This is a genomic window from Vicinamibacterales bacterium (genome assembly GCA_036012125.1).
GTDB lineage: Bacteria > Acidobacteriota > Vicinamibacteria > Vicinamibacterales > UBA823 > UBA11600.
Genome location: DASCOS010000034.1, coordinates 1 through 57,671, shown reverse-complemented (window position 1 = coordinate 57,671; position 57,671 = coordinate 1). Strand labels below are relative to the sequence as shown.

Below are 57,671 nucleotides of genomic sequence, written 5' to 3'. Positions count from 1 at the left end.
GAATATCACCCGGTTTTTCCGAGGTCTAGATGCTCAACTAACACGGGGTGGACCAGTAATGGGGGTGCCACTTGGGTGGAGTTACACTTGGGTGTTGCGGAACCGCGAAACCAGCCGGACACGGTGGGGAGGTTCCGCAAACTATCAGTCGAATGAATTAGGCGACGAAACGTGGCGAATCAATGGGGGTGTCTCCTTTCGGCCTTCACCATCGTTGCAGGTTGCGATCCGCAATGAGTTTCGTGATGAGAATGGCACCCGGGGAAGTTTTCAAGGACCAATCAATCGGCAGTACCTTACGACAGTCGACGGTGGCCGGTCAGAAACCTATGGGCAGCGCTATATCTTCGGTGTTCCAGATGGCGTGACGATTTCTAGTCAATTGCGGGTCAATTACACTTTCAAGCCGGACCTGACGCTCGATGTGTATGCAGAGCCCTTTGCCGCTAGCGGCCGTTACGTTCGGTTTGGCGAGTTGCTGGTACCGCGTGGGCCAGAGCTACGCTATTACGGAACAGACGGCACGACAATCGAACCGCTTGCCGATGGCAAACAGCTCGTTACTGATGGAAGTGCAACCTTCGAGCTAAGAAACTACGATTTTAATGTGCGATCGTTTCGGAGCAATGTGGTGTTGCGATGGGAGTGGCGTCCAGGCAGCAATCTCTTTGTGGTTTGGCAGCAGAACCGAGCGAGCCGGGTCGCCGAAGGCCAAAACGTTGGCCTCGGCGACCTTCTTGGCTCGTTGTCAGCTGCCGGTGACAACATCTTCGCGGTCAAAATGACGTTCTGGACGTCTCCGTAATCTCCTCTTCTAGCGCAAACTAGCTGATAGGTCCTGCAAGGTTTCTGCTAGGGAGTGCAGTCTAGACGCGTTATTTGGTAACAATCTCGCGTCACCCACCAACTCAGTCGCCAGAGCATCCAGCTCGTCCGGCAGCTCAGCGTTGGGCTGATCGAGTTGGTCCAGTAAACCATCGAGGGCGGTCACGTGCGCAGCCCGGATCCCATTACGACGAGTGAGCTGGTCTAGGTAAGCTCGCGCCACCGCTGGACTCGGAGTCCATTCAATGATTGTTTGATTCTGCGCGTTAAACACAGCGAGTTCAACGTCTGTTGCCGCATCGATCTCATTTTGTGACAGATGCACACTGGGTGTTAATTTGAGCACATCGACGCCGCGGGCGATTCCAGCTCCGTAAATGTAGCCGTTGTACCAGTAACTGGACCAAAAGCCTCCCATGGTCCCAAGTTCACCGGGGAGAGGACCGCGGTCGAAGTACGCAATTTCGACCGGATTGGCCGAGTCGGTGAAGTCGAAAACAGAGATACCTCCTTGATACCACGACTGAACCATGATGTCTCGCCCCGGGACCGGAATTAGCGAACCATTGTGCGCAACACAGTTTTCAAGCTCGGATTGTGGCGCTGGCAACTTGTAGTAGTTCTTGAACACCAACTTGCGATCAACGATGTCGAAGATTGCATTGGCTCCCCAACTCGGCAGGTCCGTGGCGAGACACCGCGGTCGGCCGCCACCGCCCCATTCGTCAGTGAAGACAACCTTTGTACCGTCGTTGTTGAAGGTCGCCGAGTGCCAGTAAGCGAAACTCTGGTCCACGACCTCATGAATTCGTTCGGGATTTACAGGATCGCTGATGTCCAGGAGAATGCCGTTTCCGGCGCACGCACCGGCTGCCAGGCCGTGCTCAGCGAACACGGTGATGTCATGACATTGTGTGGTCATCCGCGAGTTCTGCGTACCCTCACCATGGTCGCCACCTTGCCAGAGGCCAGCGATTGAACCTGTTTCAGGGTCGGCAAAAATGCGGGGTCGATTGACGATGCGAGCTGTATCAGGTGCCGCGATCGGTACCTGGATCACATCGATGCTAAAGAGCGCTGTGTCCGGTTCTTCGTCTGGGTCCTGAATGACCTCGCGTCCTTCCCGTTCTAGGTCAATACAGCCGTCGAGCTCCTCGTCATCCCTGACGGAGCCAGTGCCTTGTCCGTATATATACACATTATTCGGGTCGTTTGGGTCTGGCACTACAGTGTGGGTATGTGAACCACGGCAGGTCTGTATTGCGGCCACCTGCTGCGGACGTCTAATGTCGCTAATGTCAAAAATACGAACGCCACGAAATCGCTCGCCGCTGATCGGTTCTTCAACGCCTCCCACCCCGCAGTCGAGCCGACCTCTGGTCTGCTCAACGGACATAAACAGTAAGTTGCCGTAGACGGACACGTCGCCTTGACCACCAGGGCACACGAATGACGCGAGGCGTTCCACCTCTTGAGGGTCTTCCACGCTGTATGTGTTGAAACCGTGATAGTTGCCGACAAACATGTAATTGTCGATGAACGCGAGGTCCGAGTTTGTGTAGCTGAGGCCTTGCGGAGGACGCGTTGGAGGATTAGTTGGGGCCTCTTCACCCTCTTCCGGTTCCGGCGGCGGCGGCATTCTGGGTGCGCCCGCAGGTTGCTCGGGGTCGTAGAAACCCTCCGGCTTCGGTAGATTTCTTACTAACTCCATATTGTGTGCGGCTTGACCCGCATCAAGAAACCCTGCCGCAAGGCCGACGCGGGGATCTTCCTGTCGTTCCTGGGCGAGCCCTTGACTGGTAATGAGCAGGCCGGTAATGAGACCGATGGCCAAGGTGAGTCTTATCAGCCCATAGTGGTGTCGTCGCAAGGCAATCATGGTCGCTGTCATACGGGACCTCATCAGTGTCTGGGTTCCTGGAAAACGTTCTTGGTTATTCATCCTCGAGCATGCCACGCATACGGCGCATTCGCGTGATCTCCATGCTCTGGTCGGCAATGACGTCTGAAGCAAAGCTAAAAATCTGCGATTCCTGAGCCGCGCCGGGACTCGCAAACAACTCCTCGACCATGACCACCGCGCCCTGGTGGTGCATGATCATGTATTCAAGAAACAGTCGGTCGAAGTCTGACCCGGTCGCAGCTGCCAGCTCGGCCATCTGGTCTGGTGTCAGCATCCCAGGCATTAACATCGTGCCATCCGCGTGGTGTTCCGCGTTTCCGGGCACTCCCTCGTCACGGACCGCTAGCCAGGCCCGCATCATGCTGATTTCGTCGGCCTGCGAAACGTCAATTCGTTGGGCAAGCATGCGAATGTCCTGCCAGGTAGACCGCTCGTATAGCAGAGCAGTCATTTCCAAGGCTTGCGCGTGATGGCTAATCATGCCTTGCATAAACGCTACATCGGCTGTTGTGTGCTGGATTCCGGAGAGGTCCGTTGCTTCCTCGACCGTGATATTCCGGCTTGCCTCTCCTGGAGCCCCACCCTGCAAGAGGGGCGCAGGTGTTCCACCCGCGGACTGTCCAGTATTTACATCTGGCGTTAGTGGGTCGACACCGGTCGACCGGCAGGCCATGGTTAGGAAAACGAGGGCGAAGGTAGCCAGATATTGAAACGCCATCACCTAGGTGAGCATACCATCGTCGACCCCCTAGGCGAATGTTGATTGTGGTGGAGCGTTGGAAGCGTCTTTTTAATAGTTTCTAGGAATTCTTAAAAGTGCGATAGGACCAAGCGAAACCCAATAAATGGCCGGCGCGCACCGGGATCAGCGCCACCCCGAACGGCGGCACGGATATTCTGCTCTGAATCAATGAACGAGCCTCCTCGCATAACCCAGAGGGCGTCACTGTCAAGGTTTTCAAAGTTATCCGTACGAGTGTAGGGGTAGGGCTGATAGGGACTTCGTGTCCACTCCCAGACGTTCCCGCTCATGTCAGAGAGACCAAAAGTACAATCTGGGCAATCGAAACTTCCTACCGGGGTCGTGCCTTCCCCAGTGTAATTGGCTCGGTTCTGTCTCGGACGGTCCCCCCACGGGTAGATGCGGCCATCTGTTCCCCGTGCCGCCTTTTCCCATTCTGCCTCGCTTGGCAAACCAATCTTCCAGTGGTCATGGAGCAAGTCGCGTAATTGGGCTGGCGTTTCCGGAGACTCCTTGAGTGCAGTTTCGAGCCATCGACAATACGCAAGCGCATCCGGCCAGGAGACCGAGGTGACTGGATGATCGAGCTGGCTCTCTAGCATCTGTGGATCCACGCGAAAGTCAGTCGCAGCGACGAAGGCTCTGAACTGAGCAACGGTAACCTCATATTGACCGATATAAAACGTCGGGAGTTCGACCGTTTGCTGCGCGTGGTCACTAGACCATCGCTCATTGTCGAAGGCGAGGGTATCGACCGCCGCGTCGCTTCCCATCAGAAAGGGTCCAGCGGGAATTTCCACGAATCCCAGCATCGCAGTGTCCGGCAGGAACCATTGTTCCGTCAGGAATCCAGCCACAGCTGTCGAGTCAAGCGCAGGCTGTAATTGCTGAGTCGGTCCAGCCGATGGCGCTTGAAAGAACAACCAGACTGCCGCTATACCGACGAGGAGTGTCAGTAGTGCTAAGCCGGTAAGGGGCGTCGAACGCGTCGGCCTATCGTCGGGATCCATCAGTTCTCGGGCTCAAGGGGCTGACTTCATTCGTGCCGATACGGTCGCACGCGAAGACCCAGTTGTGCTCGCAGGCGCGCTCATGAAGTTCCTGTTCGGGCATCTCCATTAAGTTTTGTTTCCGCTCGCGTAACAAGAGTCTTAGGTCTAGGGTCTTCGGGTTGGCCCTACTGAAGCGTCCTGGTTCGAGGAGGTTGACGCAAGCGGCTTGGAATCTTAACTCGCACGCTCGCGAAAAATAGCTTGCCGCGAGTTCAGGATCTGGCGTTACGAGCGTTCCGACCGTGTAATGCCCGCCAAGCTCGTTGCAGGCCCACCCCGAGTTGTCGCCACAATAGACCGATTCGATCGAGAGTAAACGCTCGCACGCGTTGCGGCGGCCGTCTGCGCATGCCTGTTCCCAGAATGGGAGGCTGTCGCCCGTGTGTCTTCCATCGGTCTTTCCGATCGCCGTCATCGCACTGAACAACGCGATCCAGACGGCCATGTGAGCTAGGTTGGCGCGAGCCGAAGTCCAGTCCACACGCCAACGACTCGTCATGGGGTAATCTCGGACCGAACAAACGAACGCGTCGATCCGTCGAACGGCCAGGTTCATGAGCGGCAAGCACAGGAGCTTATCGTAGAAGGTCGGAGCGCCGACGGCTCCGAGCAGCGAGTAGAGCCCGAAGACCCCCAGCCCGTACAGCAGGCCGAAGACGATCTTGCCGAGCGGTGTTCTCGGCGAGGTGGACGGGTCGGTGACAAGCAGATGCAGTCCCAGAAACACCGCGGCCGGGATCTCGGAATCGACGAAATAGGGGACCCCCGTTACCGCGGCGTACAGGGCACTCGAACCGAACAGCACGGCCGCCGCGAATCCGGCGATGAGCGTGATCGAAAAGAAATACATGACCACCAGGCCGATTAGAAACAGGACCAGGTAAATGTTCGGCGCCCTGACCAGTGTTGTGGCGATCGCCTCACCCCAGGTGAGGTCGGTTGTATTTGTGGCGATGAGCACCAGCGAAAAGCACACCAGCGAGAAGGCTGACGGGTTGAAGATGTGCATACTCCGGCCTTCACGGTGCCACCGCACGAACGCCTTGCCCAGGAACCCGACCGCGATCATCAGGAACTGCAGGTAGAACCAGTCGTCTCTGAACCAGATGAACAGGTTGACGCTGAGGGTGATGGGCACCGGACCAAAGCCGAGAACATAACGGTCGCGAAGCGACCAGGCGAGCAGTATGTCGACGGCGTAGGCGAACGCCAGCTGCGCAGCTATGAGCCAGACCATGTCGTAGACCGGCCGCCAGTACCAGCCCCAGTAGGCGAACAAGATTACCTGCAGCGCAGCCTGTAGATAATGCTGCAGTCGGAGCTCGATGTGGAACGACCGACCGGCGGCCTGTCGCCGCATGTGCAGGAAGAGCGCGGCCTGCCAGACCAGGAGCACCGCGGCCGCCGCCCAGAACGACCATGTGAGAGTCGCGTTGGCCTGCACACGCGGCACGAGCGACATCAGGATGAGGCTGAGCGTCAGCGCCAAGGGCACCAAAAACTGGTGCAGCGGTCTGAGTGGCGCCCGTCCAGAAGTGCCGGCCATCGAGTGTTGTTCTTTCTGTTTTCGGTTGAATGCCATGGGTCCGTGTTTGGTGTTCTACTGCTTTTACCGCAGAGCCGCCGCCGGTGCAACCACTCAGAGTGGAATACTGTAGGTGGCACTCGAATTAGCAGAGCGTGTTTCTTCGGCGCGGGCCCACTGGACAGTAGAGGCGATTAAGGATCGAATCGCTAATCCGACCCCGCCAGCAAGCCGCTAATACTCCAGCGGAGGGAGGACCAGGCCAAAGATCAAGCGGACACACGCCCACTGTGCGCCCCCTGGGACGGGCGCACTCACACGCCAACAGGGCAGAAACAAGAAGGGGATGCGGGCACCGGCAGGCGGGGCGGGAAGGGATTTCCTGCGCCGACCCGGACCCGCATCTAATCCGCCCTACGGATGGTACCCGCCGGTCTGCTGGGCAGGCATGATCCTTTCGTACATCGCTAGCATAAAGACCGCTACGGCGATGCCCTGAATCCCAGTCTGCATGTTGTCAAGCACTGCATTTAGCCAAGGCCCGACAACCATAATGCTATCCAGGCTATTGGAAATGCCACCTAATGTCGCTGCGATTACGTAGATCAGTATTCGCTGCGTCATATCTGAATCATATCCACCCATAAAACCAGCAATTAATCCGAGAAGTACGAGGACAAGTCCCCACATCGCGAATGCGCTAGCTATTTGTGGAATGGCCGCCAGGACTGAAACGACGACTATCAAAACGAGAAGGATACGATCGGAGCTCATTAATTTCCCCCTAAGTGTTATCCCGAGAACCGGAAAACTAACTTGCCGACGCCGCCTACAACGAATCGGGGGGATGAAATCATAGAAGTGCAGGAATGTAAAGGAAAATGACTACAAGATATAGCGTAACTCTTCAGGCGAAACCCAAGATGTTGGAAAAATGGGCCCATTTTGGTGTACAGTGGATTCTGGTCAAGGATGCTGGTCAAATTACCTTTTCACTGTCGATGTTCTCAGTAAGTGGTGTGTAGAAGAAGACACGGCGGCGCCGGCCGTCGCTCGCCTTGGTTCCAGCTAGGTCTTTTCCTGATTGTCCTCTCGGTTTCAGCTGTTAGCCGCCCCATTCAAGCCCAGTCGGGTAGTGCGATGAGCGGCGAGGTAGCTAGTGTACCTGGAACACCTGCTGTGAAGACACAGGATGCCGATGGCCAGGTGACGGTTCGCGCGGTGCGCATCTCAAATCCCCTTGTGGTAGATGGTCGACTCGATGACCCGGTCTACCAAACTGTGCCAGCGATAGACGGCTTCATCCAGCAATTACCAGATGAAGGAGCCCCGCCCACTGAACCGACAGAAATTTGGATTCTGTTTGATGACGACAACATCTATCTGTCAGCGCGTTGCTGGGACAGTCAACCGGAACGAATGGTGGCTGATGAAATGACTCGAGACGCGCGGGCCATATGGCGCAACGAACTCTTGTCAGTCATCTTCGACACCTTCCACGATGGCCGAAATGGTATGAACTTTTCCACAAATCCACTTGGCGGATTGATGGACGCCCTTGTCACCGACGAAAGCGCCGTGAATCTTGACTGGAATACTGTTTGGGATGCCCAAACGAGCCTTTTTGAGCAGGGGTGGATGGTTGAGATGATGATTCCATTCAAGTCGCTGCGTTTCAAGGCTGGTGGCGGCGAGCAGACCTGGGGAATCAATGTCTCACGTCGGGTCCAGTGGAAGAACGAGTCTTCGTTCCTGAGTCCTGTGCCGGCGTCGCTCGGTCCCCGAGGAATGATGCAGGTGTCAGCAGCTGCCACGCTGGTGGGTATTGAACCTCCAACCACCATCAAAAACCTTGAGATAAAGCCGTCCGCGATCTCCGGAGCATTCACTAACAAGAAAGTGACGCCAGTCAGATCGAATGACCTTACAGGTGAAGTCGGTATTGATGTGAAGTATGGACTTACCCGGAGTCTCATCGCTGACTTTACCGTGAATACCGATTTTGCCCAGGTCGAAGCCGATGAGCAACAAGTGAATCTGACACGCTTCAGTCTTTTCTTCCCGGAAAAGCGCGAGTTCTTTCTCGAAGGTCAGGGAATATTTTCGTTTGGCGACACGGGCGCGGTCAATTGGGGAGGGCCTCCCAGTGATACGCCAGTGCTGTTTTTTAGTCGGCGTATTGGTCTTGAAGGTGGGAGCGAAGTCCCGATTCGCGCCGGTGGACGCGTGACTGGCCGAGCGGGTCCATATTCAATTGGGCTACTCAACATCCAGACCGGCGACTCCGCTTCGGCCGACGCGCTCTCAACGAATTTTTCCGTGGTTCGGGTGAAGCGGGACATGCTGCGGCGCAGTAATTTTGGCGTGATTTACACGCGCCGAAGCCGACTTGAAAATGGCCTGGGTGTCAATCAGGTCTACGGTGCTGACCTGAACCTCCGATTCTACGAAAATATCAACTTTACAAACTATTACGCTCAAACCGACACGCCAGGACTCGCCGAATCCAATTCGAGCTACCGGAGCAAGTTCGACTACACCGGTGACCTCTACGGCATTACTGCCGAGCATCTCACTGTGGGCAAGAATTTTAACCCGGAGATCGGATTTGTACGCCGTGATAACTTCCGGCGAAACTTTGCTCAGTTCCGGTTTAGTCCGCGACCCCGCTCAATTCCATGGCTGCGACGAATGATCTATCAAGGCAGCTTTGACTACATTACGGATATGACGGGGACTCTTGAAACCCGTGCAAGCAAACTACGATTAGAGATGGAGCTTGAGAACAGCGATAGGTGGAACCTGCAGTACACGGATTCATTCGAAGGGTTGCCGGAAGAGTTTAAGCTCACCTCTGACGTCATCCTGCCTGTCGGTGGTTACAGCTTTGGCCACCTCCGGACCGAATATGATTTTGGTACACAGCGACGCCTGTCAGGCAGGCTCTTTTTCAGTCGCGGTACTTTCTATAGCGGCACCCGCAGCGATGTTGGCTACCAAGGGCGTGCGGTCTTTACGCCGCGACTGGCTATTGAACCACGGCTTTCAGTGAGTGACGTTGATTTGCCCCAAGGCTCGTTTACGACAACCTTACTAGGCACGCGTGCGAGTTTTACGGTTTCCCCCAGGATGTTCTTAGCTGCGCTACTACAGTTCAACTCAAGCAGTAAGGCGGTCGATACGAATATTCGCTTTCGATGGGAATATGAACCTGGTAGCGACCTGTTTATTGTCTACAGCGATGGCCGGGATACCGGCCTCGAAGGTTTCCCGCGGCTTGAGAACCGCTCTTTCGTTGTGAAGTTCACGCGGTTGTTCAGGTTCTGATTTATTCGGCTAGTTCCAGATGCGGTGTGTCTACTAGGGAGTGGCCAGTGCTGTTACTGGACGGTAGTTGACTCCGAGTTTGTCGAGGAGTTGAAGTTGTTGGGGGAGCCGGCGGCTGAAGGATTCCCAGTTACGGGCGTTTTTCGGTGACCAGACTACTTCTGACAATGCAAGCATCCGCGGGAAGACCATATACTCAACGTAAAAGGCCTACGATATACCTGGCACGGCGATACGTGAGCATGGCACTTGCCGCATGGGCATTGACCCTAACCAGTCAGTTTTAGATGCCTACAGTCGGATGCACGACGTAGACAACGTATTTGTAGTGGACGGTTCGGTCTTTACCACTGCATCGGAAAAAAATCCGACGCTGAGCATCCTAGCACCGTCCTGGCGGGCGAGCGACTATCTAGCAGAGGAATTGAGGCGCGGAAACCTGTAAGCTAGCCGGCGCTTTGATTCGGTTCTTTCTGTCTAACGTTCTTGTTGTGTAACTGGGATCTTCGGGTTCACAATAGTGGAACACTGTTGGCAGGTTATTTGTTCAAAACGAGGTGTGATTATGTCGTATATAAGTCGAATTGGATTGGTGGCCGTGTGGGCCATGCTTGCGTGCGTTGGCATGGCGTCCGAGGCCGTTGCCCAGGCTCTCCCGAATCCGTATCGCGCTGTCGACGGCTGGGCGAAGTTGCCAGAAGGGCGGCAGATGGGAGCGGTCGGAGGGGTAACGATCCAGCCTGGCGGTGAGTATATCTGGGCGGTGGTAAGGTGCGACGCAACGGCTCCCAATCGTTTTGGGAATGAGTGTCTTGATTCGGATTTGGACCCGATACTCAAGTTCAATCTTGACGGTGAGGTGGTGCAGAGTTTCGGCGGTGGGATGTTCATCTGGCCGCACGGGATCGATGTGGACTCAGACGGTAACGTGTGGGTGACCGACGCTGTGGCTGCTGCACGAACACCAGAAGGGACACGAGGACACCAGGTCATCAAGTTTAGCCCGGAGGGAGAGGTGTTGATGACCCTTGGCACCCCGGGCGTGCCCGGAGACGACCTGGACCACTTTAATGGTCCGAGCGATGTGGTGGTGGCCGACAACGGTGACATTTTCGTGGGAGACGGCCATGGTGATGATACGAACAACCGCGTTATGAAGTTCGCAAGTGACGGGTCGTTCATTAAAACCTGGGGACAAACCGGCTATGCGCCTGGTGAGTTTCGAAACCTGCATGCCCTTGCTATCGATTCTCTGGGCCGGCTCTTTGTGGGTGACCGGTCGAACAATCGAGTGCAGATTTTCGATCAAGAGGGGAACGTCCTTGCCGTGTGGACACAATTCGGGCGGCCGAGCGGAGTGTTCTTTGATACCCACGGACGAATCTACGTTGCTGATTCGGAGTCTGATGACGTCCAAAATCCTGGATGGGAAATGGGAATCAGAATTGGCGATGCGCAGACGGGATGGATCGATGAGTTTATTCTTTATCCTTGGGGCGATCCGCGGGACACCGCAGGCAATGGGGCTGAGTTCGTGGCGGTAGATCGCCACGGCAACTTGTATGGTGGAGAACCCCGTCCTCGGAGGTTACAGAAATACGTGAGAGTGAGACCGTAAGACACCGTTTATTGGTCTGTCGATTAACGATCTCAACGGTCGGGTTGCTGATTACCGGGTTGTTGGGGTCTGAGAACGGGGAGTTCACCCGAGACGTCTGTAGGTCGCATGAGTCACGCGGACGATGTTGCCGTCTTCGTCCAGTCGAACGTACTCATTGTTGATGGTGTCCCCGTCTTCTAAGAGGGTGTTGATGATCACCTGGTAGCCCCGGCCGTTCCTTGCGTTGGAGATCCGGGTGGTGCTTTCGTTGATTATCTCGACAGCCGTTTCAGCAGAGTCCTGGCCTGCGACAGGACGGAAAGCCCCGTCGAACAACGTGACATAGCTCCACGTTGACTGCTGCCCCCTTGCATTGGTGGACTCGACTGTGATGCGCATGCCCCGATCCTCCGAGTGCTTGGCATGGTCAATTGATTACTTCGGGTAGGCCATTAAAAAGTAGCGATCGGATTCAGCGGCGAACCTGTTCCGCCGGGAACTGGAACCGGAGCAGCCGTCAGCAGAAACTCCCAACGCCCCCGCTCATCCGCCGCGCGGCTCAAGTTTTCGAGGTCAACGTTATCAAAAATTGGGGTGCCCATCGCCACGAGTAAAAGTATGTGGAGTGGGTGGCTTACGTCCATCCCGGACGGATGCACGTCAGCTCCGTGGTCTGTGCCAACTACGGCCACGTCGCGGTCCCGAAACCATTGGGCGGTTGACGCATGAAGGCCCGCGACACGGTCTCCAATATTCCATGGACCTTCTGCTGCACGCTTTTCCCACCGCCCTGTACGGACGAAAACGGCATCGCCACTCCTGACGTTTACCCCCGTCTGTTTTTCCCACGCCTCGAGTTCTTCTGGATAGATCGGGCTACCTGGTTCCAGAAAATCCACTCCCCGCAAGCGAGGGATATCGATCAGAATGCCTCGTGTAACGAGGCCGTTCTTAAAATTGGTAATCGCAAGCTTCGCGCACCCGTCGACGGTGATGGAATTGTCCGGGACGCCATTGTACAACTGGCCCCGATGGGCGAAGTGACACAGTGCATCAAGGTGGGTGTGCGCATATCCGTGGTAGGACACCGTCCACTGGTCACTAACACTCGGGCCTGCATCCTCCAGCCCTCCCATCGTCATGGTAAATGGGCGTGGGTTGTCAACGGCCTCGTGAGTCTCGACGTCATGCGCGAGAGATACCGATACGCCATCCTTGACTAGTGCGGCAGCCTCACGACGTTTTTCGTTCGTAATCAAATTCAGAGTACCCAGCTGGTCGTCAGTGCCCCACCGCCCCCAGTTGGAGATTTCCGTCATCCATGTCTCAAAAATCTCGGCACTGATAGGCCTGGCCGATTGGGCGCGCGTATTGGTTCCAGTTGGGCCGAGCCACAGAAGACAGAAAATAATCGAGGCGCTCACGAGAATCGATTTTCCACTATTAGAGACATTGCCAGTCACTTGCGAATCCCCCAAGCTGTGTGTCCGATGTGTTTGCGCGCTAGCACGGGAGCAGTCTATAGAGCGGCGTCTCGAACCACAACCCGAAGGTGTGGACATTACTTGAAGGGGCGGCAATGGCAGGATATTGGTATTTGATGGCGAAGCTGACGACTATATAATCCGACCTTCTTGCTCATTTTGACGGGTCAGTGTGGAGGTGACAGTGATGAGTTGGCGTGCTACTGGGATTCTTCTATTTCTCCTGTTCACCGGGGTTGCTAACGCGCAGCCGCTCTTTGATGACAGCTTTCCACCGGAGGAATTCGCTGAGCGGCGGGCGCACGTGATGGCCGCTGTCGGCGACGGAGTCGCAATACTGCAAGGCGCAACAGAGCCTCCCGCCTTTGCCACGTTTCGTCAAAGTAATCACTTCTATTACTTGACGGGCGTCGAAGTGCCGCGTGCACTGGTGATGGTGGATGGCCGAGCACGGTCCACCACACTTTACCTTCCAGTTCGAAACGAACGGGCCGAGCGGTCCGAGGGCCCGGTGTTAGCTCCCGGTGACGAGGCTGAATATCTGACTGGTATTTCGGTGGTGCGGTCGCGCCAGGCTTTCAGCGATGACCTCGCGGAGGTGGTAGGAAGGGGACAGGCTGTCTATACCCCGTTTAGACCTGAAACGCTAGCAGCCGGCACCCCGGCGCGCGCTGTGGCTCACGCTGCCGCCTCGGAGCAGGACCCGTGGGACGGACGACGTTCACGTGAAAAAATCTTTATTGAACAGGTCCGGGCGCGGGTACCAGAAGTGAAGGTTCAAAACCTCGACCCCATTCTCGATCGCTTGCGGATGATAAAGAGTCCTCTCGAAATCGCGATGATCCGTGAAGCGACACGTATCTCCGGCAAAGCCATTTTGGACGTCATGCGCTCTGCCAAGCCAGGCATGAAGGAATATGAGTTGGCGGCAATAGGTGATTTCTATTTCCGGTTGCACAATGCGAATGGCCCAGCGTACTTCGCGTTGGTTGCGGCCGGTGAGAATGCCCATTATCCGCATTATCACGCGTCGCAAAGCGTGCTTCAGCCAGAGGATTTGGTGCTTTACGACTACGCACCGGACTACCACTACTACTCTTCGGACGTTACACGAATGATTCCAGCGGATGGGCGTTTTGATAACGATGAACGGGAGCGTTATACCGTATACCTGCGTCTGTATCAGGCGCTCATGGCGGCCATCCGCCCGCACGTTTCGCCGCAAGAAATCATTCGTGCTGCTGTGGTCGAGATGAAGGAGATTCTTCGGTCGTTTTCCTTTACGAGTGCAAAGACCGAAGCTGCCGCTAGACGTTTTGTAGACCGCTACAGTAAGAGCACAAGTAACCGATTGGGACATTTCGTTGGAATGGAGGTCCATGACGTTACAGCGCCCTTTGACGTGTTACAGCCGGGTATGGTGTTTACGATTGAACCCGCACTGACTATTCCCGAAGACCGTGTGTATATCCGATTGGAAGATGTCATTCTCATAACCCAGACGGGTTACGAGAACCTGTCGGCCTTTGTGCCGGTTGACCCTGATGAAATTGAATTACTCATGGCGGAGGACGGATTAACAGACCGTTATGGTGGTGACTAGAGTGGCGTATGAGCTGATACGGGTTGTAGTGGCTTTCAACAACGCGAGTGATAGACAGTCCTGACTGGATTTCTGACCGTATTCATAATTAAGGAGAATCTTTATGCGAATCGTCCTTGGACTCTGTGCGGCAGCACTCTTTCTGGTAGCCCTGCCAGCGGACTCGCTCGCGCAATCCGTTGCACAGGTCAACACAATTGAGGTTGCTGCGGATGAGGTCGACGCCTACGTGGCCGGAATGAAGAAAATGAAAGTGCTCTACGAGCAAACTCTTCCTGCGGTCGAGATGCGCATTTGGCGGACTGCGATAGGCGGAGCGAGTAGTGGGCTTCTGACTGTGGTAACCGAGTTCGAAAGCATGGAAGCGTGGGCCGCTGGCACTGCAACACTGTCAGCGCATGCTGGCTATCAGCCCTTGATCGAAGAACTCCAGGCCACGGGCCGGGTGATGGTATCTGTGTCCATCGTCAGCGACATCACCCCGTAGTAGAGGAAACCGAGCGTAGAGTTCGGCTAGAAATGTAGTCGAAAGCCTACCGTGGGGATGCGAGGGAAGCCTCCGGTTGGTATCTCTGTTAGACGCGGCAGCGTTGACCCGGGGTCATGTTGAAGTCGAGGCTCCAACACGATTGCGTTCTTGCGGTTCAGCAGATTAATCACCTCGAGATAAAGTGACCAGCGGCCCTCGAGACCTCCGGGTTGGTAGGTGAGCCTTAGGTCAACTCGAGTGTAATGTGGGAGCCGGTCATTATTGAGGTTGTTGACGTTCCCGTAGTCGACCGTGTACACCTGGTTTCCAGCAAGGTCTGTCTCTGGTACGAGCCTGCCGAGGTCGTTTTCTACAGCAGCAATTCGTAGTCCGGTGGGGGTCGTGTGGGGAAATCCACTGGCGATCCTGGCGGTAGCGGCCACTTCAAATTTGTAGGTGATTCGATACCGTCCAACAGCGTTGAATGCGTGACGCCTGTCGTATTCGAAGGCGTAGCGTCGACCATAGCTGTTTCGAAATGCGCGACCCCAATTATAGGAAAGCCATCCGGTGAGCGGGGCAGACGGATTCGTGTGATTGAGTAGGATGTCGAAACCGTGTGCATCACCGCCGCCGGCATTGGAGGGATCGCTTGTAATGAGGGGTCTCCTGGGGATGCTCTGTTGCAGGTTCTCAGGAAAATCGTATTGTGAGATGCGACTGAGTCGTTGAGCTTCGGTTTCAAGACGTCCGATCAGGAGATCGATAAACCGCTTATGGTAGCCCTCGACGCGCGCGGTTAAGTTGTTCCCGAGGTTCTTTTGAATTCCAACCACGACGTGTGTGGCCTTTTCATACAGGAGTCTCAATTGGCGCGCTGCAGAGAGGTCGATGAAATAATCTGACTGGATGAGCTTTTCGTAACCCGGACTCTGCGTGTATAAGCCAACCGCGGCGCGAAGACGGGTGCTAGGATTGAGGCTGTAGCTTGCTGCCATACGTGGTGAAAGAGTCCGCCGGTCATTCACTGTGTTCCAATCCAGTCGTAATCCAGGCTCAATCGAAACGCGTGACGAAGGCGTGAAGGATTCCTGAATCCAGAAACCGCTCCGGGTTCCGGTGAGCGAAGAGTCCAGGCTATCCGGTAAGCCCGACCCGCCCTCCACACTCGACCCATTAGCTTCGTAGCTATTCCGGTCGCCGCTAATGGTTTGGTTGACTCCGGTCCTTAAACGGTGCACTTCAAATCCAGCACTGAGCAGATGGGCCGGTGTCGCTTGCACTGTGAGTTCATGACGAAGTGATAGGTCACGTACAGAGAGCAAACGATCAAAGATGATGGTGCTTAAACCGAACGCCAACTTATCATCGGCGGTGTTTGACCGCTTAGCATCCAGGCGTATCCTGCCGTCGAAGTCGAAAAATTCGCGATTACGGTACCAAGACGCGATCGTGGTGGAGGTGCTGCGGGCGCCGAGGACCGCGTCGAAACGGACCGACGCGAGGTCGTTCCGTACATCGGACCCGAAGTCCGCCTGCTCTCCAGGACGGTCTCGGTTAATCCGAAAATCGAGGTCGGCGTCTTCGACGCTCCGAAGGCTCGTGAGGCTAAGCCGGTGTCCAGGAGTGAAATCCCAGCTTGTCTGCATTTGCAGGTCAGTGAATGCAGGTAATTGCTGATTTTCGAGGATGCGGTCGAGGATGAGGTCATAGTAGGTACGGCGTGCACTGAAAAGCCACGTGCCGTTGTTCCAAATTGGCGTGGTGCCTTCAAGGACGATGTTTCCATCCGTGATACTAAGGGCCGTGGCTCCTTGCAGGTCTCGCCGCCCTCGACGGTTGTCGACAATGAGTAGTGATGAGAGACGGTCTCCGTAAGCGACTCCGAACCCCCCGGCAGTCAGCTGAAAGTTCTCCACGGTCTCAGGATTGAAGGCGCTGGTAATTCCGAATAGACGGTAGGGATTATGAATCTCGATCCCGTCCATCACGGTCAGATTTTGATCGGGCGTACCTCCGCGCACTGCCAGCCGACTCGTGAAATCGTCCGTTGCGGCGACGCCTGGCAACGTATCCAGAGCCCGAAAGATGTTGTCAATACTGCCCGCGACCCGAAGAACCTCCTCGGATGCCAGGGGATTAGTGGACGGCCGTTCCAATTCGACGGCATCGGCCTCCACATTGACCGTTTCAGCGAAGGTGTAGCGAAACAGTAGAACTTCGAGATTCGCGCCTTCGGCCGGTAGCGTCACCTCGAGATACCCGTCGGCCTCGAAGCGGAGAGTGGTCTCTTCATTAGTCAGCGTGATTGAGAAGCGTCCATCGGGCCCCGTCACGACCGTTTCCTGCATGGTTGAGATCCGAACATTCGCGAGGGGTGCCTCCGTGGTTCCGTCGATGACGATACCGGTAACCGCAGCTGTGTCCTGGGCAAGAGTGATTCCAGGGCACAGAAGTAGTGCAGTGAGAAAGCAATGACCGCGTAGGCAAGTAACGAATCGTCGGCGCATGTTCGAGGTGCTCTGGCTCAGTGTATAGACATTTCGGGCGTGTTTCACGGCGATGTTTTCTTGGCGTTTCAGCAAGAAGCTCTACTTTTTCTCTCGGTCGTTTGGGTGTAGGCTGGAGCCTTCACCCACGCCCATCCTGAAGGAGACGCGATGCGAATCTCGGTGTTCGGACTAGTAGTGGTATTCACGGTGTTGTCCGCCTCAGCCGAGGCGCAAGACGCAGACAACCGTCTGACGTTGGACCTCTATCTCGAATACGAGTCAGTATCTGACCCTCGACTGTCGCCAGATGGTCAACAGGTGATCTACTCTCGTCAATGGATTGACAAAGTAAACGATCGGCGCGAATCGTCGCTCTGGATTATGGATACGGACGGGTCTCGCAATCGCTTTCTGGTCGAAGGCTCGGGCGCTCGATGGTCGCCCAGTGGGGATCGCATCGCGTTTGTTGCTGAGGGAGAACCGAAGGGGTCCCAGGTGTTTGTGCGATGGATGGATGCTGAAGGCGCAACCACTCAGATCACCCGAGTAGAGCGTGGCCCCGGCAGTTTGTCCTGGGCACCCGACGGTGACTTGATTGCGTTCACGATGACGGTCCAAGAGCCGAATACGTGGCCGATTGACATCCCAGAGGCGCCCGAAGGAGCTACGTGGACGAAGGCTCCGCGGGTCATTGAGCGGCTCGATTATCGCCAGGACCGGCAGGGTTTCACTGATGACCTCTCCCGACATCTTTTTGTGGTGCCGGCTTCCGGCGGTACAGCGCGGCAGTTGACTGATGGGTCATGGGATCACTCAGGTACGGCGTGGACGCCAGATGGTCGAAGTCTCCTATTCAGTTCATTACGGGTTGATGACGCGGACTATCAATGGCGGGAAAGCGAGATTTACGTGGTCGACCTAGCTAGCGGTGACATCCGAGCGTTAACGACGCGAAGGGGGCCCGACCAAGCTCCGGTTGTGTCTCCGGACGGGCAACAGGTGGCTTACACGGGCTATGACTGGACGCGCGACACTTACATTACGCGCAAGGTCTATCTTATGAACATCGATGGTTCAAATCCTCGGCTCGCGTCGGGGGCGTGGGACCGTCAGCCGTCAAATCTCATCTGGAAGCCGGATGGGAGCGGGCTCTACCTCAGCAGTCGGACCGAAGGTACTGGCAACTTATACTTCCTCCCAACAACTGGACCTGGTGCCGGTACAGTGCACCCCGTTACGCAGGGTCAACATCTATTGACCGTGTCCGACCTGAGTGACGACGGTACTGCGGTCGGCGTGCGAACGAGTTTCTATGCGCCGCCTGACGTGGTCACGTTTACTGTTGAAGCGCCGACTGCGATTACGCAGCTCACCGCCGTGAATGACGACATCCTGACCGGGAAAGCGTTGGGGACTGTCGAGGAAATCTGGTATCCGTCGACGGACGGGCTACAGGTTCAAGGGTGGTATATCACTCCTCCCGACTTCGACTCGAGCCGTGATTACCCGATGCAACTGCATATCCATGGCGGCCCACATGGCATGTATGGTGTTGGTTTCAATTTTGGATGGCAGTGGCAGGCGGCGCAGGACTACGTCGTCTTGTATACGAATCCTCGGGGTAGTGCCGGGTATGGCAGTGCCTTCGGCAATGAGATCATGAACGCCTATCCGAGTAAGGATTACGACGACTTAATGGCTGGGGTCGATGTCCTGCTCGACAAAGGCTTCGTGGATTCGCAAAACCTCTTTGTCACCGGTTGTAGTGGCGGCGGTGTGTTGACTGCCTGGGTGGTTGGGCATACGGACCGCTTTGCAGCGGCCTCCTCGAATTGTCCCGTGATCGATTGGGTAAGTTTCGTAGGCACCACCGATGGGGCTACCTGGTATCAGAACTTCCAGGAACTGCCATGGGATGACCCGAGTGAGCACCTCCGCCGGTCACCCTTGACCTATGTGGGTAATGTCACGACGCCGACAATGCTGATGACTGGCGTGAATGACCTCCGGACGCCGATGCCGCAGACCGAACAGTTCTACAGCGCATTGAAATTGTTGAAAGTGCCGACGGCGATGGTGCGCTTTAACAATGAGTGGCATGGGACGTCACGTACCCCGTCGAACTTTCTCAGGACACAGGCGTATTTGAAGCATTGGTTCGAGAGATATTCGCGGCCGTCGATGGCGCACACCGAGCAGCCCCAGCGGCCGTAGGGGCCGTCGGCTTGGCTTGAGGAAGATATGCCCCGACGCACGAGGAATTTATTTGATCCGTCTGGAACAGCAACCTATCGGTTGTCCCGCTCGAAGCTCGAGCAATTCAAAAGGTGCCCACGATGTTTTTACCTTGACCGGCGAGTCGGTATCCAGCAGCCGCCAGGGTTTCCCTTTAATCTCAACTCGGCAGTCGACCACCTTCTCAAGAAGGAGTTTGATGGATATCGACAACGTGGTGAAGCGCACCCACTCATGCAAGATGCGGGGATTGACGCGATTCCGGCTCCGCACGAACAGTTAGATGAGTGGCGAAATAATTTTTTGGGCGTCAAGGTGCACCATGCGGCAACTAACCTTGAAATTTCAGGCGCGATTGATGATCTGTGGGTAACAGGAGATTCAACGTATGCGGTGGTTGATTACAAGGCGACGAGTAAGAATGACAGGGTGAATATCGACGCCCCTTGGCAGAAGTCCTACAAGCGGCAGATGGAGATTTACCAGTGGCTCTTACGGGGAAATGGGTTGACCGTATCCAAAACAGGATACTTCGTGTATTGCAACGGTAAGCGGGACCGACCTGGTTTTAACGGTCGATTAGAGTTTGATATTGATGTTATCTCTTACGAGGGCAACGATGGTTGGGTGGAGGGGTGCATTCTTAAAGCCCACGAGTGCCTCATGCAAGATGAGCCCCCTACCAAGAGTGCCAGCTGCGAGTTCTGCGATTATTCGGCTATGCGTGGCGGGGACTAATGAAGCACGCCCTACGTAAGTTCCCTTAGCGAGTCCAGAGGTGGAGGTCGTGAATCGACCAGTAAAACGATGGCGTCCGTCCAGTTTGCTGAAATCGCAGTATCCGTGACCGGTTGGGCGGTAGCCCAACATCGACCGGCAGCGAATCTGGTTCATGAACGAGTCCGAGCATGAAGCCAGGAAACCCATGCCCTCGGTAGAGTTCCGTGTAAGTCTGCCCATCGTCGTCGCTTCCCTCGACGACAAGCTGCCGTGGATGGTCGTAGAGGCTACTACCCATTGAGAGGCGCACGTGCGCGACATCGGTCGGATGTTCGAACACCACTTCAATCCACTCGTCTCCGGCTTGGGGTCGGTCGGTGGTCCAACGGGTGGCCACGTTGCCATCAAGAGCATTCTGGAGCCGATCGGATTCGTGCGACGCGGTGAGTTCAAGGGTCGAGAGGTCGACCGGTGTCAGGCCTTGGTCCTCCGGTGAATCGACCGTTGGTTCGTTCCACGGACGGAGCTCAAAGACCGAACTAGAGCCGAACGGATGGCGCGCGACAAGCTGGTCCGATTCTGCACGGAGCGCGGTCATCACGGCTGAGCGGTCTGCGGCCCGCATCCATGGCGTGTCTTGGTACCGATGCTCGTGCACGACGACATATCGCACGCCGAGTTTGCGCAATCCCCGAAGCACGTCGCCATACTCATCAAATTCCCGCTGAAACCGCTGAAGGGTCTGCACCAACGTTGTCGAAAACCCGCTATACCCATTCACGATGGGATGCCGATGTTCCAAGGTCCGATAGACATAGCGCATGGTATTCACGATGGTGTCGCGGGGTTGAATAGGGAAAACGATTGCCGCCCCTGCAGGCTGTTGACGAAGCCACTCATAGGCGGCTCGTTCTTGTGGAATTGCTCGTTGGATGAACGGTTCGAGGGTGACCGGGTGAGCACCTTCAACGATGAACACGGTGGTGATGACCGCACAAAGTGCCATGGCGACACGTTTCGGAAAGAAATCGATGAGGCGACGCGCGCCGAGAGTGGCGAGCACCGTCAGCGCGAGGAACACAATGACGGCCCATCGTGACGGCACGCGCAGCCCATCAAGTCCTGGCACTACACCAAGGAACCAGTCATAGGGTGTGCTTTCCAATAGACGGGTACCACCATGAGTCAACTCCGGACCGAGGGAGAACGCGAACCCGACTACCCCAACCACGCCATACACGACAGCGACCCGCCCAAGGCGGGGTCCGCGTTGCGTTCGCATGAAGGCGGTCACTAGACCGAATGCAGCTAGCGCCAGCAGGCCGAAGCCGGGAAAGAGGGCCCCTTCGGGCTTGCCTGGTGGTAGCACGTTGCCCCACACGGTGAGTCTCGGTGAGGCGTGAAAGTATGACAAGGTATCCGCGCTATACATCACCATCTCGCCCCGAGTTCGATACAGCGGTTGGGTCTCGCGCGCGTCGAGATACCCTTTTAAGACCGGTATCGTTACCGCCATCATGAGAAGCGCGGCGACGGCTAGCTCAAGGATGACTCGAGAACGTGACCGGACCAGGGTTGCGAACTCGGCAGTGGTAACGACAAGTACAGCCGCAGCGAAAAAGTAAAAGAAGTAACCGTTCGAAAATCCTTGGAGTAGAAAGGCGACAGCGAAGCCGGTGAGTGCTAGCCGTTTCCCGGTCGCGAAGTAGCGATGGAGTGCCCAGAGTGCGACGGGCATCCACCCATACATCAAGACTTGGAGGTGGCCACTTTGGTCAGCCCGGTAGGGTAGAAACGCAAACGCGATTCCGCCGACGAGGCCAGCCACGCGACTGCCAGTGAGTGAACTCGTCAGCAGATACATGCCGCTGCCGGCGAGGACAAACGAGGCGAGGAACGCAGCGTTATACCCAATCATGGGGTTTCCAGTGACCCATTGAATAGGTGCCGTGAACACTGCTACGCCTAGCAGATGTTCGGAGTAGGCCAGGGTGTTGACGTAGGGGTAGAACATTGGCGCATCCCACAGCCCCTGGAGTCCGTAACGAATGCGGTCGGCATCCCATGCCAGAATCCAGGTATTTAACAGTGGGTCACCGAGGTCACTAGGGAGCGTGTCGCCAAGATGGAAAATCAGCGGATAGGTGGCGACACATGCGGTAACGGTGAAGGCTCCGACAACCAGTGCGACCTCGCGCAGAGAGGTGGCCTCGAGAGAGGACCGGAAGGTGGCCAGTCGACCGGGCTTAAATAGAAGGTCTGTGATACGTCGTACCACTACGCTTAGTTCCCGATCGAAAGGAGCTCACGGTTGGTCCGAAAGTACCACCGTCCATCAACCAATGCTGGTGACGCGAGGGTCTTCGCGTGCAGTTCGTTCACGTGGAGTATTTCGAATTCCGAGGCATCGCGTATGACGAACGTCTCCCCAAGGTCATTTGTAATGAAGACTTTTCCATCCACGGCCACCGGTGAAGCGGAGAAGCCCTCGCGGGTGGCGCGGCCGAGGCGGCCTTGCCAGAGCACCACACCGCGGCGAGCGTCGAAACAGGTCACAATGCTCGCCATGTCATTCACGAGGTAGAGTCGATTGCCGGACAAAAGCGGTGAGGGGACAAACGGGGACCCCTTTGGACTTTTCCACACCACGTGCGTAGCCGTAACATCGCCACTGCCGCCAGGCAGGATTGCGAGGGTTGGACCAGCGCGGCCAGAGGAGCAAAACACCATGCCGTGGCCAACGACTGGGGTTGGGATCACTTCAAAGAGATTGCCTCCGCAATTCCAAAGTTCCACACCAGTATTTGGATTGTAGGCTTGGACGCGGCGCTGACTGCTGACGATTAATTCATCACGCTCACCAGTGTGGATGGCAATTGGTGAGCCCCAACCGACGCTTGCACGGCGGGAGGTACGCCAGACCGGCTCTCCCGACTGTTTGTCGAAAGCCGCAACAAATGCTCCCCCCTGTGAACCGCCGCTGTGGTCTTGGTAAAGGATGATTGTGTTTTTGTAGAGAAGGGGAGAGCCGGCCGTGCCGTGATAGTTGCTAATTGTTCCAAATGAGCGGTGCCAGACGAGGCGCCCATCGAAATCCATAGCGACGAGTCCTTTACTACCGAACGACGCGTAGACCAGGTGTCCGTCCGTGGTGACCGTGGCCGATGCGTGGGTGTTTTTTTGGTGGATGTGTTCACCGGTTGTGTCCGGTACCTCGGTTTGCCAGAGTCGTTCGCCATCGGACCGGCGGAAGCTCACCACTGATACCGTCCCGACGCGGTCGTCCGCGGTGGTCAGGAAAATTTGGTCGGCCCAAATAATGGGCGAGGAAGCGCCCTCACCCGGCACTTCCACTCTCCAGATGACGTTCTCTGTGTCGGACCACGTGTCGGGATAACCGGTTCCCTCCACTAACCCCTGACCCGATGGGCCCCGCCAGCGTGGCCAGTAGTTTTGGGCTTCGCCGTCGGGAACGATCATCCGGACCGCGTCAGCCCCTTGGCCAGCAGCTTGATACGGACTGGCCAGTAACAGTGCGAAAACGCACGTGCACACGATTTGACGTGCGGTGCGCCGACAGTGTTGGGAATGATGCATAGTCATCTCAACCACATTTAAGACGCGATGTGAACGATTATACCGGTGATGGAAATTGAAACACCTGTCGGGTCCGAAGAAGGCATAATTATCTGGTAATTAGGGATACGTGGATCGGACTTCAGGAGAGGGAGCGGTTGATGCGGTTCACATTGACAGTCGTGGTCGTCATTGCGCTAGGTGGAGTGTTTGGAGACGCCTTGGTGTTGAGCAGCGACGTTGCCCAACCGGAGTCCGCTGCTGCATCTCTCGAGGGAGTCTGGGTGCTCAATACTGACCTCAGTGATGAGCCGCGAGCTCGTCTCGAAGGCGTCGGTGATGTCCGCGGGCAGGGTCGTGGCCGTGGGGCAGCTGGTCGCCGAGGGAGCCGTCCCGGTGGTCGTGGTCGCGCGGGAGGAAGGCCTCCTAACCGTGAAGAGTTGGCGCGGCTTCGTCAAGAGGTCCAGGAAGCGGTGAGAGACCTGTTGACTGCTCCACGCCGGATGACCATTGTAACGATCGAGAATGAGATTGTGGCAACCTACGATGACGGGCGTGTGATTCGTTTAGTGTCTGATGACCAGGCACACAAAGGGATCGCCGGTACCAGCATGCAGGTCACTCGAAGAACGCGATGGGAAAATGAAAAGCTCGTGACGGACATCTCATTGGATTCCCGCATCGAGGTGAAGCTGGAACAAGCCTATGAAGTTCGTCTGACAGGCCCGGAAGGTAAACAGTTGATTGTGACTTCACGATTTGTTGGCGGTCGAGCCAATAATGGAGACCGTCGAGAGCTTCGACGAGTCTATGACGCGGAACCGTCATAGGGTCAGAACCGGAGCCCACGGCTCCACGGGTAAGTCCGCGCTTTCTCTTAAGGTGCGGTCGCAGCTTCCAAGTCTTGATTTTCAGGTACCGCCTCAACCAGGAGGGCGAGGGCGTTACGTAAGCCATCACCGCCTGGTCCTGCGCCCTTGTAGTGGCCGAGGCGGACCACCACGAGGTCGTGTGACGGAATGATGGTTGTGGATTGGCCACCGGCGCCTCGCATGGAGTAGGCGGTTTCGGGAATCGGATTACTACCGGTGAGATTCAGCCAGAAAAACGCACCGTAAACCAATCGGCCATCGGCCTCCCACGCTGGCGCCAGTGTGCTCACGAACTCCGCCCAATCCTCCGCAAAGAGTTGGACGCCGTTCGCCATGCCGTTCTGTAGATACAGGTTGCCTAGGCGAGCCCAATCCCGTCCAGTGCCAAACTCTGCGCCTTGCAAGAGAAAGTTCCCGAAGGGGTCCGTTTCCATGACCATGTGACGAACGCCGATCTGGTCAAAGAGCGCGCGTTGGGGAAACGAGTGGTAGTCCTCACCGCGTCCTTCGACACCGAGCCGAATCAGATAGTTTGTGAGCACCGGGTCACAGTTTCGATAGCGACCCACGGTGTTCGGTGGCCACTGTTGCGGCCTAGTGGCGGCCCACTCGAAGGAATTTACACCGCCTGTATACAGGTAGAGGTGATCGAGATAACCGAGTGACGGGTCGAGGTCAGGGTCGCCGGGCGCTCGACAGCGGAGACCGCTTGACATCCTGAGGATATCGGCGATGCGAATGTTGGCGCGTGGGTCGCCTTCGCCTTGCCACTCCGGGACCGGGGCAGGTTGCCAAAGATCGTACACGCCTTGATGAATAAGAATGCCCATAAGCGTAGCCGTTAAGCTCTTGCCCATCGACCAACTCTCAAGCGACGTGTGCATCGTGATGCCGTCGCGATACCGTTCTCCGATAATTTGTCCTTTCCAGGTCACAACAAAGGCTGCGGTCAGACCTTCGGGTGGCTCAAACGCCGCGTTGACGGCTTCAGCGACCTTCTCCATGTCCAAGCCGGCCGGGAACGGCTCGTCGGGAAGCAGGTCACCCATGGGCCAAGGCTCCGTCGAAGCGTCGGGTAGCGTAGTTTCAATCACCGTCGGGGTGAAGTAGACCTCGTCCTCCCCGATGGGGAGGGTCACGCATCCTTGGTCTCCGAGGTATCTAGCCACACGTGTGACGCCGTTTGGAAGAGTGAGACGAACTTCCTTCTTTTCCAGGTCCACAACCCGGTCGGCGACCTTCGCGCGTTCGTCGTAAGGGCTTTGGAAATAGCCGATACTTTCGGCAGCGAAGTCTGCGTCGAGGCCTGTGATGAAGACGGCCGAGCAGAGCACTTTAGCGAAGCCGGAGGTGTGATGTGTCAGTGCGTCACCCGGTGGCGGCACATAAGGGGTGTCCAATTCCAAAGCGGTCGCCCTGGCGATGAGCGCGTCGCGCGGTGAGAGTTCTGTGTCAGCTTCACCATCGCTGACGCGGTTGCACGCCATCGATGTGAACAGTAAAACTACGCCGCATCCAGCGATTGTTGTTCGTAAAGAAACCTGACTCATCGAATCCCCCGTATGCCCCTAGGTTGTCTCCAGAATGTCCAACGACGCATCTCGTCCAGCATTAATTACCTTGGTAGATTACCCGCCAGATTCGGCCTGTTTTGTCGTTCGAAATATACAGGCTGCCGTCTGGACCCTCCGCGACCCCTGAGGGTCGGTAGGTTGCGTCGTTCCGTTCCATCAGAGGCGTCTGTCCGGCGAAACCGTCTGCGAAGATTTCGTATTCCCCGTTCGTCGGTGCATCTCCCGTGAATGGCACAAACACGACGTTGTAGCCGCCTTGGGGTAGGGGAGCACGGTTCCAAGAGCCATGGAACACGACAAATGCTCCACCTTGATAGCGAGAGGGAAACTGATCTCCGGTGTAGAAAAGCAACGCGTTCGGCGCCCAGTGGCCAGGAAATCCGATGAGAGGGAGCGGATACTGGTCGCACTGTCCGACCAGTTGCCCATCGCCGCCGTATTCTGGTGCAAGGATACGTTTTCCTTGCTGCCAGTCATGATGGCAATAAGGCCAACCGAAGTTGGAGCCTTCCTCAATCTTTAGGAACTCTTCCGAAGGAAGTTCGGCGTTCTGCTCGTCGGTGAACCGCCCTGGCCATAGCGTGTTGAGTTGGTCGCGTCCGTGCTGGACTAAATACAGCCCACCTTCGGTCGGATGCCATGCCATCGCAAAGTTCTGTCGCATGCCGGTAGCGAAATGCGTGCCAGTTTCCTGAGTTTGGTTCGCTGCATTCTCGTCGAACCTCCACACGCCACCATGGAGGTCAAGTAACGAGCAGGGGTTTTCACCAGCCTCTTCAGGTACGCGTCCGCCGGGTTGGCAGGCATTAGAAGGAGCGCCAACGTTTACAAACATGCCCCCGGTACCGTCAAAGGCAAACCCTTTAGCACGATGACCCTCTTGGTCGGGCAGGGTAACGAGCAGTTCTGGTGGTTGTTCGGGAATGAGTTCGTTCGCGCGCATTCGGAAGCGCTCGATGGCCGTATCCCGACCGAAGTAGAGGTAGTTGTTATGGAGGCCAATGCTCGTGCCCCCATCTCTACCGAATCGTTCTTGGTGGTCAGCTCGACCATCCCCCGTGGTATCGCGGAGAGCAATGATGTCAGCAGGTGCTCCTTGGTTACGGATTGCGACATACAGGTCACCGTTCGGTGCGACGGTCAGGTGACGGGCGGCACCGAGGTCGTCCGCTACCACCATCGCACAGAATCCGTCCGGTAACGTGATGCCGCCATTGTCCGGGTCGCAGGCGGGGAGGTTTGCCTGAGCGTTCACCGGGAGAGTTCCGATGACCAAGATGCCGCAGCCAGCTAATGCAATCTTGCTGAATAGTCGTTTCATGGCTTCTCCGTTTCCGAGATCTGATTACTCGAGTGTGATTATCTCATTAGCAGGTATGCACCCCTAATTCTTCAACACACTAGGCCTGGTTCGCAGTGTAGGGTCAGTGGTTGTTGCTGGCGTCCAGTGATACACTCTGGCTCCAAATGTTTTAACTTTAGGAGGGCTGCCATGTTCAATGCAGGTCGAGTTGTCTCCGTGCTATGCGGTCTGATTCTCGTGTTCACGTGTGCTGTGGAGACCGTGTCTGCACAAAACCAGGCACCCAATCCGTATCGTACTGTGGGGGGGATCTGGGCTCCGCTTCCTGATGGACGGGCCTGGGGATCAACGAGTGCGGTCGAGGTTTCTCCGGATGGTGAAACCATCTGGGCTCTTGATCGGTGTGGCGAGAACACCTGTGTGGGTCACGATGATTTGGATACGGTCTTTCAGTTTGATAAAGACGGCAACCTTCTTACGAGATTTGGTGCTGGGATGTTCGTGTGGCCGCACGGAATTGACGTGGATGATCAGGGGAATGTGTGGGTGGCCGATGCCCGTGGTGAGGGTAACCGCGGACACCAAGTTATCAAGTTCAGCCCAGAGGGTGAAGTGTTGATGCGCCTTGGAACCGCAGGTGTTGCGGGACGCACCGAGGAGACATTCGACCAACCGAATGATGTGCTCGTGGCACCAAACGGTGACATTTTTGTGGGTGACGGACATCCCGCCAATGGGAATAATCGGATCGTGAAATTTTCAAGTGATGGCGCCTACATTACGGAGTGGGGTGAAACAGGTTCTGAGCCTGGTCAGTTTCGAACGCCTCACGCGCTCGCTATGGATTCGCAGGGCCTGTTGTATGTCGGTGACCGGAGCAATCGTCGCATACAGGTGTTCGACCAGGATGGTGAGTTCATCAGGGACTTTTTCGGATTTGGCCGGGCGAGTGGCTTGAGCATTGATACGAACGACATGCTTTACATCGCAGATTCGGAATCGAACTGGCGGCGGAATCCCGGGTTTAAACGAGGCATTCGGATCGCAAGTGTCAGTGACGGGCTCGTTGTGGCTTTCATTCCTGATCCCGAGCCGGACCAGGATAACGCGGGCACGAGTGCAGCAGAAGGTGTGGCCATCGATAACGAGGGTAACGTTTATGGTGCTGAGGTTGGTCCACGTGCGTTAAGGAAGCATGTCAAGCCGTAGGATTCATGTGGAAGTCGGTCCACGGGGATGCTCTGGTGGACCCGGATGTCTGAGCAGGAGGGTCCAACGGCTCGTTCAGTAAAATGATTCACGACGGATTCCCGGTGATGGAATCGCGCCGGTGGTACGAATCCTTCGGAAATTGGCTGACAAGCGGTATACAGGGGCGCTATCAGTTGAACTCTTTCGGTCAGAGTTCGTGGAGGGGGACCCTTTCCAGGTAGCGACTGAGATTCGTCATAAGTCTGAAACCGTGATGCGCCTGGCAGGGGTTTTGTAGTCTGCACGGGTCTCGCGACGCCACCTTCTGCCCACTCTATTTCCTAAAACCGGTTTCCGTTAGACCACCGCAGAGGCGCTTGGTATTCTCTCGGTATGTGCGGCCGTTTCACAGTGACCAATCCTGAGGCTATCTTGCTTGAGTTGGTCGGCGAGAACGAGCACCCTGAGATTGAGGCGCGCTACAACGTCACGCCCGGGCAGAGGTCAACGGTGGTCACTGTCGGTGAGGACGGTTCAAGGCGCCTGACAGAAATGCGGTGGGGGTTGGTCCCATCATGGGTGAGAAACCCCACGAGCGGCCGCCGCATGATTAATGCCAGGGTCGAAACGGTAGCTGAGAAACCCGCGTTCCGCGATAGCGTCGTTCACCGTCGCTGCGTTGTGGCGGCGGACGGGTTTTATGAGTGGCAGAGGTCTTCAGGGGGTAAGCAACCCTACCTGGTTCGCCTCAACGATGGCGCTCCGTTTGGATTTGCTGGGCTATGGGATGGTTGGCGTAGTCCGGAGGGCCACGTGCTCGAGACCTTCACTATTCTAACGACCGCTGCTAACGCATTAGTCGAACCAATCCATAAACGCATGCCCGTTATGCTGAATCGTCAACAGCGAGAGGCTTGGCTGGTGCCGTGGACTGGGTCAGAGAGTATCCACCAGTTTTGTGAGCCGTTTCCCGCGTCGGCGATGGAAGTAATCCCGGTGAGCGACTACGTCAATAATCCCGCCCACGATTCTGTTGAGTGCCTGCAGTCTATTCCCTTGTCGGCCCGCCAGACGCTTTTTTAGTTCCCGGTCACCGGACGACTGAGAATCGTCACGACCTCTTTCCCGCCAAACAAATGTTCCGCCACTGTCACACCCGCAAAATTGAATCCCGCAGCTGTTGCTGTTAGAAGTTCCTGTTGCATGGTCGAGGTTTTGGTCGTTGCTAAGAGTTTGTATTCAATCCGCTGGATACTTTCCAGGTCTCGGTTCCGTTCCAGAATTACGACGGTCTGCTTGTCGAGGCTTGTTTGGGCGCGGTAGAAGAATCCGGCATTACCTGCTCGTTGAAGTTCCTCCTCCATTGTGGAGGTCTTAACGGTTGCAAGTAACCTGTACTCGGTCCTGGGTGTCGATTCTGGATTACGCTGCATGACCACCACCAGTTCCCAAAATCCTCCTCCGGTCTTGCCACCTTGGAGTCCAGCCAAGGAATACCCTGCATCTGCAACCTCCTGCATTTCCCGTTGCATCGTCGAGGTTCTTGTTGTGGCTAGGAGCACGAGATTGGCGTCCACCAACTTGTTCAGTGTGGCTCGTGTTTCCGAGGGGGCATCCGGGGCAGTTGAGACCCCAGAGGAACCACAAGACGCAAGCGTGAGTCCAAGAAGGGACACTCCGAGAATGACTGCGGATGGTTGATGCGCCCTCAATGCCATAGGATGCCTCCTGTGCTGACTAGCGACGGCGAACGTGAACCTGGTCGTGTACGGATGCTTGACTGGGGATGCTTCATAGGGGCCAAACTAAGAGAATCATCGGCAACCCAACAGCGACGACGAGTAATTCTAGCGGAAGCCCCATCCTCCAGTAGTCCCCGAACTTGTATCCGCCTGGACCCATGATAATCGTGTTGTTCTTGTGTCCGATCGGCGTCAAGAAGGCGCACGACGCGGCGACCGCAACGGCCATGAGGAATGGATCAGGGCTCACGCCAAGGCGGTGGGCGATATCGACGCCGATGGGAGCTGCGATCAAGGCCGTGGCGACATTGTTCAGTACGTCAGACAGAGTCATGGTGATGATCATGAGGATGGCGAGGACGGTCACAACAGGCAGTCCCTGCGCCAAGGCCACGATGCCCTCGGCGATGAGGGCAGTGCTGCCGCTTTCCTCAAGGGCGGTTCCTATCGGAATTAGACAACCGAGTAACACGATCACCGGCCATTCGACCGACTCATAGAGTCGAGACAACGGCACAATACGCAGTAGCAGGTAAACGACGGCTACGGCACCGAGGGCCACCGGCAGGTAGAGCAGGCCAAGGCTTGCTGCTAGGACTGCTGCGCCAAAGGCCAGCACCGCCATCCAGGCCTTGCTCCGCTGGAACACCCGGATGCCTCGGTCGGCCAGCGGGAGGCAACCTAACCACTCGACCACATCCGGCAGGCTTTTGGAGTGGCCAAGCAGTAACAGGATATCCCCGGGTTCGATGCGTAATTTTCGTACGCGGTCGCGGAAACGACGTCCGCGACGTGAGACACCGAGGAGTGTCACTTCCCTCTGATAAAGGAGACGGATGTCGAGTGCGGTCCGGCCCGCGACCCGCGCACCATCTGGCACCACTACCTCGAGGAGTTCGAGGCTTTCACTAGCTACACCGGTATGTTTCTGAGCACCGGCATAGTCGAGCCCGGTTGCTCCGAGGAATTGTTCGATGGCTTGAGGGGCACCTTCTAACACGATTACGTCACCCTTGCGGATCACCTCGTCGAGGACACGGCCAGAGAGTCGCTCTCCACGTCGAACCAACCCGAACGGGACCACCTCCTCCTCGGGAGCCAATGACTGTAATTCACGCAACGTCATGCCGATCGCTTTCGACCCATCTCGCACTGTGCCTTCCCCGATGTACCCACGAAGGTCCATCAGCTCCTCGGCGCTGTCGAGTTGGCTCCGCTCGATGGGAATCAATCGCCAACCGATAAATGTGACGTAACTGACGCCGACGATCGCCACGACAAATCCGACCGGCGCGAAGTCAAACATGCTGTAGGGGGCTCCAAGGGCCTCTTCCCGAAAGGTTGCGATCACGACGTTGGGTGGGGTGCCGATCAATGTCACCATTCCACCAAGAATTGACGCAAAGGAGAGCGGCATCAGGGTGAGGGCGGGGCTACGCTTTGCCTTTTTTGCGGCTTGCATATCCACTGGCATGAGCAACGCCAGTGCGGCAACGTTGTTCATCACTGCACTCAGGGCCGCGCCAACGGTGGACATGACCGCTACATGGACACGCAACCCTCTTGAGGTACTCACCAGGTGCTTGGCTATGACTTCGATTGCGCCTGAACCGTAGAGCCCTTGGCTGATAATTAGAACCAAGGCGATGATTAGGGTTGCTGGATGGCCGAAACCTGCAAACACTGCTTCTTGGGGGATTGCGCCGCCGATGTAAGCAACGGTCAGAGCTCCGAAAGCGACGATGTCGTATCTGATCCGGCCCCACAACAGCAGAACGAAGATCCCAAAGAGTAGCGCAAAGAGAAACAGCTGTTCAGGATTCATCGCGAGGACGGTCCACGGTGCAGGCTAACGTTCGTGCGCACGGTCAAAGTCAGGGCGACGGTCGTAAAAGGATGTCTTGTTTGTTCCAACCAGTCAAACTGAAGTCTGAACTGTTTCCCCTGAGTACGGTTAAACGCCAGCTGTGGTAGGGTAAAAGGCAGGTTCGATCAAGGCTTCGATAGAGGATGTCATGACGTGTGGGGAATGCGATCACGAACTGCCTGACGGCGCCAATTTCTGTATGAACTGCGGAGCTGATCAGCGAGGTGCTGCTGCGTTGCACGGCACGGAGCGGCCACTCCGCCGGTCGGACACTAACCGAAAAATTGCCGGTGTGTGTGGTGGCCTTGCTGAATACTTCGAAGTCGACGTCACCGTTATTCGAGTTCTGTTGGCTATCGTGACCATCGTGCCAGGTGCGTTGGTCGGTGGCATCGTGGCTTACCTGGTGGCGTGGCTCCTCATACCAGGGGAACAGGCTCGAGGCCCCGCTGACCCCGGTCGGCAGTTAACCCAGTCTGCGACCAACCGTAAGATTGGCGGTGTTTGTGGTGGACTCGGTGAGTATTTCGGGGTTGACCCCACTGCCGTTCGTCTTCTCGGGGTCGTGCTGTCCATTGTCCCAGGGGTGATTGTGGGTGGGGTTCTCGTCTATCTGGTGGCTTGGCTCGTGATGCCGTCGCCCCCGGAAGGAAATGCGGACAGTTCGGTACCCGACGAATTTCTTGGCGTGTAAACTCCCAATTCGAGTACGGGAGACGCGGTAGGCCACCCATCCCAACGCTATCTGGGTATTAAGTTCCTCTTGGTGCCCCATGGAAAAAGCGCTGAATCTAACCGGCTTTTCATGATTATGCGTTGTACTATTCTGTGGCGGTTCAAGAGAGCTGGCGGTTCCTCGGGCAGTATGTTTCCTTATTGAGGAGGGTAGTTCTGAGATGGGGCGGTGGTTGCGGCCTGGACTGATATTGGCGACGGCACTCTGGTTAGCCGGTGTGGCTCCGTTGTCTGCTGGACAGGAAACAGAGGAAGAGGAAAGCGGTTGGGTCGGTTCGGCTGATGTCAACTTTGTGTTCACGGGTGGCAACGCGTCATCTAGGACCCTTGGGCTTCGTAACAGTCTGAGGCGAAACTGGGACGATAGGTCGGTGTTGCTGGAGGGCGGTGCGATTCGAGCGTCGTCCACGAAGACCACGCGGAGTGCGGTTGGCCCGTCATTAACCAACTTCGACCTCGTTAAGGAATCCACCTCTCGAACCACGGCCGAGAACTACTTCGCCCGAGGCCGATATGAGTATCCGCTGTCCCGTTGGGGCCTGTTGTATGGAGGTGCTGGCTGGACTCGAAACACCTTTACCGGTGTTGCCAGTCGCTATTCTGCTGCAGCTGGTATCGGTAATACCTGGCTGGACGATGACACGGTTGCCTTGCAGACCGACTACGCCTTCACTTATACGATTCAGGATGAAGTCATTGATGATCCTGCGACCGACGACGCATTTTTTGGGGTGCGACTGTCATGGAGCTATCGGTATCAAGCCAATGAGACCACCGCGTTCGAGAGTTCCCTTATCGCGGACGAGAATCTTGAAGACCGGACCGATTTCCGAGTCGACCTTACTAACTCGATGGCGGTGGCCGTGAGCGGTCCTCTCGCACTGAAGCTGAGCTGGCAGGTGCTTTACGACAGCCGTCCGTCTCTCGTTGGAGTTCCGTTGCAATACCCGTTCGGTAATTTTACGGGGCAGACGGCTCTAGCCAAGCTGAACAAGTTGGACCATCTGTATACACTCGCGCTTGTTGTGAATTTCTAGCTGCGCTACGGATGCGGGCTAGGGCATGAGTCCCTGAGTGGTGAGCGCGACACGGTATAACCCAGTACGTGCAGTCATGTAGAGCGTACGGCCGTCGTTACCCCAGGCCACATTCGATGGAACCTCGTTGGGCTGGATCGTGCCCAGGTGTTTTCCGGTCGGGTCTAGCACCCATACGCCGCCTGGACCGGTGGCGAACACGTGTCCTTCCTGGTCCACCTTTAAGCCATCAGGTGAACCGGAAGCTATTTCCGCGGTGACGTCGAAAAAGATCCGCCCGCTATCGAGTGAGCCGTCATCCATTACGTTGTAGGCCATCCAGACCTTGTGTTCGGCGTCAGAGTTCGCCACATAAAGCGTGGACCCGTCCGGGGAAAAAGCGATGCCATTGGGCCGAGTCTGTTCACGGTTGAGCAACTCTAGGTCGCCCGCCGGGCTCAGTCGGTATATGCCGCTAAAGTCCAACTCTTTGGCGGGGTCTTTGTCTTGTTGAGGTAGTCCGTAAGGAGGGTCGGTGAAGTAGAGCCAACCGTCAGCACTGTAAGCGCCATCATTCGGACTGTTCAGTCGCTTACCCTCGTAGCGGTCTGCCAGGACGGTATGGGTGCCATCAGATTCAATGCGGGTTACCTGTCGCTTTCCATGCTCCATGAGGATCAATCGTCCCTCGGGGTCGAGGGTGAGTCCGTTGGACCCCACTGACGGACCTTCACCATCGAAGACCGGATTCATAAAATCGCTCAGGTCGCCATTCGGTGTCCACTTATAGATCGCGTTTCCGCGAACGTCGCTGAATAGTAAGTGCGGACTTGGCTGCTGCACCCACACTGGACCCTCGGTGAACGCGAACCCTGCATGGAGCTTTTCAATGCGGGCGTCGACCGGCACGATTGCATCAAGAGCCGGGTCCACTCTTAATATCGACCCTGCACTGGTCTCTAGCTCAGGCGTTGGGTCAATCACCGGTTCTTCCGGCTCAGAGATACAACCACTTACACCACAGAACCCTACGAGCATGCTCACTGCAATCCATTTCGTCATGACTTCACCCCGTCTGCCTGCCCATGTCATGGTGACCTAAGCGCACCTGTAGTTTGCCATAAGGGCCTCCTCGGGTGCTGGTCCCTGTTTCAACGAAGACTGGCCATATCGGAAGAGTGTCGGTATAAAAGGAGGCTCATGTATACCCGTGTCGCGAATTTCGGTGTCGCGTTATTGGTGTTGGGTCTGGGAACCAATGGTCAGTTGGGTGGTGAGGTCACGCCAGTCTCGATCACCCCGGTCACTGTTCAGGAGGCTGGCCGCCGAAACTATGAGCGCCTGTGCGCGCGTTGCCACGGCGCTGACGGCCAAGGAGGAGAGTTTGGCCTCTCAATTGTGGAGGGCCTCTCACAGCGATCCGACGAGCAACTGACGACACTTATTCGTGAAGGCTTGCCTGATGAAGGAATGCCTAGTGTGGTGTTGACGGACCCTGAATTGCGGGCTCTCATTCCCTTTGTACGAACGTTACGACCGCTCGTGGATGCCGCGTTGCCGCCAGTCACGGTTGAGATGGTCGATGGCAGCATGCTCGTCGGGAATCGCCTCAATCGTAGTTCGACCGAACTCCAGGTGCTTTCCAGCGGCGATGAACCGCGCATTCACCTGCTACGCCGGTCTGGTGAGCGTTATCGCCGGGTGACGTCGGAAGTGGATTGGCCTACCTATAACGGGGACGTTCGTGGCAATCGCTACAGTCTCCTTGACCAGGTCAACCCAACGACGGTCTCACGACTTGCACCGCATTGGGTATTCACACTACCGGGCACCGGGCGTCTCCAGGTCACGCCCGTGGTGGTCGATGGCATCATGTATGTAACGAGCGGCAACGAGTGTTACGCACTTGACGCCGGTACCGGGCGTGAACTTTGGCATTATCAACGTCCACGCACGGAAGGTGTGGCGGGTGATGCCGGTGCCGGGATTAATCGCGGTGTTGCTGTTTCGGGTAGTCAGGTGTTCATGGTCACGGACCACGCGCATCTGATCGCACTCGACCGCTTCACTGGTCGGTTGTTGTGGGACACCGAGATGGCAGACTGGCGGGAGAACTACGGTGCGACTTCTGCACCGCTCATGGTGGGTGAGTTGGTGATATCGGGTGTCTCTGGTGGCGATGAAGGGGTCCGCGGATTTCTCGCAGCGTTTGACCGCAAAACTGGACGGGAAGCTTGGCGATTTTGGACCGTGCCCCTGCGGGGTGAACCAGGCTCAGAGACCTGGGTCGGTAGAGATATTGAGCACCCGTGCGCGGCCACCTGGCTCACCGGTACCTACGACCCTGACCTCGACACCCTTTACTGGCCGACTGGCAATCCCTGTCCAGACTACGACGGTAGCGAGCGATTAGGCGACAACTTATACTCCGACTCCATTCTTGCGCTTGACCCCTCGACCGGCGAGTTGCGCTGGCATTACCAGTACACGCCGCACGATTTGTGGGACTGGGATGCGCAGCAGCCGCCCGTGCTCGTTGACCGGAAGTGGAATGGGCAACTCCGTAAGCTTCTACTGCACGCGAACCGGAACGGGTTTTTTTACGTCCTCGACCGAACTGACGGGACCCTGTTGCTGGCGGAGCCCTTCGTGCGAAAGCTTACCTGGGCCAGTGGCGTCGGTTCGGATGGACGGCCTGAACTCAATCCTGGACAACAACCCTCTGCTGAGGGGACGACGGTCTGTCCGGCGGTGCAGGGCGCGACCAACTGGTTTTCCACGTCGTTTCATCCAGATACCGGGTTCTATTACGTGCAGACTCTGGAGCACTGCATGGTCTACACACGGACGCCTGAGCAGTGGGAGGCTGGTCGGTCCTATTACGGTGGTTCGACCCGGAACGCGGCGGGTGACCCCGCGCAAAAGATTCTTCGTGCAATCGATATTCGAACCGGTGCTATCGCGTGGGAACTGCCGCAGACCGGCCCAGCGAATTCCTGGGGAGGCACTCTCGCGACCGCCGGTGGCTTGGTGTTCTTCGGTGAAGACTCTGGCGCGCTTATGGCGGTCGATGCTGGTACCGGAGCCCCACTCTGGCACTTTCAGACTAACGCGGTATGGAAGGCGTCTCCGATGACGTATATGTTTAACCGAAAACAGTATATTGGTGTGGCCGCCGCATCCAGCATTCTGTCCTTCGCACTCGTGGACGAACCTCAGTCGTAGTTTCGGAGTCGGTGATACATAAATACCCGGTCGATAAAAGCCTCAAGAAGCTTCGGGTCGTGAAGACGCCCCTCGTCCTCGACTGGCATGGTCGGGAATTGGCGTAGTAGTTCAGCCGCGAAGATTCCCCGTCCGTTCCGTTCGTTGGTCCCTCTGTGGTGCCACACTTTGACCTGCTCCATCCCGCAGGTCGGCGAGTCCTTTTTCAGGATGTACCCACTTAATCGTTCGTTGGTAAGTTCGCGAACCCGCCGTCTCGCGTATTCGCGCATACGCCTCGTGAGGTCGACACCGGTTTGTCTCGTCACGAGCCTGACAACGTTAGGGTTTCCCCGATCACGGATGAGCTGGATCGCTTCGCGGGGCGCGCCGAGGCCGACCTCAACTTCCGGACATACCGAGACCCACTCGACCGTCGAGCCGAGTGTCTGCAAAAGAAAGGAGTCGCGCTTGTGGCCACCGTCAAAGCGGACTTCTTCTCCTAATAGGCAGCTCGACACACCGATTCTGACTGGGAGATGAGTCGTGTTCTTTCCTGGCATCATGCTTGGTTCGCTTAAGAGACCGTTCTCCAGTTTACGGTAAGCCGGATGTTCATGTTCAGTCACCTTCTTCTGCGCAGGCCAAGGCACTCTGGTGCGCGGAAATCCAATTTCGAGAATACTAGTCAGTGCATGACCGAGTTGGCGAGCAGGAATCACGTCGTGAAACCGCTTCTGAAGTGGGCAGGGGGCAAGCGGTGGCAGGTGCCGCATCTTCGTCCGCTGTGGAACCAATGTAGCCACTATCGCCTCGTGGAACCTTTCTGTGGAGGCCTCGCTGTCACACTCGGCTTACGGCCTAGGCGCGCACTTTTAAACGATGTGAATCCGCATCTCATCAATTTTTACAGTTGGGTCAAGAAGGGTCTCCGAAGTGCGATTACGATGAAGAATGAGAAGGAGATGTTTTTCGCGCATCGGGACCGCTTTAATGCCTTGCTAGAAGCGGGGAAGAGTCACACGCGTGAGGCGGCCTTACTGTTCTACTATTTAAATCGAACTGGCTATAACGGCCTCTGTCGATTCAACAAACGGGGTGTCTTCAACGTGCCGTTTGGTCGCTACAAGACCATCTCTTACGCGAATGAGTTTTTGGCCTATCGTAAGGTCTTTGAAGCTTGGGAGTTTACGACTCGTGATTTTTCCACACTCGAACTTCGTAAGACGGATTTCGTCTACGCTGACCCGCCTTACGACGTGCCCTTTACGTCCTATGCCAAGGATGGGTTCAGTTGGGATGATCAGGTCAGGGTCGCGGAGTGGCTCGTTAAGCATCCTGGGCCCGTCATTTTGGTGAACCAAGCGACCCCCCGCATCCGAACGCTCTATCGCCGGCTCGGGTACGAAGTGCGCTACCTCGATGCGCCGAGGCGAATCAGTGCGAGTGGCGACCGGAAGCCGGTTCGTGAAGTGCTCGCCACCAGAAATCTTACGCTGTTGCCTTGAAGCGTGATCCAGGAAAGACCGTGAAAGCTTGCATCGTTTGTGGCAACGAGATTGAGGACACAGAGTGGCAATGTCCCTTCTGTAATTCCCCACAGCCCTCGCAGGCCACCAAGGGTTCAATCGCCTCTCCTCGGAAAGAGCAAATTCGCACGGTCAATCTAAAGGAAGGGCTTCCCGTGGTAGAGGAGGCGCTCAGGCACATGAGACGGGAGATCTCGGATGCCCGTGCATGTCGCGTGAAGGTGCTGAAGCTGGTCCACGGCTACGGGTCAACCGGGACCGGCGGAAAGATTAAGCAAGCCGTGCAGATGGAACTGGCCTCAATGCACCTGCAGGGCCAGGTCAGGATGTATGTGGTGGGCGATGACTACGCAGTCTCGGAGGCGGGTCAAGAGCTCCGAGCGCGTTATCCCGAGCTGCACCGGTCACGCCGACAGGACTTTCAAAACTTCGGCATCACCTTTGTTGAACTGTAGGAGTGCTCACGCGCTACCCCTGGGCGCTGTCTGTTGAGGCGTCATCTGGAATGAGATTCACCTCGGGCGGGCCCTTCTGGGGGTCGTCTAAGGGAGTCTTGTCGCGGAGAGTCAGGCTAGTCGCTTGCAATCTTTTTCCGGACGGCACAAGTCGCCCCCTATAGCTCTGCCGCGTTTTCGTGTAGGCCGTGACAGCAGTATTTAAGGCCTTACCAAGGTCGGCGTAATTATTCATCCACACTTCAATCCGGGTATATAACTCATTGGCCGCATCAGCAATCTTCTGTGCATCACGATTTGTTTCATCGTTTTGCCAATAAATGCGAACGGTTCGCAATAAGGCCACCAGAGTGACTGGGTTGGTGATCAGAATCTTGTTCTCGTAAGCATAATCTTGAAGTTCTGGGTCCACTCCCAAGGCGGCTTCCAGCAAGTGATCGCCAGGCATAAACATGATCGTGAAATCGATGTCACCTGGGGTCAACGCAGCATAGTTCCGACGCGTTAATTCTTTCACGTGTCCCTTAACCGCTTTAGCATGCTCTTTCATTAGCTCCTTCGCTTGCGACAGATTGGTGGCCTCCTTAGCATTCTTAAAAGCAGTCAGGGGACATTTTGCATCGACCGGGATTTCAACATCTTTGGGGAGCTTGATTACCATGTCTGGACGACTGCCATCGGAAAGCTTTGACTGCGTCTCAAAGTCGACATGTTTCTGCATGCCAGCAAACTCGACGATTCTTTCGAGCAGTAATTCTCCCCAGTTACCGCGTACCTGGCTAGAGCCCTTGAGGAGATTCTGCATCTCCTCGGAACTCTCCCGCATTTTGGTAGATTCGCCCAGCATGTCACCAATCTGTTTAGACAGGAGCGTGTAGGCATTGTCTCGTTTCAGTTCCAATGCTCTAGTTGCTTCCTGCATCTTCTCAAGGGCGTCATTTACGGGCTTGAGTTTGACGTCGGTATTCTGAAGAAACTGCTGGTTGTTCAACTGAAGCGCTTCGAAGGCCAGCCCTTTAAACGCAGTACTCATTTGCTTAAGTGATTCTTCAACGAAAGTGTTCTGTTGCTCGGCCGCTCTCTCCCGTTCTTGTTGAGCAGCAGCGGATTTCTTCTGTGCAAGAAACCACCCTACTGACAGCCCGGTTATGAAGGCCAATAATCCGACGACGAGATTCATCCCTGCTACCATCGGGTGCTCCTGTGACCCCAGTCCCGCCGTGCTCGTGCTAGACGGCTAGGGCGGTGAAGGTTGGGGCTTGTCGACTGTGAATGTTGGCCATTACTAACGCTTTGGTTCGTCCGGCATTTTACCTTGTAGCACGAGGCTGATAATTGTTTTAACATCACCTCCGAAGTTACTCCGGTCCCCAGCCATCCACTCCAAATACTTACGGTCGGATTCCAGGACTTCCTGTAGTGGCACGTCGAGGTGTTTCCCGAAGTTAAGTCTTGCGGTGCCGCCGCGCCACCGGATCTTTCCTTCAGCATCGAGCCAATCCGGATGACGGGGGGCGGTTGTTTCCGCAAGTACCTGTACCGAGGTAGCATCCAAGTCAGCTTCAGCGTGTCGTCGCAGTTGCCCGGCCAGGGCCTGAGCCGCAAGGTCGACATCCACATTCGCCCGATGCGCTTCAGCCTCATCTGGCCGTTCACCCGTGAACCGCTCCACGGCATTGATTAGTTTACGCGGCTCGAGATGCAGCCAGATCCTGTAGGGGTCAAGCCAATGTGCATTCACAAAGGGCGACGGCACACCGGCCCGTTCAAATTCAGCCGTCAGAACATCTCGGTCAAACCGATGATTGTAGGCCACGAAGTCGTGACCAGTGAGCTGGTCGGCAAGTGACTGCGCGTGTTCACGAAAGGCGGGCTTGTCCTTCACGTCACTATCAGTGATGTGGTGAATGGCCGTGACTTCAGCTGGAATCGGCATCTCCGGGTTGATGAATTCGTTGATGTGCGTGACCTCGCCGCTGGGGGTCACTGAGGATGCCGCGAACTGAACAACGTGGTCACGCCTGGTGTTGGTGCCTGTTGTTTCGACATCCAACACCGTCAGGGGTCGCTCGATTCTGAGCGTTTCCGCAAGTTCTCGCAATACGAGGTCGAGTGATTTCATCTGGCTCATCCGGTCTAGTGTAGGGCTGAGATGCAGTTTGTGGTGATCGACAGTAAGCTCACTGAAGCGATGGGCCTCGAGGGAGGTGCTGTTCCAGATACCGGGTCAGCAGTTCGAAGAGGTGCCTCGAGGTGTTCTCACCCTCCCGAATAGAATGCGTCCGATTGGGATACGCCATCATTGTAAACACCTTGTTCTTTTCGATGAGTGCGTTCACGAGCGCTTCAGAGCTCTGATAGTGAACGTTGTCGTCCCCTGTTCCGTGTACGAGAAGCAGGTTCCCCTCTAGGCCGTCGACGTGGGTGATCGGCGACCCGTGTGTAAAACCAGCTTCGTTATCTGAAGGTAAACCCATGTAACGTTCCTGGTAAATCGTGTCGTAGAAGCGTTGGTTGGTGACCGGTGCCACCGATATTCCGGTCTGGTAGATGTCGGGATGTCGAAACATCATGTTGAGCGTCATGGACCCCCCGCCACTCCAGCCCCAGATACCGACCCTTGCCGGGTCGACGTAAGGCCACTCGAGAATTGCGCGGGCTGCCGCGGCCTGGTCAGCGCTCGCCAGAATGCCGATCTGCCGGTAAATGCTTTTTCGCCAGGCCCGACCCCGTGGTGCCGGGGTGCCCCGGTTGTCAACGCTCACCACCAGATACCCACGTTGCGTCAAGAGGAGATGCCAGAGATAGCGGTCTCCACCCCAGCGGTCTAACACGGTTTGCCCGGCGGGTTCGCCATAAACATGAAAGAGAATTGGATACCGCTTCGTCGGGTCAAAATCCGGAGGCATCATCCGCCAGCCGTCCAGTTCAACCTCTTGGCCGATATCAACGCGGAAGAACTCCACAGTGCCGCGTTCAAGTGTCGACAGGCTCGCGCGGAGCGCTGCGTTGGTCACCGGTGTGCGTACTATCTCGTGGGAGGGCAGCCTCACCACGTTGACGACGGGAGGCGTCCCAAAAGATGAGTGGGTGTGAAAAGCCCAGCTGGCGCCAGGGGCGATGTCGTATCGGTGCGTTCCTGCAGCGTTCGCAGGTGTGAGCCGTTCCGGCTCGGTCTGTCCATCAAGTGCGGTCCGATACAGATATCGTTGCGTGGGATTGCTTGGCGAGGCGATGAAGTAAAGCCAGTTACCAGGCTCATCCACGGCCTCGACACTGATGACGTCGAAGTCTCCCGGGGTGATGAGGATGGGGTCTCCATCGTCCCTCGAGACACGATACACATGGCGCCAGCCGTCACGCTCACTGACCCAGGTGAATTCCGCTCCCGTGTTCAGCCAGCGGAGGTCGTTGCCGACGTCGAGCCAGGCCTCGTCCAGCTCTGTCAGCAGGGTATTCACCTCTCCTGTTTCCGCATCAGCCAGCATTACCCGATTCGTGTTCTGCAGTCGATTCAACTGCTGGAGCACGATGGTTTCAGAGCTGTAAGCCCAGTCCATCCGTGCGATGTAGTGATTACTCGGGTCACCAGGCACCTCCATCCATTGCGTCTCGCCACCCTCGGCGCTGACCACGCCGATGCGACCGGAGGAATTTCTCTCACCGGCTTTCGGATACGGAATCGTGACCAATTGCGGATAGAGCGAATCGGTGTTGTTGATCAGGGTAAAGTTGCGCACCTCGCTGCTGTCGAGTTGCCAGTAGGCGATGAACCGTCCGTCGGGACTCCATCGGTATCCGTCGCGTAAACCGAGTTCCTCCTCGTAGACCCAGTCAAAGGTGCCGTTGATGAGGGTGTCCGACCCGTCACTGGTCAGTTGCTGAACCTGACCTTCCGGAAACGCTTCGACGTAAAGATTGTGCTCGCGAACATACGCGACCCGTCTCCCGGTGGGCGCAAACTTGGCAAACATGAGTGTGGAAGGTCGGGCGTCGCCGCCGAGCTGGTGCATTGCCCAGGTCTCACGGTCGATGACCCAGTAATCCCCCCGGGTGTTCTGTCGCCACACGCGTCGACTGTTTGTGAAGAGGAGCAAGAAACGGCCGTCGGGTGACCAGCGGTAGTCATCGATTTCAAGCGCCGTGGTGTGACCCTCAGGAATCAGCCTGGCTGATGAGACCAGGACCTGCCGGCTCCCGGTGGCCGCGTCATACCGCACGATGTCCTGGCCAACTGCCGATGCTGCTGATGGCTCCACCGTGGTGTAACTCGAACCGTCAGCGAGCCAGCGTGCCGGGCCGAAGGTCTCAGGGATGAGCTCGTCAGAACTGAAGACCCGCTCCAGGGTGAGCTCCGGTCCGGGCGCAGTCTGTGCGGCAAGGTGAATTCCACCGCAGAGCGTCACGATGGCGGTGTAGACGATGTATTTCGTGAGCTGGTTGAGCATGGTGAGTGGCCTCGTGTCGGGAAGCTCCAGGAACAGGTCGGTGGTCAGAGTCTGAAGCTCTGCACAATTGTATTACCAGCGGTTCGAAAACAAGAATGACCTAGTCTGTCACGCCCTCTGGGTATTCTCATCTGTTGATTCATGGCCAAGGAGGGCAATATGGAGACAATCAAAATCGCTTTACGACAGGTTCAACGCGGGGACACGCTCACGGAGGACCGGCTCGGCATGACACCGTTACTGTATCCGGCAGCGGGGAAGGCGCAGTATCTCACGCTCGCGGAGGCGCTCGCCCGTGGTGAGTGCTCGGTTCAGGAGGTTTCCGATTCCGGACGTGTACCGGAACTGCACGTAATCAACAAGGGTTCGCTGCCGGTGCTGATTGTGGACGGGGAACAGCTGCTCGGGGCAAAGCAGAATCGCATCGTGAACCTGAGCATCATGGTGGCACCAAAATCCAAGACGACGATTCCGGTGACGTGTGTTGAGCAGGGCCGATGGTCCACTCGGCCTGGCGTGTTCAGGACAAGCGACCACATGATGCACCAGACGGCGCGGGCAACCAAAATGCGTCACGTTTCGCAGCAGCTGCGTATGGAACAGCCTCCCCGTGCGGACCAGGGTGCGGTGTGGGATGAGATCTCGCAGAAGGCGCAGCGCATGGGGGTGTCCTCAGACACTGACGCGATGGAGGATATCTACGCCGACCGGAGCAATCGCCTGGACAGGTTCGTGGACCGGTGCACTCCGGTGGAGCATCAGGTCGGAGCGGTCTTCACGCTGGATGGGCACGAATGTGGCGTGGAACTGTTCGATGCCAGCTCCACGTGGCGCACGTTCAGTCCACGACTCGTTCGGAGCTGGGCCATCGATGCGATCGAGAAGGGGAAGCCGGCGGACAGGACTCGACGCTCCCCGGAGGACCTCATCGAGCATCTCTGTGCCGGCTCCTGGAAGGGGTGGCCGAGCGTCGGGATGGGATGGGACGCCCGTTTCGGCGGGAATGATGCGACCAGTGGGGCGCTCCTCGTGGAAGACAGCCTCGTACACCTCGCGGCGTTTGCCGGCTGAGTGGCAGGCTGCCGCATTCCATTCCCCGCTAGGCAGCTGTAGGATCTAGGTCTGCACCGCGCCGCCACCGGAAGCGGCGTGGGTGTAAAGAGCCGACCATGATCATCACGAGCTTCGTCATCTTCCTGGCGATGTTTGTTGCCATCGGCGTCGCCTCGACGCTTCGCAGCGACAGGAGCAGCGTTGACTACCTGGTCGCCAGCCGCTCGGTCAGTCCCTGGCTCGTTGGTCTCTCTGCGATGGCCACCAACAACAGTGGCTACATGTTCATCGGGGCCATCGGCTACACCTATGCCAGCGGGCTCGAATCGCTCTGGGTGATGTTCGCCTGGATGGCCGGTGATTTTCTGGCCAGCTTTTTCATCCACGCGAAGATGCGGGCGGTGTCGCAACAGCGAAGCAATCTCAGCTTTGGTTCCCTTGTTGCGACCTGGGGGGGAGATGATTTCAGGAAGGTCCGCCTTCTGGCGGGCATCATCACCGTGCTCTTTCTGGGAGCTTATGCCGCGGCTCAGTTCAACGCGAGCAGCAAGGCGCTGTATGTGGTTTTCGGCTGGGACTACAGCATCGGGGCGATTCTCGGCAGCGTGCTTGTCCTGCTTTACTGCCTCACCGGGGGAATCCGTGCATCCATCTGGACGGATGCCGCCCAGGTGGTGGTGATGTTTCTCGCCATGGCCATGATGCTTGTCGTCGGGGTCCAGGAGATTGGTGGAGTCGAGGCGTTTTTTGCTCGTCTCGGGAATGTGTCACCAACCTATCTCAATCTGTTCCCTGCCACTGTAGGTAACGGTGTCCTGACCATCGCGCTTTTCATTCTGGGCTATGTCGCCGGGGGAGTGGGAATCATCGCGCAACCTCACGTCATGATCCGGTTCATGGCCCTTGATGACCCGGGGCACATGAGAAAAGCGCGGACGTATTACTACAGTGCCTACTTCGCGTTTTGCGTCCTGACGTTCTCGGTCGGCCTGAGCGCCAGGTTAATCTTTCCTGACACCTCGGCATTCGACCCTGAGCTGGCGCTGCCGATGATGACCACAGCGCTGCTGCCGGAGATTCTTGTCGGCCTGGTGCTGGCCGGAATTGTTGCGGCTTCGATGTCGACTGCTGACTCCCAGATTCTCGGGTGCAGTGCGGCCCTGACGGAAGACATCGCCGGTCAGAGAGGGGGTTCTGTGTGGTTCAGGAGGTTCGCGACGGCAGTCGTCACCATGGTTGCACTGGCCATTTCACTGTTCGGGATAGACAGTGTCTTTGTGCTCGTGCTGTATGCGTGGTCTGTACTGGCTGCGGCCTTCGCTCCGCTGATCATTCTTTATGCCCTCGGTGAGAAACTCACGGAGACCAAGGCTCTGCTGGTCATGACCAGTTGCACGGCGATTGCGTTGGGCTGGAGAGCGCTTGGTTGGGGCGCAATCATCTATGAGGTCGCTCCTGCTATGGTGTTTGGCATTCTGGGTTACTTGATGTTCATCAAGCCGCTTTTGAGGGAGTCGGGGGGACGGTTCGAAAGATGAACTGCTCAAAAGAACGACTGTGTCCATGTGGACCTGCCCTTTGGCATTCGTGTGCGGCGGTTCGCAACATCTTATAGGTCAGAGTTTTCTTGACGGTGGCATTCTCTGTGCAAATCTGGGAAACTCGCACCATTTCCTCGATACCTACATTCCTGTTCCCCTGCCTTGTCCATCTCGCGGTATGCTGACCGGTGGAGCGAGACTTTCGGTTGGGTTTGAGGTTCCGTTAAGGCTTGGAACTGCTACCGGTTGTCTCTCTTCCCAGGGAACGGTTTTCTCAGTCTCCCAGACGTAAGCCCGCTGGCATAAGCTCGATTGTTCTAACGCGATGCAACTGTCGAAGTCGCTTTTTGTCGCGCTGTCTTTACTGATGTTGCCGGCAGCCGCGTTTGCCCAAGCCCCGCTTGAGGGCGTGGTTACCTGGTTCACAGAAAGTGGAGCTGAGCTACAGAACGTCTCCGTTTCCGTAAGGAGCGAAGACGGTAGTGTCGTGGTTGACCCTCCTAAGATTACAGATAGTGAGGGTCGCTACGTGACTAACGACCTACTCCCCGGCACCTACACTGTCACCTTCGCACTCGTCCCGCCCCCCCGGGATTGGCTTGGCAGGATCAAGGCACGGTTCTATGACGAGGTAAGCGTCAAGGTGACCGTGCCTGACGATGTTTCAGACTCCGTTAAGCAGAATGCGACACTTTCCATAGATGTCCGCATCTGGTTTCTTCGGCTGATTGCGAGTGTCTTTATCGGTTTGTTATGCCTCCTTGTCATACCTCTATCATCACGACAGTGGCAGCTCCGCAGAATGCGGAAAGCCATAACCGCCGTAGGCAGGGCAGGAGTATTGACTGCCGGGCATCTTTCCCGTGTTGAACAAGAAGCGTTGGAAGCACCGCTAATCAGGACGGGTCGGTGGAGCCGGACATTCTGGTCACCGTTCCTGAACCAGTGGCGTGAACTCTACGACGACACCACGAGGCGAGCAGAAGAGCCGCTCGACTTCTTCGATTTTTGCACCCAGGAACGTGTAATTCACCGGCATTGCCTGGCAAGCCTGACCTCACGTTTCGGCGTTACAAGGCGGTCGTGTTCGTGCATGGGTGTTTCTGGCACGGACATGGCTGTCATCTGTTCAGGTGGCCAAAATCCAACAGGGTGTTCTGGCGCAAGAAGATTGATCGCAATCGGTCTGTCGATGCCAGGACACTTAAAGAGTTGCGGGCGCGTGGCTGGAGAACAATGACAGTCTGGGAATGTGCTGTCCGAGGAGTATCAGAAGATCGGCTGGAAGCTGTGGCAGACCGGTTAACCCGATGGATTCAGGGACGACGATTGTCGGGCACAATTAAGGGAGCGTCGGGTCATGGATAAACACACACTAGGAATGCTGCCTATGCTCAAACTTATCGTGCTAGTGGCACTGGTTCTTGTAGGCACTAACTGTGGAACCACGCAAGTCCCAAGTAGGAACTCGAAGCCCAACATTTTGTTCATCGCGGCGGACGATTTGAATGACTGGGTCGGGTTTATGAACGGTCATCCAGGCATGAAGGTTCACACCCCGAACCTGGACCGCCTGGCAGCCTCTTCCATGGTGTTCACCAACGCGCACACCCCGGCTCCGGCCTGCGCGCCTACCCGAACCGCCATCCTCAGCGGCGTCCATCACGCTCGGTCAGGAGCGGAGAATGTGTTCTGGGGAGATGGCCCCGAGTGGCGAGGCTTTGAGGGGCTGGAGCAGGTGGAGACCCTTGAACAGTTTTTCAAGAATCGTGGCTACAAGACCCTGGGCGCCGGAAAGCTCTATCACAGCCAGGCCCCACCATGGGCACCCACGAGCCAGGTCGAACCGGACAACTGGGACTTCTATTACCCAAGTTCCTACATCTCCCACCCCTACCAGATTCGGGCGTCCAACGACGTGATTTACCCTCCCGAGGTCGACAACTCGACCCGACCCGGTGGCGAGGGCGGCTGGTGGACGTGGGGTCCAGTGACGGTCCAAGACGAAAAAATGGCTGACTATCATGTTATGGACTGGGCTCGTTACCAGCTCAGCCAGGAACACGACAGGCCATTTTTTCTCGGGGTGGGGACGTGGAAACCGCACGACCCCTGGGAGGTACCTCAGAAATATTTTGACTTGTATCCCTTGGAAGACATCGTCCTCCCTGAGGTCAAGGCAGATGACCTTGAGGACGCTTTCGACCATGGGCGTCGGTGGATCCATCAGTGGGTGGTGGAGAACCAGCAATGGGAGAAGGTGGTCCAGTCCTATGCTGCGTCGATCACGTTTGCCGACGCCATGCTCGGCCGACTGTTGGAGGCGTTGGAGAATTCGGCCTACGCCGAAAATACCATCCTGATGGTGTGGTCTGACCACGGCATGCATATGGGGGAAAAGGAAAACATCGAGAAATTCACCCTCTGGGAACGGTCCACTCGCGTACCGTTGCTGATGTCCGTGCCCGGAGTGACCCAGGCCGGCACGACCAGCGGTCAACCGGTGAGCTTAATGGACCTCTATCCCACACTGGTTGACCTGGCTGGCTATGAACGGCCTGCACACCTGGATGGAAGAAGCCTGGTTCCTCAACTCACAGAACCCAACGCGACGACTCCACCAGTGGTGACCAGTTATCAGTTCACGTGGACCGAGGAACCGGTGGTGGGGCACGCCGTGAGAAGCCAGCGTTACCGCTATATCTATTATCCCGATGTCAACCTGGAAGAACTCTACGACCACGACCTTGACCCACACGAATGGGACAACGTGGCCTACAAACGCACAAACCAGGAAATAGTTCAGGACCACCGGCGGGAGCTACACGCTCTCTTGCCTGACCTAACCTGGGAGGGTGGGGCACCTGATGGATATGCGGTTGATAGCGAAGGAAATGTGCGGAAGATTGATTTTGTGTCCTATTGACCGGATTCGAGTGCGGCCCGAGACAAGCATCGGCCGAAGCGAGGTAATGCACCATGGCTAAGTTGACCGGTAATTCTAAGTCGTCTTCGCAGTCATCACAGAAGGAGGGCACCTTCAGCCGTCGGCAAATGCTCGCCGGTGCCGGTGCCGCGGCATTCCTTCTCGGGCAACGCGACCTTCGAGCTCAGGCCACCTCGAGTAGGACCGTGGTCTTCGCTCATACCACCGTCATCGGTCCCGATGGAGTGCAAGATGACGTGGCACTCGTGGTCGAAGATGACCGCATCGTGGCAATCGGTCCCACCGACCAGGCGCTCGAAACGCATCCCAACGCCGATGTCTACGACGGACGGGGCAAGGCGTTACTCCCCGGTCTCATCAACTGTCATGCCCATATGGGGGCTGTCCTCGCTAGGGGGTTCAACGAAGACTTCGGATTTCCGAATTCCGCACGCCTGGCCGTTCGGCCCGGCAGTCTCCTCGAGGGGGAAGAGGCCACGCTGATGGTGACCGTTGCGGCTCTGGAAGCCATCCGGACCGGGACCACCACGATTGTGGAATACACCGGAAACATCAGTCGCTCCGCCGCGGCACTGGCGCAGACAGGCCTGCGCTGTGTGTTCGCGGAGTCGGTCCGTGACAGCGAGAATGTGGCTGGGCCGATGTCCCCGGGTGGGCTCGCGAACAGCGACACTCCCAGGTTCTCAGCCCGACGGAGGGACGAAGGTTTGCAGCGGATCAGCGACCTGTTCACGACGTGGCACGGCGCGAATCAGGGACGCATCAGTGTGTTTCCGGCAGCCGCCCTGGCTGAGACCTCCTCGCCTGAACTACTGCGTGCCATCCGCGCGTTCGCGGAGCAACACGACCTGGGATACACCATTCACCTCTCGCAGAGCGTCGCGGAGGTCGAATTCATGGTGCGACACCACGGAATGCGTCCGCCGGCGTTTCTTGATCAACATGAGTTCCTCGGCCCTCGGCTGTTTGCGGCGCACTGCCGCTATGTCAGCGATGCCGACATCGCCTTGCTCGGGCGCACCGGTACCGTGATTTCGCATCAGGCCAACATGGCCGCGAACCGAGGGGTTATTCCCCCGATTGCGAAACTCCGAGAGGCGGGGTGTCCGATCGCGAACGGCACCGACAACAATACCAACGATATGTTCGGGGTCATGAAGGTCGCCCTTCTGACGGAACGCATCTCACGCGATGACCCGTTTCCCGGCACACGGCCGCAGCCGGAAGACATGCTTGACGACGCCACGCTAGGCAGTGCGCGAGCCGTCGGTCAGGAAGCACACCTTGGCTCGCTCGAGGTCGGGAAAAAGGCAGACCTGATCATACTGGACACACAACGCGCCCACCTCGTGCCAGCTGGGCGAATCGTGTCCGCGTGGATTCACAACGGGCAACCGTCCGACATCGAGTCCGTGATGGTGGATGGCCAGTTCGTCATGCGCAACCGTGAGGTCCTCACGATGGATGAGGACAGCATCATCGCCGAGGCCGACAGGGTGGGTCGTCGGATCTGGTCTCAGGTAGAAGCGGCGGGCCCTATTACGGTGCCGCGATTACCACGCCGTCGATAAGGGCGAGTCCAGCGAGCATGGGTAGGACGCTCCAGCCGTGTATGACTGGAGCGCCCACGGAGTACTTTATTGACCGACCGCGTATTTGGTGAACGCTCCACCAGCCCAGCTGAGTGAGTTCGGGCCTTCGGCAGCATACACATTGCCGTCTGCGTCGACCGCGATGCCTTCGCCAGCTGCGCCCTGGTAGGGCCGTGAATCCGAATCAAACGGCGGGATGAAGCCCGTGATGCGGTCCTCGTTCAAGGGCCCGATGCGCACACCGTTGCTCCAGGCTGGATGGCTCGTCCCGCTCGACTCGGAGTCGATCGCATACAGCATGTTGTCCCCGGTGATGAAGATACCGCTGATGCGCCCGTAGGAGTAACGGGAGTCGAGATAGTTGCCGTCCTGGTCGAAGATCTCGATGCGATGGTTCCCTCGGTCGGCCACGAAGAGGCGTCCTGCAGAATCGAACGCCAACGCGTGGGGTGTGCGGAACTCGCCGTGTAGCGTCCCGATCTGTCCCCACTCTTTAATGAACGTACCGTCGGCCGAAAACTTCATGATGCGGCCGGTGGAGCCCGCTTCACGTCCTGCGGCCATTGCCTGTCCAGTGGTCATGCCCTGGCCGTTGTGTCCGTCCCCGACATAGATGCTGCCGTCCGGTCCGATGGCCACGTCGTTCGGCTGGTTAAACTGGTTCGGGCCGCTCCCCGCCTGGCCCGCAGTGCCGAGGCTCATCAGCAGCTCGCCCGAGGAGCTGAACTTGTGGACCTGATGCCCTTTGGTTCCCTCTTCGTTCACCGCAAAGTCGGTCACCCAAACGTTTCCCTCGGCATCCACGTGAATGCCGTGCGGCGTGACCATGACGCCTCCACCGAAGTTCTCCAGGACTTCCCCAGTGGTGCGGTCAAACTTAAAGATCGGGTCAACAGGATTGGAGTCGCAGTTGACCGCCGCTCCGGCACCGAAGTTGCCGGCGCCGCAACGCTCGTAAGCCCAGACCTGGCCGTCGAACGGGTCGATGTCGATGCCGGCGGTCGAGCCCCACTCGCGGCCTTCGGGCAGGTCGCCCCAATTCTCGATTACGGTCGAGGTCGGGTTCGGTAGGCCTTCACCCGTGATGATGTTGCCCTGTGGCGGAGCGGGTTCGGCGGTGGGCTCGGGCTCGGTGGCGCACCCACCAACTACGAGCGCACCGCTCACTAGCAATGTGGTTATTAGGTATCGTGACGATGACATGGTCTCTCTCCCATCGACCAGGCGTTCAGTGGCCCGTGTTCTCGGCCCCATCGCCCGGCGGCTTCAGCATTTAGCGAATTCGCGAGGGACAATCCTACCACTACCAGATAAACGCCGAAAATCCAGGGAAATGCGCTGAGTCGGTTTGGAGCCTACCGCGGTCCGAGGGCGTGTTCAATGTCCTCAGGTTCGTCGGAGTCGGACGCCTCCAATTTTTCAATCGTAAAGTTTGCATACCCGTAAATGGCTGCTATTAGAGGGCTTATCAGATTAAAAAAACAAAATGGCAGGTAAGTCAACGTGGCCACGCCGAGTGCTTGCGACATAAAGGCCCCACAGGTATTCCAGGGGATCAGTGGTGATGTCAGGGTGCCGGAATCTTCAATCGTTCGTGACAGATTTTTTGGGTGCAGTTTACGATTCCGGTATTCGGCCCGAAAAATTCGGCCCGGGAGCACGATGGAAATATATTGGTCGGACGCGATAACGTTCGTGCTGATGCACGTCACGATGGTGGCTGCAATGAGGCTGGCCGTGCCGCGAACGAAGCTCAAAATACCGTCTGCGATTCTCTGCAACATTCTGCTTGCTTCCATGGCGCCGCCAAACATCATCGCGGTCATGATGAGCCAGATTGTCCCGAACATGCTGGACATCCCCCCGCGACTGAGCAACTCATCGAGCGTGGCATTCCCAGAATTCAGCACGAAGCCATCGAACATGGCAATCCAGACACCCTTGATCAGAGCCACGGACCTCGGTAGATCTGTTTCGCCCACGTAGGTGAGGACGGTTGCCTGTTGAAACACTGCTGCGAAAAGCCCGCCGACTAATGCGCCCAGAAAAATTGCCGGAAACGCCGGCATTTTCTTCAGTACCAGGACGATGACAAGAATAACGGGGAGCAGAAGATGCAGGCCGATGGAAAATTGCGCCTCTAAATCACGGAGGACGACCTCCAGGTTGTCCGTTGGTGCAGGCTGTGCGCCCACGAATCCAGCAATGACAAAGAACCCAACGGCAATAAGGAAACTCGGTGTCGTTGTCCACAGCATATGTCGGATGTGTGTAAACAAGTCAGCACCGGCCATCGCCGCAGCTAAATTTGTCGTATCCGATAAGGGCGACAGTTTGTCCCCGAAGTAAGCCCCTGAAATGATTGCGCCGGCTGCTAATCCGAGATTCAGGTCTTGGGTCACAGCCACCCCCATCAAGCCAATGCCAATCGTGCTGGCGGTTGTCCATGAACTACCAGTCGCCAGTGCGACCAGGCCACAAATCACGGCCGCTGCACCATAGAAGATGGTCGGGAAGAGAATCTGAAGCCCGTAATAAATCATGGTTGGCACGATGCCAGCCAAAATCCATGTGCCGATCAGTGATCCAACCGCGAGAAGAATCAGGAGCGCCCCCATGGCCAGTGAGATTCCACCCACCATGCCTCGTTCCATTTCTTTCCAGGTGTAACCATTTCTGATGGCAATAATGATCGTTAGGCCGGCGGCAAAAATGAGGGCGATCTGGTTCGGACCTGAAGAAGAACTGTCTCCGAACAAGTACACGGACGACGCGAGTAAGCCGATCAACAGGGCCACTGGTGTCAGGGCCTGACCCAATGTGGGTTCGTGCCTGACCTGGTTCGCCTCGTTACTCATAGGAAATACAGCCTTGCTCCAAATGGAATGCTGACCAACACTTCAAGAACAGGAGGATGCTAAGTTGTTCGTGCCAGCTTTGGCCATCCTGACAATCCTTCACGGTTCTAAGCGCATGGACTTCATGTCTTGAACCCTGCCCCCTAGGTCAGTTGGTGGCAAAACAGTAAAGCAAGCCTGCCCCTCCAACGCTGACGAGATTCTCTTGCGTGCAACCCGGTGTCCCGTGGGAAGAATTCCAGGGAGAGCCTGGCGTCGTGAAAGAGTAGCGGTCGGCATGGCCTACTCTTGCACTGCCCTCGTCATTGCTGGTCCAGTTGTGACACGTTTGGTCTTCACCCGCCGGAAAAGCAGTGCCATCAATTTGTGAGCCGGTTAGAACGTCGTGTTCCGTAAAGTCGGGGTCCCCGTCTATGCGCGAGGCGACTTGAGCCCCATTCTCATCCAGAGTGTGTTCCCAGTTGAAATTCGAGTTGTCGTAGTGCAAGTTTTCTACACTGGTGGCCACAACCAGGCCATCTGCATTTGCCCAGGGTCCTGACCCTATTCGGTCACGAGCATCGACCGCGCCTGGTCCCTGAGTGCTCAAATAGGCCCGCCATGTGCGCCCACCGCCACCTGCTGCGTTGGCCAGTGCCTGGCAATGTGCGTCAGCGCCTGCCAGGCCGCCCAAGTTGCCGCCATCACCGAGGCCGACGCTAGTGAGAAAGAAACCCATCTCGGGCGGCTCGTCACTCTGTTGCTGTGCACCGGTCGAAAATCCGGTGAACACCAATGCGGTTACAGCCGCAGTAACTGTCATCAAGTTCCGCTTAGTAGTTATCATCGTGTTTCTCCCGGGTCTGTTTCAGTTGCTACAATGATAATCAATCCAGTACACGTTTAGTGGTGTATTCGCATAGAGGACGAAGTTAGTCTTGCCAGTTAGTCGACCAGTTCTTTCCTGTATAGTCAGGGTGGAGGGGCAATGAAAGGGAGAATTACTCGACGCGATTTCCTGAACGGCACCCAGGTTGCAATCGGCGCGTCGCTCTTGAATCCGTGGACGGACGTATTCGGCGCCGATGCATCGAACTTTCAGCTAGGCACCGACTATTACCCGCCTGCCAAGACTGGCCTTCGTGGCAGCCACGACGGTTCATGGGAGACCATGCACGCGCGGGTATCCGGCATGACTTGGCCGAGGGGCGCTCCCGAGCGGGAATACGATCTGGTTGTCGTTGGTGGTGGCATCAGTGGTCTTTCGGCGGCACATTTTTTCCGAAGGGAATATCCCAGGGCCAGCATCCTGGTCCTCGACAATCATGACGATTTCGGTGGCCACGCCAAGCGCAACGAATTCCAGGTGGGTAGCGAGACTCGAATTGCCTACGGCGGTACCGAATCCATCGACACGCCGTCCGGGTATGCGGACGTTTCCAAAGAGTTGCTGAAAGATATTGGCATCGACGTCGAGCGCTTTTACGACTACTACAATCAAGAACTCTACAATTCACTGAATCTGTCCTACGCCATCGCGTACGACAGCGGAACCTACGGTGAGCGCAAGTTGGTCCGCGGCTACGGTAGTCGCCCCTGGGAGGAGTTTGCGGCTGAAACGCCAATGAGTGACAAGGCCAAGGCGGATCTCGTTCGCGCGTTTAGCGCCGAGGTCGATTACCTTCCGGGAATGTCACGCGAAGAAAAGGTCGGCCTGCTCAGCAGGATCAGCTACCGGACTTACCTGCGCGATTACGTGAGAGTCGATGAGCAAGTACTGGAGATGTACCAACGATGGGGCATGAGTTACTGGTGCGTCGGCATGGACGAAGTGCCGGCAATCTACATCCTTGGATACTCCGACGGTGGCGGCATGCCTGGCCTCGAGCACACAGTGAAGCGAGAAGGTGGCCGGGGCAGTGAGCCCTACATCTTTCACTTCCCGGACGGCAACGCTTCTGTTGCCAGGTTGCTGGTTCGAAAGCTGATTCCTGAAGCGCTGCCCGGTAGCACGATGGAGGACAGCGTAACGGCTCACCTTGACTACACCTTGCTCGATCAGGAGGGTGCAGATCTCGGCATCCGTCTGAATAGCACCGTCGTCAACGTCGAACACACAGCGGACTCGAGAGCTGTCGACGTGACGTATGTGCATGGGGGAGATGTCCACGCCGTGCGGGCGAGGAAATGCATTCTGGCCTGCTACAACAGTGCGATTCCCTATATATGTCCGGAACTACCCGAGACCCAGCGGCAGGGACTGGCGTACAACGTCAAGATTCCACTCACCTACACGAAGGTGATGATTCCGAACTGGCACTGGTTTGCGGAACTCGGCATCAGCTTCGTCTTCTACACCAACGACTTTTTCAAGCAGGTCGAACTCGACTATCCTGTGTCACTCGGCAACTACAGCTTCGGCGCATCGCCCGATGACCCGATGGTGCTGCACATGTGCTATGTGCCGTACTTCGGCGATATCCAGGGACCGGAGCAGTGGCGCGCAGGCAGACGGCGTTTACTTGAGACGCCATTCTCAATGTTCGAGTATCACGTTCGCGACCAGCTCGACCAGGCGCTGGGAGGCGCCGGGTTCGATGCGGAGCGCGACATTACTGGCATCACCGTGAATCGATGGCCGCACGGGTACTCGTACAGCCCTGACCTTCTGTGGGAGCCGGCCTACGGTTCCGAAGAAGATAAGCCCTGGGTGCAGGGTCGCAAGCCGTTCGGCCGAATTACGATCGCCAATTCAGATGCCGGCGCATCATCCGATACCAATGCGGCGATTGCGCACGCCTACCGTGCGGTCCAGGAAGCGAACGGATGAGAGCCGAACTCCACAAATACGGGGGAACGTGCGGATTGCCAGTTAGCCGAGCGATTAAACAAACCCGCGTTTAACCCTCTACCAGCCAGTTGTAGAATCTAGCCTCACTGATAGTCTTTCCTGCTATTGGGTGCGAGTAAATATGAACATTAAACGGAAATTCTTATTCCTGTTTTGCTTGACCTTCACGCATCTACTGGCAGATGGAAATCATAAAATGTTTAATCTTGGCGATCTTCAATTAGAGTCTGGAGCAACCCTCACGAACGCACAACTTTCCTATGTCACTCATGGAAAACTTAATGAAGAGAAAGATAACCTGATAGTCGTTCCATCAGCATATCTAGGCGACCATCATGGTTTTGATTTCTTAATAAAAAAAGGGATGGCGCTAGACCCAGAAAAATTCTTTATCGTAGCAACGGACATGTTTCAAAATGGTTTATCAAGCTCTCCAAGTAATACGCCCGCACCATTTAATGGGCCCAATTTCCCTTTGATCTCTATCAGGGACAATGTCAAAGCTGGATATCGGCTCGTCACAGAAAAGTTTGGCGTAGAAGAAATTCATGCTGTTGTAGGTTTTTCTATGGGGGCTCAACAAGCTTTCCAGTGGGGCGTTAGTTATCCTGAGTTTGTTCATTCAATTGTCGGAATAGCCGGATCAGCAGTTGAATACCCTCATGGAAAAATACGATTAGAAGGGTTTATTTCAGCGATTAAAGCTGATAGCGCGTTTATGGAAGGGAACTATAAACAACCTCCTGAAGTGGGCCTAAGAGCTGGAGGAGCGCATTGGGCTAGTTGGGGATGGTCTCAAGAATGGTTTAGGCAAGAACTTTATAGGGAGATGGGGCTTAATTCTGCAGAAGAAGTCATCGATTGGTTCGAGGAGCGTGTTTTAACTTGGGATGCCAATGATCTTATCGCTCTTGCAAGGACTTGGCAGAATAATAATATTGGAAACTCACCGGGCTTTAATGGAAATGCCACAGCAGCGTTAAACTCTATCAAGGCTAGAGTTTTATATATGCCGAGTGAGACTGATATGTATTTTCATATAGATGCTTTAAAAGCTGAGGCTCAGAAAATACCAAGAGTTGAGTTGCGGATCATTCCTACTCTGTGGGGCCACATAGCTGGAGCTGGATTCGACTCAAACGATCTCAACTTTATGAATGATGAAATAATTAAGTTCTTTCATAATGACCCCGCCGATTGAGTGAGAATGCTTTCCACAAAGTTGGCGTCCCCAAGGGGACTCGCACTTATGTGGAGACCGAAAATCTACGGGCAAGTGCGGATTGCGGCTTGAGTCTACCGCTGGTCGGGGGGAAGGTTCAACTCTCTGGACTGGTGCATTAGAATCTAAATTCCTTACC

Annotated in this window: 45 protein-coding genes (1 of these 45 running past the window's edge); 23 read left to right on the top strand and 22 right to left on the bottom strand. The window is 56.5% G+C overall.

Going from position 1 to position 57,671, the window contains the following annotated elements:
• Window positions 1-805 carry the 3' portion of a DUF5916 domain-containing protein gene (locus QGH09_09935; protein ID HJO18505.1) on the top strand. Its footprint begins 1,838 nt before the window's first position, so the window shows 805 of its 2,643 coding nt (coding positions 1,839-2,643); the start codon falls outside the window, past its left edge; its stop codon occupies window positions 803-805.
• A 9-nt stretch (window positions 806-814) separates the two neighbouring features.
• On the opposite strand, the gene QGH09_09930 is transcribed toward QGH09_09935, so the two are convergent.
• From QGH09_09930 to QGH09_09910, 5 genes are all read right to left on the bottom strand, one after another.
• On the bottom strand, window positions 815-2,716 hold the full coding sequence (locus QGH09_09930; protein HJO18504.1) for a hypothetical protein: 1,902 nt from the start codon (window positions 2,714-2,716) through the stop codon (window positions 815-817).
• A gap of 43 nt (window positions 2,717-2,759) precedes the next feature.
• Entirely contained in the window at window positions 2,760-3,446 is a 687-nt protein-coding gene (locus QGH09_09925) for a DUF305 domain-containing protein (protein ID HJO18503.1), read from the bottom strand.
• A gap of 92 nt (window positions 3,447-3,538) precedes the next feature.
• Window positions 3,539-4,480 (bottom strand): SUMF1/EgtB/PvdO family nonheme iron enzyme, encoded by a 942-nt coding sequence (locus QGH09_09920; GenBank protein ID HJO18502.1) that lies wholly within the window; start codon window positions 4,478-4,480, stop codon window positions 3,539-3,541.
• Window positions 4,464-6,104 (bottom strand): hypothetical protein, encoded by a 1,641-nt coding sequence (locus tag QGH09_09915; GenBank protein HJO18501.1) that lies wholly within the window; start codon window positions 6,102-6,104, stop codon window positions 4,464-4,466. The genes QGH09_09920 and QGH09_09915 overlap by 17 nt, the downstream gene beginning before the upstream one ends.
• A 357-nt stretch (window positions 6,105-6,461) precedes the next feature.
• Window positions 6,462-6,821, bottom strand: a complete 360-nt coding sequence (locus QGH09_09910) for a hypothetical protein (GenBank protein HJO18500.1) — start codon at window positions 6,819-6,821, stop codon at window positions 6,462-6,464.
• A gap of 366 nt (window positions 6,822-7,187) precedes the next feature.
• On the opposite strand from QGH09_09910, the gene QGH09_09905 reads away from it, so the two are divergent.
• The 3 genes from QGH09_09905 to QGH09_09895 all read left to right on the top strand — a co-directional run bounded on the left by QGH09_09905 (window position 7,188) and on the right by QGH09_09895 (window position 10,992).
• Window positions 7,188-9,374 carry a DUF5916 domain-containing protein gene (locus QGH09_09905; GenBank protein HJO18499.1) on the top strand — a complete coding sequence of 729 codons (2,187 nt, stop codon included), beginning with the start codon at window positions 7,188-7,190 and terminating at the stop codon, window positions 9,372-9,374.
• Window positions 9,375-9,591: 217 nt separating this feature from the next.
• Complete coding sequence (locus QGH09_09900; GenBank protein ID HJO18498.1) at window positions 9,592-9,819, top strand: GMC oxidoreductase; 228 nt, start codon at window positions 9,592-9,594, stop codon at window positions 9,817-9,819.
• Between the two features lie 120 nt (window positions 9,820-9,939).
• A complete protein-coding gene (locus QGH09_09895; GenBank protein HJO18497.1) occupies window positions 9,940-10,992 on the top strand; it encodes a peptidyl-alpha-hydroxyglycine alpha-amidating lyase family protein in 1,053 nt (350 codons plus the stop codon).
• Window positions 10,993-11,076: 84 nt separating this feature from the next.
• Here the strand turns inward: QGH09_09895 and QGH09_09890 are convergent, their stop codons facing one another.
• Together QGH09_09890 and QGH09_09885 are read right to left on the bottom strand one after the other, a co-directional pair.
• Window positions 11,077-11,373 carry a hypothetical protein gene (locus tag QGH09_09890; GenBank protein ID HJO18496.1) on the bottom strand — a complete coding sequence of 99 codons (297 nt, stop codon included), beginning with the start codon at window positions 11,371-11,373 and terminating at the stop codon, window positions 11,077-11,079.
• 53 nt (window positions 11,374-11,426) lie between these two features.
• Entirely contained in the window at window positions 11,427-12,437 is a 1,011-nt protein-coding gene (locus tag QGH09_09885; protein ID HJO18495.1) for a cyclase family protein, read from the bottom strand.
• A gap of 208 nt (window positions 12,438-12,645) precedes the next feature.
• Between QGH09_09885 and QGH09_09880 the strand changes: the two genes are divergently transcribed.
• Together QGH09_09880 and QGH09_09875 are read left to right on the top strand one after the other, a co-directional pair.
• Window positions 12,646-14,061: an aminopeptidase P N-terminal domain-containing protein gene (locus tag QGH09_09880; GenBank protein ID HJO18494.1), complete on the top strand. Its 1,416-nt coding sequence runs from the start codon at window positions 12,646-12,648 to the stop codon at window positions 14,059-14,061.
• A 103-nt stretch (window positions 14,062-14,164) separates the two neighbouring features.
• Window positions 14,165-14,548 carry a hypothetical protein gene (locus QGH09_09875; protein ID HJO18493.1) on the top strand — a complete coding sequence of 128 codons (384 nt, stop codon included), beginning with the start codon at window positions 14,165-14,167 and terminating at the stop codon, window positions 14,546-14,548.
• 26 nt (window positions 14,549-14,574) lie between these two features.
• On the opposite strand, the gene QGH09_09870 is transcribed toward QGH09_09875, so the two are convergent.
• Entirely contained in the window at window positions 14,575-17,115 is a 2,541-nt protein-coding gene (locus QGH09_09870; GenBank protein ID HJO18492.1) for a TonB-dependent receptor, read from the bottom strand.
• A 75-nt stretch (window positions 17,116-17,190) separates the two neighbouring features.
• On the opposite strand from QGH09_09870, the gene QGH09_09865 reads away from it, so the two are divergent.
• Together QGH09_09865 and QGH09_09860 are read left to right on the top strand one after the other, a co-directional pair.
• Window positions 17,191-19,236, top strand: a complete 2,046-nt coding sequence (locus QGH09_09865; GenBank protein ID HJO18491.1) for a S9 family peptidase — start codon at window positions 17,191-17,193, stop codon at window positions 19,234-19,236.
• 27 nt (window positions 19,237-19,263) lie between these two features.
• On the top strand, window positions 19,264-19,995 hold the full coding sequence (locus QGH09_09860) for a PD-(D/E)XK nuclease family protein (protein ID HJO18490.1): 732 nt from the start codon (window positions 19,264-19,266) through the stop codon (window positions 19,993-19,995).
• Window positions 19,996-20,020: 25 nt separating this feature from the next.
• On the opposite strand, the gene QGH09_09855 is transcribed toward QGH09_09860, so the two are convergent.
• Together QGH09_09855 and QGH09_09850 are read right to left on the bottom strand one after the other, a co-directional pair.
• Complete coding sequence (locus tag QGH09_09855) at window positions 20,021-22,255, bottom strand: discoidin domain-containing protein (protein HJO18489.1); 2,235 nt, start codon at window positions 22,253-22,255, stop codon at window positions 20,021-20,023.
• Window positions 22,256-22,260: 5 nt separating this feature from the next.
• A complete protein-coding gene (locus QGH09_09850) occupies window positions 22,261-23,574 on the bottom strand; it encodes a PQQ-binding-like beta-propeller repeat protein (protein HJO18488.1) in 1,314 nt (437 codons plus the stop codon).
• Window positions 23,575-23,714: 140 nt separating this feature from the next.
• Here QGH09_09850 and QGH09_09845 point away from each other — a divergent pair, with 140 nt between their 5' ends.
• Window positions 23,715-24,383, top strand: coding sequence for a hypothetical protein (locus QGH09_09845; protein HJO18487.1), 669 nt, complete (start codon window positions 23,715-23,717; stop codon window positions 24,381-24,383).
• Between the two features lie 47 nt (window positions 24,384-24,430).
• Here QGH09_09845 and QGH09_09840 read toward each other — a convergent pair whose 3' ends face one another.
• A complete protein-coding gene (locus QGH09_09840) occupies window positions 24,431-25,975 on the bottom strand; it encodes a serine hydrolase (protein ID HJO18486.1) in 1,545 nt (514 codons plus the stop codon).
• A 61-nt stretch (window positions 25,976-26,036) separates the two neighbouring features.
• Window positions 26,037-27,320, bottom strand: a complete 1,284-nt coding sequence (locus QGH09_09835) for a PQQ-dependent sugar dehydrogenase (protein HJO18485.1) — start codon at window positions 27,318-27,320, stop codon at window positions 26,037-26,039.
• A gap of 171 nt (window positions 27,321-27,491) precedes the next feature.
• Between QGH09_09835 and QGH09_09830 the strand changes: the two genes are divergently transcribed.
• Window positions 27,492-28,511: a peptidyl-alpha-hydroxyglycine alpha-amidating lyase family protein gene (locus QGH09_09830; GenBank protein ID HJO18484.1), complete on the top strand. Its 1,020-nt coding sequence runs from the start codon at window positions 27,492-27,494 to the stop codon at window positions 28,509-28,511.
• 375 nt (window positions 28,512-28,886) lie between these two features.
• Window positions 28,887-29,576, top strand: coding sequence for an SOS response-associated peptidase (locus tag QGH09_09825; protein ID HJO18483.1), 690 nt, complete (start codon window positions 28,887-28,889; stop codon window positions 29,574-29,576).
• On the opposite strand, the gene QGH09_09820 is transcribed toward QGH09_09825, so the two are convergent.
• Window positions 29,573-30,211 (bottom strand): hypothetical protein, encoded by a 639-nt coding sequence (locus tag QGH09_09820; GenBank protein HJO18482.1) that lies wholly within the window; start codon window positions 30,209-30,211, stop codon window positions 29,573-29,575. The genes QGH09_09825 and QGH09_09820 overlap by 4 nt on opposite strands.
• Before the next feature lie 73 nt (window positions 30,212-30,284).
• On the bottom strand, window positions 30,285-32,060 hold the full coding sequence (locus QGH09_09815) for an SLC13 family permease (protein ID HJO18481.1): 1,776 nt from the start codon (window positions 32,058-32,060) through the stop codon (window positions 30,285-30,287).
• Between the two features lie 190 nt (window positions 32,061-32,250).
• Here QGH09_09815 and QGH09_09810 point away from each other — a divergent pair, with 190 nt between their 5' ends.
• On the top strand, window positions 32,251-32,796 hold the full coding sequence (locus tag QGH09_09810; protein ID HJO18480.1) for a PspC domain-containing protein: 546 nt from the start codon (window positions 32,251-32,253) through the stop codon (window positions 32,794-32,796).
• A 202-nt stretch (window positions 32,797-32,998) separates the two neighbouring features.
• Window positions 32,999-33,874 (top strand): DUF481 domain-containing protein, encoded by an 876-nt coding sequence (locus QGH09_09805; GenBank protein ID HJO18479.1) that lies wholly within the window; start codon window positions 32,999-33,001, stop codon window positions 33,872-33,874.
• An 18-nt stretch (window positions 33,875-33,892) separates the two neighbouring features.
• On the opposite strand, the gene QGH09_09800 is transcribed toward QGH09_09805, so the two are convergent.
• Window positions 33,893-34,915 carry an SMP-30/gluconolactonase/LRE family protein gene (locus QGH09_09800; GenBank protein HJO18478.1) on the bottom strand — a complete coding sequence of 341 codons (1,023 nt, stop codon included), beginning with the start codon at window positions 34,913-34,915 and terminating at the stop codon, window positions 33,893-33,895.
• Between the two features lie 138 nt (window positions 34,916-35,053).
• Between QGH09_09800 and QGH09_09795 the strand changes: the two genes are divergently transcribed.
• Window positions 35,054-37,078 carry a PQQ-binding-like beta-propeller repeat protein gene (locus QGH09_09795; GenBank protein ID HJO18477.1) on the top strand — a complete coding sequence of 675 codons (2,025 nt, stop codon included), beginning with the start codon at window positions 35,054-35,056 and terminating at the stop codon, window positions 37,076-37,078.
• Here the strand turns inward: QGH09_09795 and QGH09_09790 are convergent.
• On the bottom strand, window positions 37,069-37,779 hold the full coding sequence (locus tag QGH09_09790; protein ID HJO18476.1) for a DUF523 domain-containing protein: 711 nt from the start codon (window positions 37,777-37,779) through the stop codon (window positions 37,069-37,071). The two genes, QGH09_09795 and QGH09_09790, sit on opposite strands and share 10 nt — an antisense overlap.
• A gap of 3 nt (window positions 37,780-37,782) precedes the next feature.
• Here QGH09_09790 and QGH09_09785 point away from each other — a divergent pair, with 3 nt between their 5' ends.
• Window positions 37,783-38,565: a Dam family site-specific DNA-(adenine-N6)-methyltransferase gene (locus QGH09_09785; protein ID HJO18475.1), complete on the top strand. Its 783-nt coding sequence runs from the start codon at window positions 37,783-37,785 to the stop codon at window positions 38,563-38,565.
• A gap of 200 nt (window positions 38,566-38,765) precedes the next feature.
• On the top strand, window positions 38,766-39,041 hold the full coding sequence (locus tag QGH09_09780; GenBank protein HJO18474.1) for a hypothetical protein: 276 nt from the start codon (window positions 38,766-38,768) through the stop codon (window positions 39,039-39,041).
• 13 nt (window positions 39,042-39,054) lie between these two features.
• On the opposite strand, the gene QGH09_09775 is transcribed toward QGH09_09780, so the two are convergent.
• The 3 genes from QGH09_09775 to QGH09_09765 all read right to left on the bottom strand — a co-directional run bounded on the left by QGH09_09775 (window position 39,055) and on the right by QGH09_09765 (window position 43,489).
• A complete protein-coding gene (locus tag QGH09_09775; protein HJO18473.1) occupies window positions 39,055-40,233 on the bottom strand; it encodes a DNA recombination protein RmuC in 1,179 nt (392 codons plus the stop codon).
• A 93-nt stretch (window positions 40,234-40,326) separates the two neighbouring features.
• A complete protein-coding gene (locus QGH09_09770; protein ID HJO18472.1) occupies window positions 40,327-41,163 on the bottom strand; it encodes a 3'-5' exonuclease in 837 nt (278 codons plus the stop codon).
• Window positions 41,164-41,221: 58 nt separating this feature from the next.
• Window positions 41,222-43,489, bottom strand: coding sequence for a S9 family peptidase (locus tag QGH09_09765; GenBank protein ID HJO18471.1), 2,268 nt, complete (start codon window positions 43,487-43,489; stop codon window positions 41,222-41,224).
• Window positions 43,490-43,648: 159 nt separating this feature from the next.
• Between QGH09_09765 and QGH09_09760 the strand changes: the two genes are divergently transcribed.
• The 5 genes from QGH09_09760 (at window position 43,649) to QGH09_09740 (ending at window position 50,601) form a co-directional block, all read left to right on the top strand.
• On the top strand, window positions 43,649-44,560 hold the full coding sequence (locus QGH09_09760) for a DUF6569 family protein (protein ID HJO18470.1): 912 nt from the start codon (window positions 43,649-43,651) through the stop codon (window positions 44,558-44,560).
• Window positions 44,561-44,658: 98 nt separating this feature from the next.
• Window positions 44,659-46,080: a sodium/proline symporter gene (locus tag QGH09_09755; GenBank protein ID HJO18469.1), complete on the top strand. Its 1,422-nt coding sequence runs from the start codon at window positions 44,659-44,661 to the stop codon at window positions 46,078-46,080.
• A 328-nt stretch (window positions 46,081-46,408) separates the two neighbouring features.
• On the top strand, window positions 46,409-47,323 hold the full coding sequence (locus QGH09_09750; protein HJO18468.1) for a carboxypeptidase-like regulatory domain-containing protein: 915 nt from the start codon (window positions 46,409-46,411) through the stop codon (window positions 47,321-47,323).
• Between the two features lie 150 nt (window positions 47,324-47,473).
• Window positions 47,474-49,009, top strand: coding sequence for a sulfatase (locus QGH09_09745; GenBank protein HJO18467.1), 1,536 nt, complete (start codon window positions 47,474-47,476; stop codon window positions 49,007-49,009).
• A gap of 53 nt (window positions 49,010-49,062) precedes the next feature.
• On the top strand, window positions 49,063-50,601 hold the full coding sequence (locus QGH09_09740) for an amidohydrolase family protein (protein HJO18466.1): 1,539 nt from the start codon (window positions 49,063-49,065) through the stop codon (window positions 50,599-50,601).
• A 66-nt stretch (window positions 50,602-50,667) separates the two neighbouring features.
• On the opposite strand, the gene QGH09_09735 is transcribed toward QGH09_09740, so the two are convergent.
• The 3 genes from QGH09_09735 to QGH09_09725 all read right to left on the bottom strand — a co-directional run bounded on the left by QGH09_09735 (window position 50,668) and on the right by QGH09_09725 (window position 54,306).
• Entirely contained in the window at window positions 50,668-51,825 is a 1,158-nt protein-coding gene (locus QGH09_09735; protein HJO18465.1) for a peptidyl-alpha-hydroxyglycine alpha-amidating lyase family protein, read from the bottom strand.
• Between the two features lie 152 nt (window positions 51,826-51,977).
• Window positions 51,978-53,480, bottom strand: a complete 1,503-nt coding sequence (nhaC, locus tag QGH09_09730) for a Na+/H+ antiporter NhaC (protein ID HJO18464.1) — start codon at window positions 53,478-53,480, stop codon at window positions 51,978-51,980.
• Window positions 53,481-53,628: 148 nt separating this feature from the next.
• On the bottom strand, window positions 53,629-54,306 hold the full coding sequence (locus tag QGH09_09725; GenBank protein ID HJO18463.1) for a hypothetical protein: 678 nt from the start codon (window positions 54,304-54,306) through the stop codon (window positions 53,629-53,631).
• Window positions 54,307-54,447: 141 nt separating this feature from the next.
• Between QGH09_09725 and QGH09_09720 the strand changes: the two genes are divergently transcribed.
• Window positions 54,448-56,289, top strand: a complete 1,842-nt coding sequence (locus QGH09_09720) for an NAD(P)-binding protein (GenBank protein HJO18462.1) — start codon at window positions 54,448-54,450, stop codon at window positions 56,287-56,289.
• 142 nt (window positions 56,290-56,431) lie between these two features.
• Complete coding sequence (locus QGH09_09715; protein ID HJO18461.1) at window positions 56,432-57,511, top strand: alpha/beta fold hydrolase; 1,080 nt, start codon at window positions 56,432-56,434, stop codon at window positions 57,509-57,511.
• Window positions 57,512-57,671: the final 160 nt, after the last annotated feature.

Bases quoted from the DNA above. Each gene is read 5' to 3' on its own strand.
- QGH09_09930 (HJO18504.1), bottom strand. From the start codon at position 2,716: ATGACAGCGACCATGATTGCCTTGCGACGACACCACTATGGGCTGATA.
- QGH09_09925 (HJO18503.1), bottom strand. From the start codon at position 3,446: ATGGCGTTTCAATATCTGGCTACCTTCGCCCTCGTTTTCCTAACCATG.
- QGH09_09920 (HJO18502.1), bottom strand. From the start codon at position 4,480: ATGGATCCCGACGATAGGCCGACGCGTTCGACGCCCCTTACCGGCTTA.
- QGH09_09915 (HJO18501.1), bottom strand. From the start codon at position 6,104: ATGGCATTCAACCGAAAACAGAAAGAACAACACTCGATGGCCGGCACT.
- QGH09_09910 (HJO18500.1), bottom strand. From the start codon at position 6,821: ATGAGCTCCGATCGTATCCTTCTCGTTTTGATAGTCGTCGTTTCAGTC.
- QGH09_09905 (HJO18499.1), top strand. From the start codon at position 7,188: ATGAGCGGCGAGGTAGCTAGTGTACCTGGAACACCTGCTGTGAAGACA.
- QGH09_09895 (HJO18497.1), top strand. From the start codon at position 9,940: ATGTCGTATATAAGTCGAATTGGATTGGTGGCCGTGTGGGCCATGCTT.
- QGH09_09890 (HJO18496.1), bottom strand. From the start codon at position 11,373: ATGCGCATCACAGTCGAGTCCACCAATGCAAGGGGGCAGCAGTCAACG.
- QGH09_09880 (HJO18494.1), top strand. From the start codon at position 12,646: ATGAGTTGGCGTGCTACTGGGATTCTTCTATTTCTCCTGTTCACCGGG.
- QGH09_09875 (HJO18493.1), top strand. From the start codon at position 14,165: ATGCGAATCGTCCTTGGACTCTGTGCGGCAGCACTCTTTCTGGTAGCC.
- QGH09_09865 (HJO18491.1), top strand. From the start codon at position 17,191: ATGCGAATCTCGGTGTTCGGACTAGTAGTGGTATTCACGGTGTTGTCC.
- QGH09_09860 (HJO18490.1), top strand. From the start codon at position 19,264: ATGCCCCGACGCACGAGGAATTTATTTGATCCGTCTGGAACAGCAACC.
- QGH09_09850 (HJO18488.1), bottom strand. From the start codon at position 23,574: ATGCATCATTCCCAACACTGTCGGCGCACCGCACGTCAAATCGTGTGC.
- QGH09_09845 (HJO18487.1), top strand. From the start codon at position 23,715: ATGCGGTTCACATTGACAGTCGTGGTCGTCATTGCGCTAGGTGGAGTG.
- QGH09_09840 (HJO18486.1), bottom strand. From the start codon at position 25,975: ATGAGTCAGGTTTCTTTACGAACAACAATCGCTGGATGCGGCGTAGTT.
- QGH09_09835 (HJO18485.1), bottom strand. From the start codon at position 27,320: ATGAAACGACTATTCAGCAAGATTGCATTAGCTGGCTGCGGCATCTTG.
- QGH09_09830 (HJO18484.1), top strand. From the start codon at position 27,492: ATGTTCAATGCAGGTCGAGTTGTCTCCGTGCTATGCGGTCTGATTCTC.
- QGH09_09825 (HJO18483.1), top strand. From the start codon at position 28,887: ATGTGCGGCCGTTTCACAGTGACCAATCCTGAGGCTATCTTGCTTGAG.
- QGH09_09820 (HJO18482.1), bottom strand. From the start codon at position 30,211: ATGGCATTGAGGGCGCATCAACCATCCGCAGTCATTCTCGGAGTGTCC.
- QGH09_09815 (HJO18481.1), bottom strand. From the start codon at position 32,060: ATGAATCCTGAACAGCTGTTTCTCTTTGCGCTACTCTTTGGGATCTTC.
- QGH09_09810 (HJO18480.1), top strand. From the start codon at position 32,251: ATGACGTGTGGGGAATGCGATCACGAACTGCCTGACGGCGCCAATTTC.
- QGH09_09805 (HJO18479.1), top strand. From the start codon at position 32,999: ATGGGGCGGTGGTTGCGGCCTGGACTGATATTGGCGACGGCACTCTGG.
- QGH09_09800 (HJO18478.1), bottom strand. From the start codon at position 34,915: ATGACGAAATGGATTGCAGTGAGCATGCTCGTAGGGTTCTGTGGTGTA.
- QGH09_09795 (HJO18477.1), top strand. From the start codon at position 35,054: ATGTATACCCGTGTCGCGAATTTCGGTGTCGCGTTATTGGTGTTGGGT.
- QGH09_09780 (HJO18474.1), top strand. From the start codon at position 38,766: ATGAGACGGGAGATCTCGGATGCCCGTGCATGTCGCGTGAAGGTGCTG.
- QGH09_09775 (HJO18473.1), bottom strand. From the start codon at position 40,233: ATGGTAGCAGGGATGAATCTCGTCGTCGGATTATTGGCCTTCATAACC.
- QGH09_09770 (HJO18472.1), bottom strand. From the start codon at position 41,163: ATGAAATCACTCGACCTCGTATTGCGAGAACTTGCGGAAACGCTCAGA.
- QGH09_09765 (HJO18471.1), bottom strand. From the start codon at position 43,489: ATGCTCAACCAGCTCACGAAATACATCGTCTACACCGCCATCGTGACG.
- QGH09_09760 (HJO18470.1), top strand. From the start codon at position 43,649: ATGGAGACAATCAAAATCGCTTTACGACAGGTTCAACGCGGGGACACG.
- QGH09_09755 (HJO18469.1), top strand. From the start codon at position 44,659: ATGATCATCACGAGCTTCGTCATCTTCCTGGCGATGTTTGTTGCCATC.
- QGH09_09750 (HJO18468.1), top strand. From the start codon at position 46,409: ATGCAACTGTCGAAGTCGCTTTTTGTCGCGCTGTCTTTACTGATGTTG.
- QGH09_09745 (HJO18467.1), top strand. From the start codon at position 47,474: ATGCTCAAACTTATCGTGCTAGTGGCACTGGTTCTTGTAGGCACTAAC.
- QGH09_09740 (HJO18466.1), top strand. From the start codon at position 49,063: ATGGCTAAGTTGACCGGTAATTCTAAGTCGTCTTCGCAGTCATCACAG.
- QGH09_09735 (HJO18465.1), bottom strand. From the start codon at position 51,825: ATGTCATCGTCACGATACCTAATAACCACATTGCTAGTGAGCGGTGCG.
- nhaC (HJO18464.1), bottom strand. From the start codon at position 53,480: ATGAGTAACGAGGCGAACCAGGTCAGGCACGAACCCACATTGGGTCAG.
- QGH09_09725 (HJO18463.1), bottom strand. From the start codon at position 54,306: ATGATAACTACTAAGCGGAACTTGATGACAGTTACTGCGGCTGTAACC.
- QGH09_09720 (HJO18462.1), top strand. From the start codon at position 54,448: ATGAAAGGGAGAATTACTCGACGCGATTTCCTGAACGGCACCCAGGTT.
- QGH09_09715 (HJO18461.1), top strand. From the start codon at position 56,432: ATGAACATTAAACGGAAATTCTTATTCCTGTTTTGCTTGACCTTCACG.